Origin of the sequence: Gimesia sp., assembly GCF_040219335.1 — a bacterium.
GTDB lineage: Bacteria > Planctomycetota > Planctomycetia > Planctomycetales > Planctomycetaceae > Gimesia.
Genome location: NZ_JAVJSQ010000005.1, coordinates 1 through 57,671 on the forward strand (window position 1 = coordinate 1; position 57,671 = coordinate 57,671).

Genomic DNA, 57,671 nt, shown 5'->3' on the forward strand with positions numbered 1-57,671 from the left:
CACACTGCTGGACGGCAGCCTGCTGGCCGGTTCCGGCAGCGACGCCTTTGGTCAGATGGATCTGCTGACAGTCGTAATGCACGAGCTGGGTCACACGCTGGGTCTGGAAGATCTGGACTCAGACGGTACCCTGATGAGCGAGTCGCTGGACGTCTCCGAGCGTCGCCTGCCGAGTGCAGACGATCTCGACGACTTCTTCAGCGGCATCGCCGGCGGAGACAACCCGCTGCTGGACTGATTAAAACAGTCCCGCTGCAAACAGTCCCGACAGGCCCCCGGAAACTCAGGTTTCCGGGGGCTATTTTTATTGATGTAGCGAGTCATTTGTGATGAACGTTTCCAGGTGAACCCGCGCTGCCGGGATGTTGTCGAACAGTTCAGAGGCCGACATCGATATCAGGAGCAACTGTCGGCCAACTGTTTCAGATTCAACATCAACCAGGAGACCAATTAAATGACGGAAGCATCTCATCAGCGTTTGACGATTGATCAGTTCACCAGACAGGCGGTACCGTTTACGAAACTTCAGGGCCACTCGACTTCTCTGGACCTACTGGCTGAACTGTCTCAATTGAAAGACACAGATGAGGTACTGGATGTCGCCTGTGGTCCGGGAATTGTCGCCTGTTATTTTGCGGAAAAAGCTCAGCGTGTGACCGGTGTGGATCTGACGCCGGAAATGCTGAGACAGGCACGACGGAGGCAGGAAGAGCAGGGGTTGCAGAATCTGGAGTGGGTAGAAGGGAGCGGTGAGACGCTTCCGTTTCCAGATGACCGTTTTTCTCTGGTCGTCAGTCGTTATGCGTTTCATCATTTTGAGCGACCTGAGACTGTATTTGCCGAGATGTGTCGGGTTTGCCAGCCGGGGGGAATCGTGTTGGTGGCGGATGTCTGTCTGCCGGCAGAACAGGTGGCAGCATACGATGCACTGGAAAAACTGCGTGACCCCTCGCACGTGCATGTATTGAGTCGGGACGAAATCTGCACGTTGTTTGAGAATCAAAAACTTCAGCAGATTCAATTCGGCGAATACAAAGTGGAGTTGACCGTCGAAGAACAGCTGGCGGCTTCGTTTCCCGTTCCAGGTGGAGCAGAGGAATTCCGCAGACTGCTGGAAAATGACGTGACAGAGAACAGGTACGGCGTGTCCGTACATCAGGAGGCTGGGGCACTGTGCTACGCTGTGCCGATCGTGTCGGCTGCGGGGAGAAAGCCTTAGCTGTTGCCTAGAGAACTGTCTAAACCAGCCAGAGAGCCCTCAGAAGATGACTTCTGAGGGCTCTTTTTTTGCGCCGACACCTTTCTTGTCTCTGCCGTCCGGAATCAGCAGGTTGCTGCAGACACTTTCCCGTTGAGGAGAGCTCGTAGTCCGGGTCTGTCGCATGATCAAATCGTCTTCAGCGGACCGATCCGCATAATCGATACGACAGGAATTCTTATCAAAAGTGTTAAAGCCGTTGTAAAGCAATCTGAACAAAATCGGAATTTGCCTGGGACGATCGTGCGCGGTGATCGCAAAAGGTTGGGTTGTGCTGATTTTATAAGTTGTTCTGATTAAATGGCTTATGCTGCTTATGTCGGTTTTGTCTTTTTTCGGGTTCGTAGCAATGGCACACATCTTGCGGATTGTATCAATCAATCCGAATGATCCGACTTTACAGAATGATCCGGATATGGCGGTTATGAGAATTACAAATGAAATGGCTTCAGAAGTCCTGAAGGGGGCAGCGAAGTCGAGTGCATAAAGAGAGTGTGCGGCGACCTTGAGAGACCGTTGCACAAATCGGTGACCTGAGAGACCACCGATGACTGATTGACTGAAGCGGAGAGAACTTCTGGTGAGTTTGCCCTGATTTTTTACGGTGAGTGAGGTAATGAGTTCCGCCTCGTTCGCCAGAAAAGGAAAGCCTGAGAAACTTTCCTCTCCCGCTTTAGCCAATCGGCGTTTTGCTTACATGAATTATTGCCAGTTACAGGGAAGTGTCCCTGAGGAAATAAGAAGCCGGGTTGTGGCTGTGAATGGCTGCCCTGCTTGAAGCCTGTGAATGATCAGTGAGAACTGTGGCGGCCAGGCGAGATGATTGTCTGAAGAAATCAAACCATTACTCATCACTCACTGCGATTGAAACGCGGAACATCAAAATAAAAGGAGCTTCAAATGAGTCGTTGTATTAAACAGTTCTGGAATGATGAAGGCGGTTTCGTGCTGTCAGCCGAACTGGTCATTATTCTGACCGTGGCAGTACTGGCGATGATCGTCGGTCTTACCTATGTGCAGTCAGCAGTCATTACCGAATTTAATGACATTGGAAATGCACTGTCTTCATTGAACCAGACCTATGCATATTCTGGATTTCAGTCCTGGAGCTATTTCGGTAAGTACAAAGCTTTTTATGCCGGTTCTGCTTACGGCACTTCTCCTCGCGGAGCAGCGATGCTGGGGTATAATGGCGCGGCCTGCAACTATGGGAATCAGACTTACGGAGGCAGCTATTCCCAGGATATTCCACTGCAGCAGGAAACCGTTGAAGAGCCTTGTGAAATCTGCAGGCCCGATGAAGTGATTGAAGAGCCTGCCGTCGATTGTCCACACTGTCAGCCTGGAGAACCAATGCTGGCTCCGGAACCAGAGCCGAATGTTGTTGCTCCACCCAAGCAGTAATTTAGAGGTGTGCAACACTGATTACGATCAATTGGGAAGTGTTAATTTCAGCCAGCAGAAGTCAATTTCTGCTGGCTGTTTTTTTATGCAACCTGGAAGCGTCATCATCAACCAAAATAATTTCAACGCAGGGATTTATGCGATCCATCACAGCGGGGGAGTTTCTTCGAGAGTCCGCAGGTGCAGTCATGCAGTCCTTTACCCTCGAGGATCTGTGGAGTCAGTTTTTCAATCCGTGAGACGCGGGTCTGGGATTGTTTGGGGGTGGAAAAGTGGATGATGTAGGCTCGTTGTCTGCCGGGGGTAAGGACTGTGAAAGCTTTTTTCAAGGCCGGATTGTTTTTGAATTGGTCCTGCAATTCGTGAGGTAGCTCAGGTTCCGCTTCCTGTTGGAGATCTACCTTACGGCCTGTTTTCTCCAACTCGATGGCTTCGAGAATGTAGCGTTGCACAACCGGTTCGAGTTCATTGATTTCCTGCAGCGATGTGAACCGGATCAGCCGCGCAGCCCGCGAGTTCTTGTCGGGCCTGGCGAGAACCTGATCAGGATCTTTCAGCAGGGCCCCTTTGAAGAAACTGAGTGAGCAGAAATCTTTGAAGCATCCCAGAATGACGACGTTTTTGTTCTGAAATGTGTAACAGGGGCTGCGCCATTTCAGTTCCTCAGTCAGCGGTGACTTGAGCAGGATTTTTCTGAGTTTTGTGGCTTCTGTTTGCCAGTGCTGTAACTCAGCTAGATAGTCGTCGACTGCGGAGTTCCTGGTCGGCATGGAGAAACGCTTTGATAAAGGTGAAAGGTCGTGTCAGCAGAAGAGAAGCTTGTGACTTCTCGGGAGATTGAGAAGGTCTGCAGCTGCATTGTAACTATTAAGGTGAGAGAGGCGATACCGGAGTTGTGATGAGCTGAGGAGGGCCGGGCATTGTGAGGGGAAATAAAAAAACCTTGCCCGTTATGGACAAGGTTTTTAGATGTTGGCTACTCGAAGTAGCATCTGAGTGGAGGATACCGGGCTCGAACCGGTGACCTTTTGGCTGCCAGCCAAACGCTCTCCCAACTGAGCTAATCCCCCGAATTGCGGTAAGTTCCACCTGCGAGATAGGATAAGGATAGAAAATAGTTTCGGCAATTCAAGTGCTGGGAAACAATCTAAATGAAAAAAACGCCTAAAAAGCTGGTAGAAGTTTTTGCAGATCCCCTTTGATGGATATGTGTTAGGAAAAAACAGCCCCGAAACAGGTTTTCCGAACCTGTGGGCGGTGTTTCGGCTCCACTCAAGTAATGACAGGGAAGGTATTGGCGGGGTTCAGGTGGTTCTCTGCCTCAATTTAATTTCAGGGGGAGTATTTCATGGTTGTGGGACTGATATCGCGTTTGCACGCACATCGCCGCTGGGTTAATCAGAGGTTGCTGGAATCTGCTCAACGACTGTCTGAGGAACAGAGACGTCAGTAATTTTCTATCGGCCAGGGCTCGATCTGGAAAACGCTGATGCATTTGTATGCAGCCGAATATGTCTGGCTGGAAGCGCTACTGGGAGATACGGCGCCCGTGTAACCGGGGGATCTGCCAGGAGAGTTGCCTGGAAATCAGCGGGGAGAAGGCGGAATCCATTCACTGGAGGAGCTTAAAGAAAGATGGGGGGAACTGGAGCAGCGCTGGATTGCGTATCTGCAGGGGCTGAATGAAGCCGATCTGGCGCAGGTCGTTCGTAAACAGAGTACCAGCTCCGGTAAGGGACAAGTGCATCAGACCCGGCGATCGGATGTGCTGATGCATGTCTGTCTGCATGCGCAATACACGACCGCGCAGCTGATCAACATGCTGCGACAGGCAGGCGCGGAAAGTCTGCCCGACAGCATGCTGATCACGTTAGCACGCCAGGAAATGGCTTAGGAAAACCAGGCATTCCCGGGGGAAGTCGATTAAACGAACTTCCGGATGACTCCTTTGACAACGCCCAGGATCTGGACATTGTTGGAATAAATGGGGGCCATGCTCGAGTTAGCCGGTTCCAGCCGCACGCGATCTGCTTCCTGGTAGAAGCGTTTCAGCGTGGCTTCCTGCTGGTCAACGAGGGCAACCACGATTTCACCTTGCTGGCAGGTTTCCTGTTTTTTGACGATCACGTAGTCGCCATCCTGAATCTGGGCTTCGATCATGGAAGTCCCTTTGACTTTGAGGCAGAAGTTGTCGCCCGAATCAAACAGGGAGCTGAAATCGACTTGTGAATCGCCCATGGTTGAGCCAATCGGGGCCCCCGCCTGCAGCGATCCTGCCAGATGGATGTTGGCCGGTTTCTGGGCATTGTCACAGAGTTGGATCGAACGTGAGATATGTGATTTGCGTTTGATCAGCCCTTTACGTTCGAGTGCCTTGAGGTGTCCCATGACGCCGTTGGGAGAGCGAATATCGAATGCATCGCCGATCTCACGGACTGTGGGGCCATAGCCACGGTTAATAATCTTATCTTTTAGAAACTGGTAAATAGCCTGTTGGCGTTCTGTCAGCTTGACTTTCTGGTCAATCATGCCTGCTTTTCCTCACATCTTTAATTACGTAACGGGTAACTTTAAAGGGAATTTCTCCACAAGCTGGCCCGCTCTATACACTAATGGACTCTTATCACCCTTATTCCTAACAGGATAATTTACATATAAAGGAAAAAAAGAGTCAAATTTCAGAGATCAGTGTCAATTGATGTGTAATGGTAAGGCTTTACAAAGAAAAGGCTTACAAGAGAGATGTTTGCAGGAAGTCGTTTCAGGTGGACAGTCGGGAAATGATTATTAAAAAAAGTGAAAGTTGCCTCTCGCTGTTCACCGGCTGATTTCCGGTCGCACGTTACGAGCGTGCGAATCCGGGATTTCAGCGGTGATTTTGCAAAATACTTAGCTGGCGACTTCGACAGGAAAGGCCTCGCAGGCGAGCAGTTTGATGCGTGCCAGATCGAGTTTCCCGGTTCCCAGGAGCGGGATGGCGTCGACTTCGAGGAAACTGTCGCTGGAGGGCAGCCAGAGATTGGGAATGCCTGACTGTGCCAGCTCTTTGAGGATTTCGTCGACTGATTTGTTCAAATGTTTATGCAGGACGATGAGCCGTTCCCCTTTGCGTGCATCGGGAACTGCAGTCACTGCGACTTCGACCTCGGCTTCTTCCGCATCCGGTTCGCTGACGATGCCGGTGATGATTTCTTCGATTCTGAGATGTGGCACCATTTCTCCCCCAATTTTGGAGAAGCGAGTCTGCCGACCAGTGATGGCGATGAAACCATCTTCATCGATCGTGGCGATGTCCCCCGTGTTGTACCAGCCATCAATGATGACCTCTGCGGTTTTCTCGGGATTGTTGAGATACCCTTTCATGACGTTGGGCCCCTTGATGAAGAGAAGTCCCTCTTCACCATCCGGAAGGTCTTCCATCGTTTCCGGGTTGACTGTTTTGGCCATGACGCAGGGGATGGGGCGACCAACGGTTCCCGGTTTCGCAGAGACTTCATCCGGATCCAACTGGCGGCTGGGGGGAACATTCACTGCTGCGACGGGGGAGAGTTCGGTGGTACCGTAGCCTTCAGTGGGGAAGATACCGAATTTTTCTTCGAATTCCCGGGCGAGACTCTGGGGCAGTTTTTCGGCACCCGTGATGACGACATCCATCGAGGCAAACTGCTCTTTGGTGCAGCGTTTGAGGTAGTGCCTGAGGAAGGTCGGTGTGGTGGCGAAAAGTGTTGCCTTGTATTTTTCGATCATTTTGCCGACGGTGCGGGCATCGGTCGGATTAAAGTGGTAGCAGGAACGCATTTTTCTGACGAAAGGCATCCAGAGTGAAATCGTGTAGCCGAACGAATGGAAGAAGGGCAGGATTCCCAGGATGCAATCCTTCTGCGAGAGCTGAAGCAGATCGTCGGCAGAGTTGATATTCGAGATAATATTGTGGTGGGAGAGCATCACCCCTTTGGGAAGCCCGGTCGAACCGGAAGTGAAAATTACCGTACTGAGATCATCCGATTTGACGCGATGCAGTCCAATGATACGTTCGATGATCCAGGCGGGGACGACGAATGCCTGGAACATGCTGACGAGTTTATCCCAGAGAGTGACTTTGGTTTTGAGGTCATCCAGCAGGACCACGTTGGCGTCCATTTCGATGGGACGTTTTTCCAGGAACTTCTGGCTGGTGAGCACGGTTTTGATACCGGCTTCCTGAATACAGTAATTAATGTCGCTGTCGGAAAGTGTGTAATTGAGATTGATGGGTACCCGACCTGAGATCGCGAGACTGGCGTTGACGGCACAACCGCCGACTGAGGGAGGCAGCAGGACGCCGACCATCTTTTCATCCGGCTTGAGTACAAACTTGTTGAGCAGGCGTCTGAGGACGAGCGCGCCGGTGAGCAGCATGCCTCCAGTGCGTTCGTCACCCATGGAGTCAGAGACTTTGAGCTGGAATCTCTGACTTTTACATTTTCTCAAAAACAGTCGTGGTGGAATCATTTGGTACGTCTTTCGAAAATTGGCGGCATCAACTCCCAGGTTCTGAACGACTCGCTGGACGTGTTTTTCGTTTTCCGGATGGAGAACGGGTTTTCCAAATCGAATTGAAACCGGGTAGGGCCACCGCCTGGGTTTTTTCCAGAAAAACTTTCCGCCATGAAAACTGAAGATGCTTCCCCACAACTCATCGATATAGACAGGGATGACGGGAGCACCAGTGCCTTTAATGATTTTCATCAGGCCGGATTGAAACGGTTGCAGATATCCCGAACGGGTTAACTTTCCTTCCGCGAAGATACAGACTAATTCGCCATTTTCAATGGCATTTCTCGCGGATTTGATTGATTTCATAAGTGCTTTGGGGCCGTCTTCCACGTTGATGGGGATCGTGTTATACAGCCGGGAGAGCCAGGCGACCCAGGGCGCTTCAACGTAGGTGGAGTAGGCGATCATTCTGACGGGACGCGTGGAGGTCAGAATCAGAAAGATGCCATCCAGCCAGGAGACGTGGTTGGCAACCAGCAGGGCGCCCCCTTTCTTGGGGAGATTCTTAAGACCCTTTACCCGCAGCTTGTAAATCGTGCAACTGACGAGCCAGACCATAAAGCGGATGGTGGCGTTGGGGAGCAGTTTGAAGATGTAAATCCCAACCGGTATTGTGAGCAGGCCCAGGACCATGAAAATCTGACTGGCCGACAGTTCGAGGTGCTTCTGCATGACCCAGAAGGCAAACGAAGCGACGAGAATGAAGGCGAATGCAAGGAAGTTCGCGGCTGCCAGGACACTGCCACGCGTTTCTACGTCACTGCGGTGCTGGAGGAATGTTTCCAGCGGAATGTCAAACAGTCCCGAACTGACGCCGAGCAGGAAGAGCCAGAGCAGCGACAGGGAGTAGTGCAGGCTGGTGGCGTTCTCGGTTCCCGGTCCCACGCTGTTACCAGTGAAGAACAGCATCAGAGAGGTCAAGACAATGCCCGCAGCACCCAGGGGGACGATGCCCAGCTCGATGCGTCCGGAAGACCAGATCCCGGCGAGGATACTTCCCAATGCGACACCGAATACGAGGATGCCCAGCAGGGGACCGATGTCTTTCTGTGTCAGCTGCAGTTCATTGATGCCGTAGGTATCGACGTTCATTTGAGCCAGTGAAGCCAGCATCCAGAAGAAGGCGACCCCCAGTGCGGTGCGGAGCAGAGGCGTACTGCTGCGGAGTAACTGCATCTGGTGCCAGGTTTCTTTGGCTGGATTGTAGGGGAATTCGCGTGTAGGAGCTGCCGCGGGCAGCTTGCGGATCTTCAGGCTGACCAGAGTTCCCAGGGCAGCGACACCAATCAGTGCGAAGGCGGCAATCTGAATATCGGAGAAGGTACCAGGATTTTTCAGACTGGGCTGCGTGATGTAGTACAGATAATTACCGGCGATGAAGCCGAGGGCGGAGGAGACGACGGTAATCAGTCCCATCAGGCCGTTGCCGCGGGAGAGTCGGTTATCTCGGAGCATTTCAGGGATACTGCCGAACTTGGCCGGACCGAACAATGCGCTCTGGCAGCCCATCAGCGCCACAATCGAAAAGAGCAGATAAATATTCCCGATCTGAATCGCCCAGATGCCGAGAATCATGATGAGGATTTCGGCTACCTTACAGGCGATGATCACCGTCCGTTTGCTGAAGCGGTCGGCGAGATAACCGGCGACGCTGGCCAGCAGCAGGTAAGGGAGCGTGAAACAGGCCAGTCCGAGGGAGAGGGCTTCTGCATCTCCGATGGCCGGTTTTCCGATGGGGATAATGAACCAGCGGAACATGTTGTCGTTCATGGCTCCCAGAAACTGGGTGGCCAGTAACGCCAGGAAGGAAGGGGAATTTAATGTTCCTTTGCGTCCACCGTGAGCGCGAGCACTGTTTTCTGCCGTGACAGTTGAATTCATTCTTGTTTGAGATCCAGGTTGTGGTACGCCGCTGTCAATTAATTTGTATGCATCAGACAGAGCCTGATGGTTCAGCTTGAGAAAGCTTATTGTAAGTAATGCAGCTTAATTACTGACATCAAACAATGGCGGAGAAAGGTTGAAAAACTCACGCAGAAAATTGCGCGAATTCAAGCAAAGGGGAATAATATTCCAAAAGGCATTATTCTGTAAAGACTTAGTGAACGGAGAGCGTTCAACGGGCTGGAAAGGGGCGATTCACTGTATACATGTTGCCCGGGTGAGGCGTCTCAGGGAATGAAGGTATAAGCGCCTGCGTTGTTTTCAGCGAGTTCGCGTAACAGTTTCTCGCCTTCCCGATTACCGAAGCAGATTCCGTTGACGGTCACGCGTTTGTTCAAGCCTGCGTTGTCGACCACCGTGTTGAAGGTCTTGACGTCAGCGATGTTGAACTGGCCATCGGTGAGGAAATAGATCGTGTCAGGCTGGAGTCTGAGGGCGAGCAGCAGGGCTTCGAGTGGTTCGGTTCTGCCGACACCTGGCACGCGTGCGACCCAGTTGAGATAGCGGGATTTGGCCTGCTTCGTAGCGGGCTGAAGTCGGTTGGCCGGCATGGGGATGGCCACATCGCTGAAGAAGATGACAAAGAATTCCTGCTGTTCATCCATGGAGAGAATTGCCCGGGCAAGTTCCAGCTTCACACGTCCCAGGCGGGTTTTGCCCTCACTTTCATGGGGAAAGTTCATGCTTTTGGATGAGTCGACCACATAGACTATTTTCTTGCTCTTGGGATTAATGCCAAAGAAGTTGCCGTTTCCCGTTCCATTTCCTGAACCGGATGTGGCCCCGCCGATGGCATCGGAGGTTAAGAGTGCACCAACAATGTCGGCGGCATGCTTCGTCGTAGGTGATTCTTCGAACTGCGTGCTTTGCGGCAGAGGACCATTATATCGGGAAGAGAGGGACTCCCGGTCGGGAGCGGCAGTCCGATCCGCCATCTGAGGGAGCGGCGAATTGACGGCCGCACTGGATGATTCTTCCTGTTTGTATGTGACCGGCGTGAGATCGATGACGGTGGGGTCGACTTCCTCCCGGGTGGGCGACCAGCGGGTCTCGATCGCAGTCTGGGGAGTCGAATTCAGAGAATCCACCTCTTCAGCCACCAGCAAAGAGAGCCCTCCGATGAGAATCAGGTGCGCCAGTGTGGAGACACCAAGGCCCTGATTCCAGCGTGATTGGGTACCAGATTGTGGCTGGCTCTGGTGCATGAAGGTCCCGAAACCTCAATTCTCTTGGTGTGGGGCTGGAAATTGTCGAAAAGCGTCAGCTGACTGCTCATATTTTAGCGTAGGAACAGGTCGGACAACAGGAGGAATCTGAGAATGCCCCCTCTGGAATATTATCGAGCCTGTGACGCTGCGGGATTTAGCGACTTTCACTTAAAGAGGTAAAAAACGGCTGGAGATAAATGTCTGCAGCGTATAAGATTAAGTTGATCCGGGGGAGACAGGCAGCAGGGGCGTTGGAGGCAGGTGCAGGTCGGATGTTTTCCTGGATTTCATCATAAGGGACGAAGCCCGGTTCTGAGGGATCGACAAACTCTGGGTTCAGCCCGCGCAACGCTGGAAATCTATAGTGCGACTGAGTTTCCGGCCGAGCAGGGCAGAATGTGAGCAATGGAAGGCGGAGATGGATAAGCCGGTTCTGTTTTTTGATGGTGTCTGTGGTCTGTGTAACCGGAGCGTGGATTTTGCAATGTCACGCGATCCGGAAGGGCGGCTGCTCTATTCACCTCTGCAGGGGGAAACGGCGACCGAACTGTTGAGCGAACCGGATCGGGCAAATATAGATACTGTGATTTTTCTCCCGGCTGACCGCAGTCGAGTTTATCGGCGATCTGCGGCTGCGGTGCGTGTGTTGTGGTTACTGGGTTTTCCCTGGAATGTCTGCGGATGGTTATTGTGGCTGATCCCTTTGCCACTAAGAAACGTGGGGTATCGACTGGTTGCGAAAGCACGGTATCGTTTTTTCGGCAAACATGAAACCTGCCGGATGCCGACACCCGAAGAGCGAAGTCGATTTTTACCTTGAAACAAATCATTACTGAGATTGGTGAAACGAAAGCAATGCGAATCAAGCTGTCTGCTGTGCTGTTGGTTGTCCTGTTGATCCTGGGAACAGGTACTGTGGAGTCACAGGCACAGGTCCCCGCGACGGGTAAGCCAAACTTCATCGTATTCATCGCCGATGATATGGCGTGGGACGATTGTGGTGCCTATGGTCATGAGAAAATTCAGACGCCTCATCTGGATCAGCTGGCGGCAGACGGTATGAAGTTTACGGAGGCATTTCTGACATGCAGCTCCTGCAGCCCCAGTCGTTCGAGCATCATTACCGGGCGTTATCCGCACAGTACCGGCGCACATCAACTGCATCTGCCACTACCTGCCAGCCAGGTGACCTTTGTGGAAAAACTGAAAGATTCCGGCTATTACACGGCGGCTGCCGGGAAGTGGCATCTGGGCACGCCGACCGAAAGCAAGTTTGATCATGTGACGACCAAACTCAACCAGTGGGTCAACACACTTAAGCAGCGTCCCAAAGACAAACCGTTCTGCATGTGGTTTGCGACGACCGATCCTCATCGCCCTTATGAACGCAACATTATTCCCCGGCCCCATCTGAATGAAGATGTGATCGTGCCCCCTTATCTGCCTGACACACCTGAAGTCCGCAGTGACCTGGCTTTGTACTACGATGAAATCACGCGATTGGATAGCGTGATGGGTCGAGTGCGTCAGGAACTGAAAGAGCAGGGAGTCGCCGATAATACGATGATTGTATTTCTCAGTGACAACGGAAGACCTTTTCCACGCTGCAAGACGACCGTTTATGACAGCGGAGTGAAAACTCCTTGGATTGTCGCCTGGCCGGCAAAGGTGAAAGCGGGTACGGTTTGCAGGTCTCTGATCAGCTCGGTCGATCTGGCTCCGACACTGTTGGAACTGGCGGGGCTGGAAGTCGGTGAAACATTCCAGGGGAAGAGTTTCAAACCATTACTGGAGAATCCCAACGCGACAATCCGCACGCATGTGTTTGCCGAACATAACTGGCACGATTTTGAAGATTTCGGGCGTGCCGTTCGCTCACGTCGCTATAAGTATATTCGGAACTTCTATCCCGACATTCCTGGTACGCCTCCAGCTGACGCGGTGCGGAGTCCGACCTACACGGTGATGCGCGAACTGCGCGATCAGAACAAGCTGACTGAAGATCAGCGAAGCTGTTTCGTGGTCCCCCGACCGGAAGTTGAACTGTACGACCTGGAGAAGGACCCGCATGAACTGAAGAACCTGGCCGGAAAGCCGGAGTATCAAAAGGTGGAGCAGGAACTGCGGGCCGAGCTCGATCAATGGCAGGAAGCGACTTACGATCGTCTGCCACGTAGTCGACGGCCGGATGAGTTTCACCGGGAAACCGGCGAAAAACTGCCGGCATTTCGCAAAAAATAAACTGCGTTCGATCTCAAATATTTCTGAAACAGAATGCGATGATGAGGGGTAATACCACTCACAGAGTCCCCTGTCCCCATACTGGAATCGCCCGATGAAGGCAGCAGTCAGCAGTTCGTCAGTCACCTCCGAGGATGAGTTGTCCCGTCCCTCGCTTCGTCAGCGGGTCGGGGCGGCGCTGATGTGCCTGATGGCATTCCTGCTGCTCTATTTTCTGATGTCCGGTCCGCTGGTCTGGCTGGAAGGGAAGATGAAATTCAGCCCCTTCTCGCGCACTGTCAAAATCTTGTACGCACCGCTGGCCCAGGTCGTGAAATCAGACTGGGAGCCTGCTTCAACTGTGGTGAAATCTTATGTCGGATTATTCAAAAAATGAGGAATCAGCAGAGCCGGAAAACGCCTCTGCTGAGAACAAGCCTGCTGACACTGAGACCGCGGTGCCGGCCGAGACAACCGAACGTCCCGCGCGTCGTTTGCGCTGGAAGTGGGGGCTGGCGGTTCTGGTGATCGGCATTGCTGCGATGGTCATCCAGTGGTTTCGCCTGGCTCCGGATCGTACTTACCAGGTCTTCTCGGTCTACGAGGGAAATCGGAATCTGGTTGTCGGGCTGTTGATCTGGTGGATGTTCGTTTCCGGCGTTGCCTGGAAGACGCGTTTCAAAGGTCTGCTCGGCGTGGTGCTGGCATTCGTGCTCTTTTTTACCGTGGTTCGCGTGGAAAGTTTTGAAGGGGACATGGTACCCCGGTTTCAGTTCCGGTTTATGCCGACTGCAGAACAGCGGGCCGTGGAGTATTTCGAACAGGCTGACAACAGTGCCAACCAGAAGTCAGAGTCTGCTGAAACATTAGTTGCCCTCGAGGCAGACTGGCCCGGTTACCGGAACGCCTTGCGGGATGGGATTGCCCGCGATCAGCAGATCCGTACGGACTGGGAGTCTGAGCCACCGAAGTTACTCTGGAAACATCCGGTGGGGGCTGGCTGGGGATCATTTTGTGTGGTCGGGGATCGTGTCTTCACGCAGGAGCAGCGCGGCGAGGACGAGCTGGTCGTCTGTTATGACGTATCTACCGGCAAGCAGATCTGGACCCAGAGTGAACCGGTTCGATTCTCAGAAACACTGGGAGGCGTCGGACCTCGGGCGACACCGGTGTTTGCAGAGGGGCGATTGTATACGATGGGAGGGACGGGCATCCTGAATTGTCTGGATGCAGCGACAGGCAAGCTTGTCTGGTCGCACGACCTGCTTAAGGAAGGGGATCTGAAAAACCTGACCTGGGGCATGGCCGGATCACCTTTGATTCACGATGATCTGGTGATCGTAAATCAGGGAGTGAGTCCTGCTGCAGCTGACAAAAAAAATCAGGCTGTCATCGCCTTTGATAAATTGAGCGGCAAGAAAGTCTGGTCGAGCGGAACTCACAAGCCGAGTTACAGTTCTCCTCAGTATGCGGTTTTGAACGGGACGCCTCAGGTTTTGATTTTCAATGCCAAAGGGCTGGAGGGGGTCTCACTCGCAGATGGTCAATCGCTCTGGTTCTTTGAATGGGCCAATCATGCGGGCTGCAATGCCGCCCAGCCGATTCCACTCGACGATGATTCGGTCTTCCTGGGATCCGGTTACGGACTGGGTTCGGCCCGAATTGAAATCGCTCCCCGCAAGTCCAGTGAGAAGACCGCGAAGGTTAAAGAAGAATGGAAGAGCCTCAGCCTGAAGCTCAAGTTCAATTCCGCGGTGAAGCAGGATGGCTATGTCTACGGCTTGGATGAAGGTGTGCTGACCTGCCTGGATCTGGAAACGGGGAAGCGTCAGTGGAAGCGGGGCCGCTATGGTTACGGGCAGTTGTTGCTCGTGGATGGTTACCTGATCATCCTGGCCGAAGATGGACGTGTCGAACTGGTTGAGGCCAATCCGGAGAAGAATGTCCAGCGGGGAAAATTCCAGGCGATCGAAGGACAGACCTGGAACAATCCGGTACTGGCACGGGGGCGACTGTTTGTTCGAAACAGTGAAGAGGCGGCATGTTATGATCTTTCACCACTGACAGAGCAGGGGGCAGCGGTCACTGCTGAGGCCTCTAATCGTTAAACTGCGTAAAATCCTGAGCTTGAAAGTCCTTTCTCTCTCTTACCCGGACAGCGTTAAGATGTGCGGTTTGTACTTGACGGAGTGAAGCCCTGCCTGCACAATAGACGATAAATAAACACCCACCTATGTGTTTAAGCTTCCTTACAACGTGCGGTTCTGAAGTTCCGTGCGTCCCGCCTCAGACAGAGACCCTGTCTGAAACAATTTGAAGAGGACGGAAGAAAGGAGACCCATGTTTCGACCAAACATGCGCGTTTACGTTTCGCTTCTGATCGTTTTCTCATGCCCGACCCTGGTTCCACACCTGGTATGTGCCAATTCTGCGACCAAAGCTGATGAGCCGCTTGTCGCCAGTAAGCCGACTTTACCCGTCGTCCGTCGAATCTCGTCTCTGATTGATGAACAGATTCGGAAGGGCACCAAAGATTATGCGAAGCTCGCTTCCCCCGTTTGCAGTGATGCAGAATTTGTCCGCCGGGTGTATCTCGATCTGACAGGACGCATTCCCACGGTTACACAGACGCGTGCGTTTCTGGATGACAGCCATCCGGACAAGCGGGCCACCCTGGTAGATCAACTACTGGAATCACCCGAGTACGCGCGGCACATTTCTCAGCGTCTGGATGTGATGCTGATGGAGCGGCTGCGGAAGAAGTACATCAACGTGACCTTGTGGGAGGAGTACCTGCGGGATGCGGTCGCGGAGAATAAACACCTGGATCAACTGGTGCGGGAAATTCTGGCCGCCGATGGTTCCGGGAAGGGACAACAGGCGGAGGCACGATTTTACCTGGCCCGCGATGGGGATGTGAATGAACTCACGCGTGACATCAGCCGCATTTTTCTGGGAGCCGACCTGACGTGTGCCCAGTGCCACGATCACCCGGAAGTCGCGGACTGGAAACAGGATCATTATTACGGCATCTCAGCCTTCCTGGTCCGCAGTTTTGTTTTCACGGATAAAAAGAAAAAGCAGACCGTGTTTGCCGAGAAGGCAGAGGGTGAAGTCAAATTTGAGTCGGTCTTTGAGGTTCGCGATAAAACTTCCAAGGGGCCCGAGACAACTTTACCGGTTGTGTTCAATGGTCCCAAGGTTGACGAGCCCGCTTTCAAAAAAGGGGAAGAGTATAAGGTCAAACCGGCCAAAGATGTGCGGCCGATTCCCAAGTACAGCCGACGGGCGCAACTGGGGGATGCGTTGACCTCATCACAGAATCGACGCTTCGCCCGGACGATGGCCAATCGTCTGTGGGCAATGGTGATGGGGCGGGGAATCGTGCATCCGCTGGACGCCGATCATTCCGATAATCCGCCTTCGCATCCCGAGCTGCTGGAACTGTTGACGGATGAGTTCACTGCCAGCGGATATGATCTGAAGTGGTATCTGCGGGAACTGGTGCTGAGCAAAACCTATCAGCGTTCAAGTAGCAATGAGCTGTTTGCGAGTAAGTCCGATCAGGAACTGTCTGACGCGCAGTTTGCCCATGCGATTTTGAAGCCCCTGACTCCAGAACAGTTTTCGCGTTCCGTGCTGGAAGCGACGGGACAGGCTGAAGTGTATCGGCAGAGCTTGAAGGATAAACTTTCAGAAGCAGCCTTGCGGAAGAATCTGGTTGGATACGAACGCCAGTTTGTGTCGCTGTTTGGTGGCCTGCCCGGTGAACCGGTGGAAGGTTTTGAAACAACGGCCGATCAGATCCTGTATCTGTCCAACAATGGATCAATTCAGGGTATCCTTTCGCCACGCAGTGGAAATACGGCAGATCGAGTTCTGAAGATCCCCGCGGATCAGCCGGAACAGATTGCCGAGGAACTGTATTTGAGTGTCTTGAGTCGTCGTCCCGATGCGACTGAGACTCAGGAAGTCGCCGAACTGCTGGCAGGAAAAACCGGCACGGCGCGAAATGACATGGTGATCGATCTCGTCTGGGCATTGATGATGTCTTCAGAATTCCGATTCAATCATTAATAGAGAAACAACGTTCGAACAAGAACATCAAAAGCAGGGGAGGAGAGACCATGCGATGTAATTATGCCTGTGGATCTCACGATTCGCTCAGCCGGCGATCCTTTTTAGGAGGCACGGCCGCCGGTGCTTTGAGCATGCTGGGTTTTCAGGGAATGACCCAGGCAACTGCAGCCAAACAACTGGCAGCGCAACAGAAGCAGGTTGTCGTGTTCTGGCTCTCCGGAGGCGTGAGTCAGCTGGAGACCTGGGATCCCAAACCGGGAACCGAGACCGGCGGTCCATTCCTGTCAATTCCGACATCGGCACCGGGCGTGCATATCAGTGAGTTGCTGCCTTACACGGCGCAACAGATGCATCATCTGGCCCTGGTGCGGGGGATCAATACGAAAGAGAACAACCACGCTAAAGGGGCCTATATTATGCAGACCGGGCGGAAGGAACAGCCCGGCTTCGCGTTCCCCTATCTGGGATCGACCTTCTCGCATCACCTGGCACCGCCGAACAGTCCACTGCCGGGCTACATCTCGGTAGGAGCGGGAGGCTCTTCGGCTGAGTCGACATTCCTGGGACCGCGACATGCGCCCCTGGTACTTTCCGGCGGACGGGCTCCCAATAACCTGGGACGTCATGATGCATTGAGTGAAGAGCGAGACCTGCTGCGTCGCAAACTGCGGAGCCAGGTCAGTCAGCGTTTTGAACAGAAGCGCAAGACCGCACACACGGAAGTGTATAACGAGTCGTTCGATCAGGCGGCAGCGCTGATGTCACGCAGTGATATCTTTGATTTCAGCAAGTTCTCTGACAAAGACCTGGAGCGTTACGGCAAGCATGACTTTGGTCGTCACTGCCTGATGGCGCGTCAGTTGATCGAAAAGGGTGTGACGTTTGTCAAAGTCGGGCATACCAACTACGACACACACTCGGAAAACTTCAACTTCCATATCGAGCAGCTGGGCGAGTTCGATCGACCCTTTGCCACATTTATTTCAGACCTGTACGACCGGGGCCTGCTGGAGCACACGCTGATTATCTGCATGTGCGAGTTCGGCAGAACACCGCGAATCAACTCACGGATTGGCCGCGATCACTGGGGATCGGCCTGGTCGATTGCTCTGGGCGGTGCAGGCATTAAAGGGGGCGCGGTTTCCGGTAAGACAAATGAAACGGGAACCAAAGTCATCGACCGCGAAGTCAACGGCGGTCACCTGTTCCATACGTATTACCAGGCTGTGGGACTGGATTCGACGGAAGAGTTCTACCCCAACGGTCAACCGATTGCCAAGGCGGATCCCAAAACAGAACCGATCAAGGAGATTCTGGCGTGAGTGCCCGCAACGCGAAACGAATCTGGAACAGTTGCCTGCTGCTGGCGATGACTTCAGTACCGCTGACGGTGGAAGCCGCCGACAAGCAGCCGGAAAAACCCGTTGCAGACACAGCGCCAGTCATGGCTGTCAAACCGATTCCAGAGCAGGGACCGACCCCATTACCTGAGGCGCTGAAATTCGCCAGACTCGATGCCCGTAAGTCCGCGGCGCAGACCGCAGCGCAGTTTCAGGTGGTTAAAGCGGTCTCAGATAAATATGGGGTCGCTGATCGAGAGATTCAGCAACTGCAGGAGCAGATCAAAACAACGGCAGCCCAGATCAAGGTGGATCAGGCAGTATTGACGCAGGTGAAACAGGCGGAAGCGAAGCAGCAACAGCTGAGAAGTGCTGATCCCCTCGTCGCTCCCAAGCCACTGCCCGACAGTGCAGCGCTGGCCCGCCAGATAGCAGCCCGGGAAGCGCAGATCAAAACCTGGGATGCGTCTGTGAAAGAAAAACAGAAGCAACTGGGGGAGCTTAAGAAAGAAGTTGCAGAAGCCAAGAAGCAGCACAGTCTTCTCCAGGCGAAAGAAAAAGAATTCCAGGAGATCGTGAAACTGTATACAGGCAAGCAGCCGGCTGCTGATCCGAGTCTGTTTCGCGAGATGGCCGCTTACCAGAATTCACGCCCCCTTTACTCGTGCAAGATTGATGCGAGTGGAAACTACATTTTGGCGGGGGCACAGGGATCGGCTTTTCATCGCTGGGATCTGGTTAGTGCAGAAAATACGGAGCTGCTCGGTCATAACAGCTGGGTGAGGCGGTTTGACGTGGATCGTTCCAGTCCCCTGCTAATCACGGGCGCCTACGAAGGCAAAGTCGCCTGGTGGAACCTGGAATCCAAGTCACCCAAACCTCAGCACCTGGTGGATGCTCACAAGGGATTTGTCCGGGGCGTTTCCGTCAGTCCAGACGGAAAGCTGGTGGCGACGGCGGGCAATGATCGTCTGGTGAAGATCTGGTCGGTCGACACAGCGAAGCTGATCCGCACGCTGGAGGGCCACGAACACCAGGTCTACAACGTCAAATTTCATCCTGGTGGTCGCTACCTGATTTCGGGAGACCTGCGCGGGAATGTGAAACAGTGGGATGTGGAAAGTGGCAAGTTGGTCCGGGACTTCGACGGAAGTGCGATCTACAAATACGACACTACTTTTCATGGTCATATCGGCGGCGTACGCGGGATGGATATCAGCCACGATGGAAAGTATTTTGCCATCAGCGGGATCGGCGAAGTTTCCAATGCGTTCGCAGGCATTGGTGTGCCCACCGTGATTCTGTTTGACTGGGAGACCGGCAAGCGGTTAGCGGTGATGACTCCCAGTGATAACTTCAAAGGAACCTGTTGGGGCGTGCGATTTCATCCGGAAAACGATTTCATCGCAGCGGCCGGGGGGAATTCTTCCGGGATGATCTGGTTCTGGAAACTGGGAGAGGAGAAGCCGTTCGTTTCGCAGAAGGTCAAGAGTGTGCCTTACGATCTGGACTTTCATCCGGATGGTCTGCGGATGTGCGTGGCCTGTTACGACAAGACGGCACGGCTGTATAACCTGGGGCCGAAAACCCCCGAGGAACTGGCCAGCGAGCAGAAGAAAAAGAAGAAGTAGCCCTACGCTTCCGGTGGAGGAGAGCGACGGACGGCTGCCTGTTCTGACAGCTGTTTCAGTAATTTCATCTGGTTTTTCAGGATCCGATTTGTCAGACCTTTGAAGAGTACACCGATGATGCGATAGAACAGCGAAGCGAAGACCAGCTCGCAGGTGTAATCCAGATCGGTTTTGCGTCCCCGGTCAGTCAGCTCATAGGTGACGTCGACGCGAAAGGCATTGCTCTGCAGCTGCACGCCGATCAGTGTGGGAGGATCGTATTCAGTGACGATGCCCGCATACTGCTGTGAGTGCCCGCCTTCCCGAATGGTTTGCACAAAGATCGTGCCCACGGGGGCATCGTCATTTTTGCCTTCGGGATACTCGGTCGACTCGAGCCCTTCCATCCAGAGTTTCATCTTTTCATCGTCATTCAGAAAGTCGAAGACGATTTCGATGGGAGCGAGGATTTCCTCATGGTAGGTGATCTCCAAAGAAACTCACTCCTTAAAAAACGCAGGGCTGAAGACAGCCCTGCGTAAGGTGATACCTGGTTGTAAGACGCGTTTATTTCTTCTTCTCGTCTTTTTTCGCAGCTTCTTTCTTCTCTGCGGGCTTTTTCTCGTCTGCTTTCTTTTCAGCCGGTTTCTTGTCTTCTTTTTTCGCGGCTTTCTTTTCTGCAGGCTTCGCTTCTTTTTTGGGTTCCGGTTTCTTGGGTTCCGGTTTTTTCTCAGCAGGTTTGGGAACTTCCGGCTTTTCGGCGGCTACTGGTTTTGGTGGTTCAGGAATGCCGATGACTTCCAGACCGGTGATCTGCTCCTGCAGCGCCAGTCCAGCGGGGCGGGTGACTTTGGTCTGCCAGACGTAGAGGCGTTTCAGTTTTTTCAGAGGACTGAGCTGAGAGATTCCAGCGTCAGTGACCGCGGTGCCATACAGGTTCAGGTATTCGAGATTGGGAAGTGCCTGCAGGTGTTTCAGCCCGGCATCGTCGACCTTGGTTTTTTCCAGGTGGAGGTGGGTCAGGTCTTTGAGGTTCTTCAGGTGTGCGAGCCCGGCAGAGGTGACTTCGGTGCCCCGCAGGTTCAGGGAAGAGACTTTGGTGAGTCCTGCCAGCGTTTTGAGCGTGTCGTCGGTGACTTTCTGATCTGACAGGTGAAAGGCAACTTCGAGGCGGTCATCGTTTTGAGCCAGTTCCAGTACTGAGCCGCCGGCGGCACGCACTTTGGATTTTGCCTGCTCGATGGCAGGGTCTTTTTTCTGGTCTGCGGCGGAGAGGGCCGGAATCTGGGTGAGGGAAAGAGCAGTCAGCAGCGCGACAGAAAAAAATCTCATCTTACCTATCCTTACTTTTGGGGTTGGTCTTCGGATTGGGTGTCACAGGTGAAAACACGTTCTGCAGATTCGCGTTTCCGCTGGAAATCCAAGGCGGGGAACGTGCATTAAATCAATACGTGCATTGAAGATAGATGACAGTTTATCACTTCAGTTGATTTTGATCTATCTTATCAGGAAACGGTCGGTTTCGAAAAGACTCAACTTCCAAAATGTCGATTTCCGGCTGGAAAATCAGTTTGCCGTGGATTTCCCGTCGGTGGGGTAGAAATGGTCTCGATCCAAATCGGAAAATTGATTAACCTTCCGCCCTCAGTTTTGCTGCCTCTTGTCAACTAAAGTCTGAATTGGAAACAGTTAATGTCATCGGCTTCACCTTCGGTCCCGCGAGACACCATTATTCATGGCCTGGGACGCGGAGTGATCAATCTTGTCTGTCTGCTGGGCGACCTGTTCCTGTTTGCCTGGGAAATGCTGGGCTGGATCATCACCCGGCTGCCTCCCCGGAGTAATCTCTGGTCGTGCATGTATCACATCGGGATTCAGAGTATCCCCGTGATTCTGATTACGGGCGGCTTTATCGGTATGGTGCTCGCGGTGCAGTCTTACGATCAGTTCAAGCTGATGCATCTGGAGAACCAGATTGGTGCCGTGATTGCGATTTCGCTGGTCGAAGAACTCGGTCCCGTGCTGGCAGCCATCATGCTGGCGGGACGCGTCGGAACTTCCATGTCTGCGGAACTGGGAACGATGCGGGTGACCGAACAGATCGACGCCTTACGTGCACTCGGTGCAGACCCGATTCACTACCTGGTGGTACCCCGGTTCCTGGCCTGCTGCCTGCTGATTCCACTGTTGACTATCATCGCGGATGCGATCGGCATTCTGGGGGGCTGGTTTTTCAGTACCCAGATCCTGGGAGTCGATTCTTTTTACTACTGGTATTATTCGAAAAATTTTGTGTTCGCTTATGATGTCATGGGCGGAATTTTCAAGAGCTTCTTTTTTGGTGCTGCTATTTCTTTGATCTCCTGTCACCGGGGCTTCCATTGCGGGGCTGGTGCGGAAGGGGTTGGTAAAGCGGCAACCGAAGCGTTTGTGTATTCCTTTATTGTGATCATGATTCTCGACTTCATGCTGGGGGTTTCGATTGTCAACTTCTACCACTTCATGCAGACCGTGTATCCGGGTGTGCTCAGGTAGCCTGAAACGCGTGAACGGGAATCAGAGTACGTTTAGTTATGAATGAACGGAAATCAGATCCGGATTATGTTGTCGAACTGCGGAACGTCTCGCGGCGTTTCGGGGTGCATGACGTGTTACGCGATATTACGTTCGGTGTCCGACGCGGTGAGACGCTGGTCGTGATCGGCGAGAGTGGTTGCGGCAAAAGTGTGACCATGAAAATGATCATGAGCCTGCTGGAGCCCTCAACCGGTGACGTGCTCTGGCACGGGCGTTCGATCAAAGATCGCAGCACGCGGGAACTGCACCGCGACCGACTGCGGATCGGCTACCTCTTTCAGGGGGCAGCTTTGTTCGACAGTCTTTCGGTCTATGAAAATGTGGCGTTCGGGCTGAAGCAGAATACCAAGCTGAAGAAAGCGGAAATCGACCAGATTGTCGTCGAGCGGCTGCGAGAAGTCGGCCTGTCGGAAACCATCTGTCAGAAGAAGCCGGCCCAGTTATCCGGCGGGATGAAAAAGCGGGTCGGGCTGGCGCGGGCGCTGGCCATGACTCCGGAAGTCATGCTGTATGATGAGCCCACGACTGGACTGGATCCGGTCATGACTGACGTGATTAACGAGTTGATTCTGCAGACACGAGCCCGTCGGCCAGTAACGAGTATTGTGGTCACGCACGATATGAGCACGGTCAGAAAGGTCGCGGATCGGATCATCATGCTGTATCCACTGTCTCGACTGCAGCCCGATGAACCACAGATTGTATTCGAAGGGACCGCGGAGGAAGCCTTTCAGTCCTCCAACCCCCGCGTGCATCAGTTCGTCCACGGCGAAGCCGGGGATCGACTGCGGGAGATGGCAGAAGCGGGTTAACACAGGTCAGCAGAACGTACAAAACAGGTTTTCATGAGTTACGAGTATGATCTCAGGGACGAGATCGGATTGAGGTTAATATGACGGATCGCCAGATACAATTTCGAGTAGGACTGTTCGTGATTTCTGCACTGCTGACTGGTGCGGGGATGATCTTTCAGTTCGGCCAGCTGGAAAACCTCTGGAAGAAGAAATATACCGTTGCGATGCGGTTCGAGTCGATTTCCGGCGTGCATCGTGGAACGCCCGTCGTGCGGCACGGCATCCGCATTGGTGAAGTCGATAAGATCATTACCAGCGACAGCAAGCCGGGTGTGGTGCTGCTGGTTAAGATCGATGAAACACAGCATCTGCGGAAAGATGCCAGCCCGCAGATTGTGACGAGCATCATGGGGGATTCGAAGATCGTGATCTCGCCGGGTGTCGATAAGAAGTTTCTGGAGCCAGGCGAGCGGCTGATTGGCCAGGCTTCGACGGATCCGATGGAAGTTGTCTATCGTATGGAACAGCAGGTGAGCAAGACGTTGTCTGCCTTCACCGAGACCAGCCAGGAATGGGGTAAGCTGGCGGGGAATATGAACCGACTGCTGGAGACCAAAGAAGGCAATATTGATGTCGTGGTCGAACGGGCGGCGACATCGCTGGAGGAATTCTCACAGGCGATGCGGCAGATGAACGCGATGATGAAGAATGTGAATATGCTCGTCGCCGATCCTCAGCAGCAGGAGAATCTGAAACGTTCGCTGGCTGCGATGCCGGCGATGATCGAGAGTACTCAGCGGACGATCTCGTCCGTGGAAGTCGCGGTCCAGAAAGCAGGACAGAACCTGGATAACCTGTCGCGGGTCACCGATCCGCTGGCGAAGCACAGCCAGTCGATGGTGGTTAAGCTTGACCGGAGCCTGTCGCGTCTGGATGCCATGATGGCCGAGCTGAATTCATTCACGCGGGCTCTGAACCAGGGAGACGGATCGCTCAAGAAATTTATCTCCGATCCGGACCTGTATCGGAATATGAACCGGTCGGCCAGTTCGCTGACGGTCCTGTTGAACAACCTCGAACCGATCGCGCGGGACATCCGCATCTTCAGCGACCGGATTGCCCGCCACCCGGAAATTCTGGGAGTGAGCGGGGCGATGAAGGGGAGTTCAGGCATCAAGGAGTCCGGCGAACAACAACCCTCGCGGGTCAGGCAGTCGGGGTATTCGTTCCCTGCTACGAAACAGCCCTGAGTTGGGGGAGGACTGTCCTTTCATTCGGCAGTTTGCTCTGACAGTTTCCTGTTGTCTACGACAACCCCGAATTACATTCGGGGCCATCCATCCTGCTGGATCATCGGGACCTGATATCCCTTCCCGAGGACTTTCCGGTGGTCTCGCATCAGCGGTTTGACCATGTTTTGGCCCGGGAATCTGAGCTTGACTGGTCAAAGAGTCAGCGATGACAACTCATGAGAAGTTACGATTTAGATAACTTAATGTGTTGTTCATCAAAACTTAATAATTCGCGTTAAAATCTGATGAATTCATCCGGTGGTCGAAGTGGATCGACATTTTCAGCCGGATATTCATCGTTGTCCCGTGAATTATTTTCGAGGCAAAATTGTCGCAATCCTGCTCACGCCGCCGCTTCTTACAGGCAGCTATTACCGCTCCCGCAGCGGGAACTGTCTTCTCCCGTTTTCTCTCTACCGCTTCTGCCAAGGGGATTGTTAAGGATCACGCCGATCTCAAACCGGTGGCGGATGAGACTACCGGTCTGCCCCTGTTACGGTTACAGGACGGTTTTCGTTATCGTTCATTTGGCTGGACCGGCGACGTCATGTCGGATGGTGTGGTCACTCCGGAAGGTCACGACGGGATGGGCGTGATTGCCCAGAACGGAGATATCGTCACCATCTGCCGGAATCACGAAATTAAGGGGTCGCGCACATTTGGTCCTCCCGAGCTGACCTTTGACCCCAAAGCCGGTGGTGGCTGTGCGAATCTGCAGTTCAACGTCAAGACCGGTGAATGGCTGAAGAGCTGGACGAGCCTGGCGGGAACCGTACAGAACTGTGCCGGTGGTCCGACACCATGGGGCAGCTGGCTGTCATGTGAAGAGACCGTGATCGGTCCTCACGAAAGTTTTCGTGATGTGCAGTACGAACACGAGAAACATCACGGCTGGGTATTTGAAGTTCCCGCGGAAGGAACAGCATCGCTGGAGCCTTTGCAGGCCCTGGGGCGGTTTGTGCATGAAGCACTGGCCATCGATCCCAAAAACGGAATCATCTATGAGACAGAAGACCGCGATACAGCGGGCTTCTATCGTTTCCTGCCCAACGAACAGGAAGTCCTCTCCAAAGGGGGGACGCTGCAGATGCTGAAAATCAAGGGGCAGGATGATCTCCGCACCGGGGCACAGCGGGGCGTCCGCTATCACGCTGAGTGGGTCGACATTGAAGATCCGATCCGCCGCAACACACCCGGAAAAAATGATGGTCTCGGCGTTTACTCACAAGGGAAAGCCCAGGGGGCGACTACCTTTGGTCGTCTGGAAGGTTGCTGGTATGGCGACGGACTGGTCTACTTCAACTGCACGAACGGAGGCGAAGCCGGGCTGGGACAGATCTGGGCCTTCTCTCCCGAAGAGCAGACATTGGGCCTCGTGTTCCAGTCGCCGTCGCATGACATTCTGGACAGTCCCGACAACCTGACTGTCAGCCCACGCGGCGGTCTGGTGCTGTGCGAAGATGCCGACCTGAAACCGTTACGGTTGCACACTCTGAGCCGAAAGGGACTGCTGCAGACCCTGGCGATCAATAACATTCATCTGCACAAGGGTGAGCATCCCCGACTGATCGGCGATTTTACCGGCGGCGAATGGGCGGGAGCCACTTTCAGTCCCGACGGCGAATGGCTGTTCGTGAATATTCAGGATCCGGGTGTGACCTTCGCGATCACCGGCCCCTGGCATGAACTGGGAGTCTGATACAGGCAGGCAGCTGTTAGTCCCCAAATTTGTATATCCCCTTGTACCGGTCATGGCACAAGGGGATTTTTTTATGCTTACCACCGGCATTTCGGGAATTGTCTCTCGGGTGACTTTGTTCTCTCTGCAGAGAGCAGTACACTGAAGTTGCAGCCAAATCGGACAGAAAGATAGTCTAATGCGGCTCGAGCTGCGAAAACGAAATCAGACCTGGAAACCGAGCGCCCGTCCCAAGCAATGTCACTGAAAAATTACATCAAGAATGATCTCGAAGTTCGCTTGCGCAGCGGGCAGGAGTTACCGGCAGCGTTGACGCTGGAAGCGCTGTCGGATCATTACCAGGTCAGTTTTTCTCCAGTGCGGCTGGCACTTGCGGAACTGGTAGATGCGGGGTTGCTTCAGAAGGGAGCCAACCGTCGCCTGGAGGTCAATCAGGGGAAGATCAAGCCGCTGAAGAAGGGACAGTCTGCTGCGCTCCCCAAACCGCCGACGGATATGTTCGAACTGATCACGAATGATTTCGTGAAACTGAGTCTGCAGGGCGAACCAGTCGATATCCGGGAGGAAGCGACTGCGAAACAGTACAACATCAGCCGATCCTCACTGCGGATTATCCTCAATCGCCTGGCGGGAGCCGGGATTCTGGATCACATTCCCCGCAGGGGCTGGCGGCTGAGACCGTTTCGTCAGGAAGACATGCAGGCGTTTCTGGAAGTGCGCGAACTGCTGGAGCTCAAGGCCCTCGAGCTGGCGAAACCGCGACTGGTCAAAGAGGAACTGCAGCAGATCCTGGACGGAAATGTGATTCCGGAATCAAAAGATGCTGAAGTGTTGATCGATAACAGTCTGCACGCCTACATCATTGAGAAAGCGGGCAATCATTACATCCAGGACTTCTTTCAGCGGCAGGGGAAATACTATGACATCCTGTTTGACTGGGAAGACCAGGACCGGGAGACGGCCATCGAAACGGTGCGGCAGCATCAGGCCATTCTGCAGGCACTGATTGCAGAGGACTGGAAGACCGCCCGCAAAGCGTTGTCGTATCATATCAAAGATAATCATCCGATTCTGAGTAAGATTGTGAAGCAGTCTTAATTCTGAACTCTTTTTGAACGTTCGGCGGCGTCTCCTGTTGAATTGCCTGGGCAACTGACTATCCTTACAGTATGCTTTCAGAGTGAAACACGTCGCGGGTCCTTTCAGGTCAGAATCAGATGAGTGAGACTTCTTCCCAGTCAATTCGACAGCAGGTCGATGCGATCTATCAGCGCGAATCGCGGCGGGTGTTCGCGACACTGATCCGTCTGCTGGGTGACTTTGATCTGGCAGAAGAAGCCATGCACGATGCCTTTACCGCGGCGGTGGTGCAATGGGAGGAGACGGGTATTCCCGATCAACCCCGGGCCTGGCTGGTTTCCACGGGGCGTTTCAAAGCCATCGACAGTCTTCGCCGTCGGGCCCGTTTCGATGAAGCACAACAGGAAGTCGTACAGCGACTGGAAGGCGTTGCCACACAGAATGCCGACCGTTCCGAGCAGGATGTGGAAGACGACCGGCTGCGGCTGATCTTCACCTGCTGTCACCCGGCGATTGCCCCCCAGGTGCAGGTGCCGCTGACACTCCGCGAGGTCTGTGGTCTGACGACGGAGGAGATTGCGAGTGCGTTTCTGACGTCTCCCTCCACGATGGCGCAGCGGATCGTCCGCGGTAAAGCAAAGATCCGGGACGCAAATATTCCGTATGTGATTCCGGAACGATCCGAGTTGCCCGAACGACTGGATGCTGTGCTGACTGTGGTCTACCTGGTGTTTAACGAAGGCTATGCAGCTTCCTCCGGTGATTCACTGACCAGGCGGGATCTGTCGGAAGAGGCGATCCGGCTGGGACGACTGCTCGCGGAACTGCTCGATGATACCGAGGTGATGGGTCTCCTGGCTCTGATGCTGCTGCACGAATCGCGGCGGGAGGCCCGGACGACAGCAGAGGGAGATTTGATTCTGCTGGAAGATCAGGATCGGAGTCTCTGGGATCGGGAGAAAATACGTGAGGGAACCGCACTGGTCGAACGCGCGATCGCCTCGGGGGAGGTGGGGAGCTACGCGATTCAGGCAGCGATCTCTGCCGTACACGCGGGAGCGCCGAGTGCTGCTGCGACAGACTGGACGCGGATTGTCGAATGGTACGATCTGTTGTTGCAGGCGACGCCCTCCCCGATTGTCGAATTGAACCGGGCGGTCGCGGTCGCGATGCAACAGGGGCCTGATGCGGGAGTGGAATTGATCGACGCGATCCTGGCGCGGGGGGAACTGAGTGAATATCACCTGGTCTATGCAGCACGCGCCGATCTCTGTCGTCGGTCGGGCCGGGATGCTGAAGCGCGGACCGCTTACGAACAGGCCCTGTCTTTAGTGAATCAGGCTTCGGAGCGAAGGTTCCTGGAAAAACGGCTGCAGGAACTGGACGAGAGCCGCATTTCTCCTGAATGATGGTCAAAGAATGTTTACTGCAGATCTGGTTGTAAAGTGCTTTCATGTAGTGGCTTAGGGCTGTGGGTGTCTTGCCGGACAACGGTGTTTGACCCGTTTTTCAAAAAATAACAGCTGGTTGTCGATTGGGGGGACTGTCGTTCGACTACTTCATAAACGGGGGCTGGCAGACAGTCTGAGGCTCTCGTCCCTTATCGAAACGACCTTCAGTCACAGGAGACTATGATGAACAGTTCCAGCGTTAAACCAATTCCCGCAGGCATGCACAGTATCACTCCCCACCTGGCTTGTTCGAATGCAGCCGAGGCCATTGAGTTTTATAAAAAGGCTTTTGGCGCTGAGGAACTGATGCGGCTGCCCGGACCGGATGGCAAACTGGTACACGCCTGTCTGAAGATCGGTGATTCCCAGATCATGCTGGCCGACGTACGCGAAGAATGTGGGATGAAAGGACCGGATGCGCTGGGAGGAACGCCGGTTTCAATTCATTTGCAGGTCGAGGATGTGGATGCGGTCTTCAATCAGGCAATTGAAGCCGGTGCGACTTTGATTATGCCGGTCATGGAGATGTTCTGGGGCGACCGCTACGGTCAGATAGATGATCCCTTTGGTCATCGCTGGTCTGTGGCGACGCATGTGCGTGATCTGAGTTTCGAAGAGATTCAGGCAGGCATGCAGGCGATGTTCGAACAGAACCAGAACGGCTGATCCTGAAACCGATTTCCATCTCGATGACAATCAAAAGAGAAGAGCAGCACGATGTCAGATATTCCGAAAATCTCCCCCTTCCTCTGGTTCGACAACAACGCAGAAGAGGCCATCGATTATTACACTTCGATTTTCAAAAACTCGAAACGCTTCGATGTGTCACGTTACGGCGAAGGGGGACCGGGGCCCGCGGGGTCGGTGATGGTCGCAGCTTTTGAACTGGAGGGCCAGCGATTTACCGCGTTGAACGGCGGTCCCCTGTTCAAGTTCAACGAAGCGATTTCGTTCGTGGTGAATTGCGACAGTCAGGACGAGCTCGACGAATACTGGGAAAAACTGTCAGCGGGAGGCGAACCGGGCCAGTGTGGCTGGCTCAAAGACCGGTTCGGCCTTTCCTGGCAGATCGTGCCGACAATCCTGCCCGAGTTGATGCAGACGGGAGATGCGGAGAAAACCGGCCGGGTGATGGCGGCGTTAATGCAGATGACGAAGCTGGAGATCGCTGGGTTGCAGCGGGCCTTTAATGGCGCCTGATAGAGATTACTTAAATCGAGTCATTACGATTTACAATACAACCATTTTCAATGAGGGACGACCATGAGATTTGTCTGCCTGGGATATTACGATGAAGCATGGATGGAGGGTAAATCGGAGGAAGAACTTTCAGCCGCGATGGAAGAATGTTTTGCCTACGATGACGAACTCCGGCGGGGAGGCCATTTTCTCGGAGGGCAGGCACTACAGCATGCCAGCCAGGCTGTGACGCTGCGGACCGTGAACGGGCAGGCGGATGTGACCGATGGCCCTTTTGCAGAAACTAAGGAACAGATCGGCGGCTTGTTATTTCTGGAAGCCCGGGATTTGAATCATGCGATCGCACTGATTTCGCGGCATCCGGGAATCGGCATGGGACCGTTTGAGATCCGTCCGGTGAATGAAGAGATCAGTGCGCTGATCAAGGAACGGGACGCGGCAATTCAGTAACAGGTAACTGTGCCTCGTAAAGCATTAGTGTCGAATTTTTGATCGTTCAATCAGGAGAGAGGAAAGATGTTTGAGAAGCCACAGGCAGAACATGAATGGCTGAAGCAGTTAACAGGCAACTGGATAGCAGAGACCGAATGCCAGATGGGGCCGGGAGAGCCGACCTATAATTCGGTCGGTGATGTGAACTGCCGCTCTCTGGAGGGGATGTGGTACCTGATTGAAGGGGGCGGGGAAGATGAAGCATCCGGTTCCTGGTCGACACTGATGACGCTGGGATACGATATCAAACTCGGTCAGTATGTCGGCACTTTTACGGGGTCAATGATGTCCTGTCTCTGGTCCTACCAGGGAGGTCTGGATGCGACAGGATGCAAGCTGACGCTGGAGACAGTGGGGCCGAAGTGCGGGAGCGAAGGAACCACGTCTTATAAAGATGCGATCGAAGTGATCGATGAATCCAGGTGGATTCTGACCAGTGAAATGCTGACCGAAGAGGGAGAGTGGCTGCAGATTATGAAGTCGGAACATCGTCGGAAAAATTAAAATGGGAGTGAGTGAAGATGAAATATCTGTTGCTGGTCTATGCGACCCCCGGTGCCTGGGAGCCGGAAGAACGAAAGGTGGCTTTGGGGGAGTCTGTCGACTTGTGTCATAAGTTGCACAGCCGGAATCAGTATTGTTCCGCTGCACCGCTGGAACCGGTCGAGACGGCCGTCAGTGTGCGGGTGCGTGAGGGTGATGCACTGGTGACCGATGGCCCGTTTGCGGAAACCACCGAGCATCTGGGAGGCTACTTTCTGGTTGATGTGGATTCGATGGAAGCGGCTGTCGAGATCGCCAAGCAGATCCCCGGCGCCCGACGGGGAACTGTAGAGGTGCGTCCTCTCGTTGAGGTTCCCAATCTGCCTGCGGGAAAATAGTGTTTTATCTGAAGCCGTTCAATCTGAGATCATCGGGGAGTGAAAAGGAATCGTTATGAAATACATGTTGCTGATTTACGGTACGGAAAGCTGCTGGACCGAAGCAGAACGGTCGGCCTGCATGCAGGAATCGATGGAGATCTGTCACGAATTGAACGAGCAGGGTAAATACCTGGCATCGTCGCCTTTGCATCCGGTGTCGACAGCGACCTGTGTGCGGGTACGCGAAGACCGGAAGATGGTAACTGATGGCCCGTTCGCCGAGACGGTAGAGCAACTGGGGGGGTACTATGTGATCGATGTCGACAATCTGGATGAGGCGATTGCGATCGCGGAGCGTTTGCCCCCGGCCAAGAAGGGGACGGTTGAGATTCGACCGATTTTTGAGCTGCCGGAAATTGAAGTGAAACGATAACAGAGTCTGAAATACAGAATACTCAAATAAGATATCAGTAGAGGAGTGGGACAATGAAAGTGATGGTGATGGTCAAAGCGTCAAAGAGTTCAGAAGCGGGCGAAATGCCCAGCGAGGAACTGCTGACCGCGATGGGAAACTTCAACGAAGAACTGGTGAAGGCCGGGATCATGTTGTCGGGGGATGGGCTGCGTCCCAGTTCGGCAGGAGTACGGATCCGTTTTTCGGGTGCGGAACGAACGGTGATTGACGGGCCGTTTGCGGAGACGAAAGAACTGGTCGCGGGCTACTGGGTCTGGAAGGTGAAGTCGATGGAAGAAGCGATTGAGTGGGCGAAACGCTGTCCGAATCCGATGCCGGAAGAATCGGATCTGGAAATCCGCCCCTTTTTTGAGATGGAAGATTTTGGCGATGCGATGACGCCGGAACTGAAAGAGCAGGAACAGCGCATCGCGGAAGCAGCCGAGAAACTGGATCAGCAGGGTTAAAGAGACTCTGCTCAGATAGAATGAAGATATCATGTCAAATAAAATCTATGTGAATCTGCCCGTCAGCGATCTGGCCAAATCGATCGCCTTTTATCAGGCGGTGGGCTACTCGATCAACGAAAAATGGACCGATGAGACAGCGGCCTGTGTCGTGATCAGTGAGGATATCCATGCCATGCTGTTGACGCATGCCCGTTTCAGTGATTTCACGCCGAATGAAATCTGTAATGCGAGGCAGCAGACTGAAGTGCTGCTCGCGCTTGGCTGCGAGAGTCGGGACGAGGTGGATGAACTGGTGCGCAAGGCTGTTGCCGCGGGGGGGAATACTTATAATGAACCTCAGGACCATGGCTTTATGTACGGACATGGATACCAGGATCCGGATGGACATATCTGGGAAGTCTTTTATATGGATCCTGCAGCCGTTGAGTCGACTTGAATCGCGGCAGTGAGTACGCAGCAGTAAAGATCCTCCTGGCCCTTTCATTTTTCAGATGGGAAATCGACATGAATGAAGCAACTTCACCGCCGGTAAAAACACCTCGCGCTCTGGTCTGGATCGGTCGCCTGCTGGCGCTCCCGGTGGTGTTCCTGTTTGGAATGAGCACCGTGATGAAATTCAAAGGGGGACCGGAAATGACTGACGGGATGTCCAAACTGGGGCTGCCGGAATCGATGATTTTACCGTTGGCGATTCTGGAACTGGTCTGCCTGGTGCTGTACCTGGTTCCCTGGACGGCGGTGCTGGGAGCGATTCTGTTGACCGGCTACCTGGGCGGTGCGATCTGCACCCACTGGCGGGTAGGGGATCCCTTTGTGGTCCAGGCCGGTCTGGGGGTCGTGCTCTGGCTCAGCGTGTACTTGCGTGATCGTCGCCTGTGGCAGTTGATTCCGTTTCGTGGACTTGCGGGATAATCACCTCTCGCAAACACGGACCATGTGGCATAAGCTGATTCAATCGGCGTTCAGGGTGGAGAGATCCTTGAATGGTTCTTTGAATGGCTTATCGGCGGTGTAGCGGTGTGAGGTCATCCAGGAGAACTCGCGTTTTTTGATATTCGCCGGGTCGGGTTCGGGGAGAATTTCGCCATCGGCTTCCACATACACGGTTCGCACAACGCGGACCGGTTTCAGCGCGGGGGGCATGAGTTGATAGTCGGTCCCGCGTGTTAAGAGCAGCCAGCTGTTTTCGCGAAAGCCGGAGAGGGTGCGCTTGCGGGCGGCTTGTGTGAGCGCTGTTTTCTGCTCCGCGGTCAACTCTTTGTCGGACTGAATCTGTTTCGCCAGTTTCTGGGTCTCCGAGAGATCGAAGCTGATCCAGCCATACGGGGGGAGGTAGGCTTCCATCTTACAGTGCGAAGGGGAGTTTTTGGGATAGAGGGCCAGTCCGTAGGTCACGCGGGTCGGGTAACCTAAGGCGCGTCCCATGGTGGCACAGAGGCCGTGATAATCACTGCAGTGCCCGCGGCGTTGTTCGAAGGCGTGGTTCGCATCGGCCTGAAGGGAGGCATGGATATGGTCGTAGGTCAGATTCCGGTCAATCCAGTTCATCGCGCCAATCAGGCCGGGGCCTTTGTTCTGAAAGCCGGCGTTGATGTTCTGAATGACCTGCTGAAACTGTTCCGGCTGGGCCACGGTCTGCGGCTTCAGATAGGGTTCAAATGAGGAAGGCCACTGTTCGACCCGGGTAACCTGAGCAGGATCCATGTTCCAATGCAGGTTCCACGCGCGGGCTTTGAAGCGATGGGTGATGATCTGGGCGCCGTGGGGATCGTGAAATTCAAAGTAAGCGAAGCGGTTGCCATAGACGGGTTCGTTGCTGATTTGGGGAGAAACCTGCTGGGGAAAAGTCGTGAATTCGCTGGCCTCGATTTCCTGGGCCGCATCGGTCTGCGGGACGGGAACCCAGACCTTGAGGACTTTGCAGTGGTAAGGGGGCGTGACAATGACGGAGAATTCGACCTCGTGGTTAACGGGATCACTCTTTTTTACCTGGTAGGGGAGATCCGCTCGAGGAGACTTCGATTCCGGTTTCTCGGCCTGTGCATGCAGGGGGGCGATCAGTAATGCCAGCAGGAAGTAAGTCGCAATCGTGAGGCGATTCTGGTTCTGAGTCATCCTGTCAGGGCTCCTGGAAAAGAGATCTATGCAAAATTCGCATTAACGTCAGAATGTTAGATTGTAACGTCTGCCAGGGTCGCTGACAACAGCCTGTTTTCCGGAACATGGTGAAGCGAGGGGCATGGATGAGCTGATTCTGAAAAGTCTCGTGACATTTGCAGTGGGATTTTCTAAGGTGGATTCTGTGTTTTACTGAATGCAACCTCAAACCAAGGAGGAGATAAGATGTCGATTAAACGTACCGGCTCTGCCGTCTGGCAGGGGGGAATCAAAGATGGAAAAGGGACCGTGTCGACCGCCAGTGGTGCGCTGCAGGAATTGCCCTACAGTTTTTCCACGCGGTTTGAAGGGGAGCAGGGAACGAACCCTGAGGAACTGATTGGTGCAGCTCATGCCGGCTGTTTCTCGATGGCGCTCTCCAAGATTCTGGGTGACTCGGATCTGAAGGCGGAGCGGCTGGAGACGACAGCAGAGGTTTCGCTGAATCAGGTGGAAGGGGGCTTTGCGATTGAATCCATCCATCTGACACTGAAAGCGAAAGTTCCCGGCGCAGATGCGGCGACCGTGGAAGAGCTGGCCGGCAAGGCGAAAGCCGGTTGTCCGGTTTCCAAACTGTTCAATGCCACGATTACGCTGGATGTGCAGACCGTGGATTAACCAGCGGCGACTCATGCCAAACCGGGACTGGAAACGAATCCTTTGACTGCTGCTCGCGCTCACTTCATAATGGGGATTGGTTCTGTCCCGGTTTTTAATTTCTGCTTTTGAGAGGGCTGGCGATGCTGTTACATCTGCGACTGATAACCTGGAGTCTGATCTGTCTGTTAATTCTCTCGAGTGGAGCAGGCCGACCGGTCGTCGCGGAAGAGAAGCAGACGTTGAACGTGCTGTTTATCGGCAACAGCTACACAGCCCGGCACAACCTGGCGCAGGTGGTAAAGCAGATGGCGGAAGCGGGGAATCCGGGGCTGAGCTTCAAACCGACAACGGTGATTTATGGCGGTCGTCGGCTGAAGGATCACTGGAACCTGGGTTCACAGAATTTTGTGAAGCTGCATTCCCTGACCAAAGCGGAAGAGGAGCAGACGATTGCTGACCTGAAAAAAACGGCTGAAGATAAAGAGAATCGATACGCACGTGCCGCGTTGAAACGGCATCAGAGCCTGATTAAGGAACTGGATCAACCACATCCGAAATGGGATGTGGTCATCCTGCAATCTTATCGGGATGATGTCAGTGGCGATCCTTCATTGTACGCCCAGTATGCTCCGAAGTTCGCGGCCCTGGCGAAGGAGCAGGGTGCCCGCGTGATTCTGTATGAGACGACGCCTGCGACACAGAATAAAAATCCCCTGCGGACGGCCCCGGATGAGGAGCCGGTAATGAAAAAAGCAAAAGCGATTGCGGCGCTGGCGAAGCAGCTCGATGCGAGCGCCGCTCCGATGTCGCTGGTAGGGCTGTATTGTCAGACAGAACGTCCGGATCTGACACTGCGGTTCCTGAACGATGCGCATCTGAATCAGACGATGGCCTATCTGACGGCGTGTGCGATTTATGCGGCCCTGTTTGATAAGAGTCCGGAAGGGCTGCCCGTCGACTCGATTACCGATATCCGGTTCTGGAATAACAAAGATCGGGACAAAGACCGTGACGGTAACCCGATCACGAAAACGTTTTCTGATAAAGACCGTGCCGAATTACAGAAGATGGCCTGGAAAGGTTATCAGAAGTTCAAGCAACTCCGCGACGGCAAGGCTGCCGACTGAACTGGGCTGCTCTCCCTCCTGAATTTGACTTACCCCTGTTAAAGGTTTCCCTCCATGTTGTTTGTTTCCCGCTGCCTGATGTTATGTTGTCTGTGTCTGCTGTCGCTGGTTTCTGCTGCTCATGCAGGCGATGGTCTGCAGGTGGGAGTGGCGGAGACGGACATCACGCCTCCCGTCGGTTTCCCGATGGCCGGCTATTATCATGAGCGGTTGGCGGAAGGGAAGATCGATCCGCTGCAGGCAAAAGCGATTGTGTTTCGGGAAGGGAATACGGCAGGTGCGCTGGTGGTGTGTGATCTGATCGGTGTGGCCACGGATCTTTCGAAAGAGGTGCGTCGGCTGGCTGCTGAAAAAACGGGGATCCCGGCTGAAAATATCGTGCTGGCGGCGACTCATTCTCATACGGCCCCCGATTACATGAAGGAACTCTATCTCTATCTGGGGAAAGAGAAACAGCAGCCTCTGCGGGCTGAGTACATTCAAAAACTGATCAACGGTCCGGTGGAAGCGATCGTGGCGGCCAATCAGGCTGCGAAACCGGCGCAGCTGGAAACGGGGGCGGCTGTGCAGAAGACGCCGGTGGCTTTCAACCGACGCTTCGTGATGAAGGACGGGAGTGTGAAGACCTGGCAGTCGTTGAAGAATCCGAATGTGATCCGGGCCGCTGGTCCGATTGATCCACAGATTGAGCTGCTGGCGATCAAGAATGGGAAAGATGGTTCTTACGAAGGAGTGCTGAGTAACTTCGCGTTGCACCTGGATACGGTGGGCGGGACCCGCTGGAGTGCCGACTACCCGTTCTTTATTCAGGAGACACTACGGGAGAAGCTTGGGAAAGATGTGATTTCGATTTTTGGAACCGGCTGCTGCGGTGATATCAATCATTCCAATCCATCAGCGTCGGTACGGAACAAGGTGGACTTCATCGGGAATTCGCTGGGGGAAACGATCACAGCGGAACTGCCGAAACTGGAGCCGGTGAAAGGGACTGGTCTGACGGTACAGTCGCAGGTGGTGGATCTGCCTTTGCAGGATGCCTCGCAGCCGGAAGTGAAACGTTCGATTGAACTGTTGAAGGTGGCCCGTGCCGGGGGGAAGGTGGATTTCTTCGAGCATGTGACCGCGTATAAGAAGATGATTCTGGACCAGATGCGGCACAAAAAACCTTATGCGGAAACTGATCAGCATATTACGTGGGGCTTGAGCCGATCGCTGGCGGGCATTGGTGAAACACTGCCCGTGGATGTCACCGTGATGACGATTGGCGAGGATGTGGCGATTGTCTGTCTGCCGGGCGAGGTGTTCGTGGAACTGGGGCTGGCGATCAAGCAGGCCTCTCCATTTAAGACAACGATTATCGTCGAACTGTCGAACGCGGTGGAGACGATTTACATTCCGCACCGGGCCGCGTATGCCGGGGGGAGTTATGAAGTGACGAACTCCAATCTGCTGCCCGGTAGTGGTGAGATGCTGGTGGAGGCGTCACTGCGGCTGTTACGTCAGGCGGCGGCTGAGAAACGGGCGGACTGAGTTCGGTTCACGGAATTCCATTCAAGGGCGAGGCTGGAGCGATGAAACGTTTTTTCCTTTGTGCTGCGCTCATGCTGCTGGTAGTGATGTCTGGTTCTCCGGGAGCCCGGGCGGAGGAGCAGCCGGTTTCGATTCTGGCGCAACGCATTAGCGGGCACATTCATCCTTCGATCTGCCAGGCCGAAGATGGAACGCTGATCGTGGTTTTCAAGGGAGATAATGTGCTGCTCTGTTCGCGTTCCACGGATGAGGGTGCGACGTGGTCGAAGCCGGAACCGATTCCGGCGTCTGCCAAACGGCCCGAAGTCATTCGTGCGGTAAAGAAGTTCGAAGTCTATCCCGGCACGGTAGACACGCTGCCCGATGGCCGGATTCTGGTGACCTGGAATTACATAGCCGACGATAAAGCCCGCGATGGTTATTACGAGCGGGCTCTGCTGTATGTGATCAGCGCCGATCAGGGGAAGACGTGGAGTGATCAGCGGTTGATCGGCCCGGTTGAGGGGAAGCATCTGGGGGCGGTGCGACATAATGTGCTCCCCTGGAGTGAGGGCCAGTGGCTGCTGCCTTTGCGGACTGGTGTGCCGCGGGTCTTTGATCCGGAGAACGGCAGACTTACGGCGTTTCCGCTGGTGGGCCCCGATGGCAAGCAGCATGAGTTTCAGCAGATCGTGCGTTTGCAGGACGGAGGTCTGCTGGCGATGGGGCCATTGTTACTGCATTCGGCTGATCAGGGGAAGCATTGGAAACAGATCGCTGGTTTGCCCGCGGTACCCGATCAGCGGGATAATGCGGAGGGGCGTTACCTGACGGTGCTGACCGATGGGAGAGTGCTGGTGACCTGGGGCCGGGGACACAACAATCGGGGGCTGAGTTATAATCTGTCGCTGGATGACGGGCAGACGTGGGACGCGAAGCGGACGGTGGTGCTGCTGCCGGAGACGCCGGTAACGGCCCGTTATTATTCTGCGCGGACGATTCAACTGGATGGAGAACATCTGGGAACGGTATTTATGAACCGGGACGGCGTGCATTTTCTCAAAGTCCCGCTGTCCCGTCTGCAGGGGCCTGAGGGGACTTGAGCCCCGAACCGCAGTCCCGCCTGAGCTGTCTTATTCAAATGGGCTATCCGTACCAGCAGCGGCAGGCAGCGGCCCGGCATGTTTTCCAGATCAACAGGTTTCGAAAGGGAGAGGAGCGATGAAAATCCGGCGGGCGGAATTGGCGGATCTGGAGGCGATGACCGAGATTTATAATGAAGCGATTCTGACATCGACGGCGACCTTTGATCTGGAACCGAAAACGGTTGAGGAGCGGTTACCCTGGTTTGAGTCGCATGATGAACGCTTTCCGATTCTGGTGGCGGAGTGCGATGGCGAAATTGCGGGCTGGGCCTGTCTGTCCCGCTGGCGAACCCGCAAGGCTTATGAGCGGACCGCAGAAACGTCTTTCTACGTGAAGGGGACGCAGCGCGGGAAAGGGATCGGGCGGCAGCTGAAGCAGGCGATTATCGATGAGGCCCGGCGACTGAACTTTCACACATTGATCGCGGGCGTGGCTCAGGGGAATGAAATCAGTCTGCATTTGAATCAGAGCTTTGGCTTTGAAGAGGTCGGCACGTTCCGCGAAGTGGGCTATAAATTCGACCAATGGCTGGACGTAACTTATCTGCAGTTGATGCTGGATTGACAACGGAAGTGGTTCGGATTTCACTGAAATTATATGTGATGGAACGATGAATTTATGAGATTCGCAGGAAAAAACATACAGGGAAGGGAACGTGACGACTCTCTGGATCTTTGATAATTGATGCGATAGAGTGACTGCCCGGGCATATCAAAAGCAGGACTCATTAACGCGCGAGAAAATCTGTGAGTGGCACTCCATCAGAACGGTCTGCGTCTACATTGAAACTGGCAACCCTGTTGTTCTTTTCCGGCGCGTGCGCGTTGATCTATCAGGTGATCTGGATCCGGGAGTTGCGTCTGATTTTCGGCGCGACCACGTTAGCCTCTTCTGCTGTGCTGGCTATTTTTATGGGAGGTCTGGGACTGGGGAATGCCCTGTTGGGAAAACGGTCTGACCAGTTCACTCGGCCGGTTCGCTTCTATGCCCTGCTCGAACTGGCGATCGCCGTTAGCGTGGCACTCAGTCCTTTTCTGATTGACCTGACCCGGTATGCGTATGTGCGTGCTGGCGGACAATCAACGATGGGAGTTGAGGTGGCCACGATTGCCCGATTGCTGGCGGCGACGGCCATTCTGATCCTGCCGACCATTTTCATGGGGGGGACTCTGCCGGCTGCTGCCCGCGCCGTGACCAGTCAACTGGATGCCAAGCGTAGAAACCTGGCGTGCATTTACGGGATCAACACTCTGGGGGCTGTGCTTGGGGCCGGACTGGCCAATTTTATGCTCTTGGAACTGTTGGGCAATCGCGTTTTGCTCTGGTTGGCGTGCCTGGTCAATCTGCTGCTGGCGGCGATCTCCTTCTGGTATTCCCGGCAGCTGGTAGCAGGCGATCAACAACAGGCAGCGGATGCGTCAGTCTCTCCCCTGGTCACGACAGAGTCTGAAGCTGCTGTGCAACGACCCAGGCCCCATGCGGTTCTATTGTATTTCACCGCGGCGGTCGTCGGGTTTGTATTTTTCCAGATGGAGATTGTCTGGTATCGCATGCTGGGACCTTTGCTGGGGGGGACGACTTATACCTTCGGGCTGATTCTCTGTATTGTACTGCTGGGGATCGGCATCGGCGGGCTGTTGTATCATCTGATTGGTCGCTGGATCACTCCCTCGTATCAGCTCCTGGTGACGACCTGCACCCTGGAAGCGATCTGCATTGCTGTCCCTTTCTGGTTGGGCGATCGCATTGCGATGTGGGTATTACAGCAGCAACAGTCAGCCTTCTCTTCGTTTGCAGAACAGGTCTGGAGCTGGTTTGAGGTCGGCTCCCTGGTGGTGCTGCCTGTGGCGCTTGTTTCCGGTTTTCAGTTTCCTGTGCTGATTGCGCTGGCAGGGAGCGGACAACAGGATGTGGGCAAGCATGTCGGCTGGACCTTCGCGGCCAATACCTGCGGTGCGATATGTGGTGCCATCGCAGGTGGCTTCTTTTTACTACCGGCATTGAACGCTATCGGTGTGTGGCGCCTGTCTGTGCTGATGCTGCTTTTACTGGGCCTGACCATCGTCTGTGTCTCCCGCTTGTGGCAGGTTTCTCGCTTCGGTATCTCGCTGGCGTCCGGCTTGACTCTGCTGGCGCTCCTGGGAGTAGTGCAACAGGGGCCGACGGCTGCCTGGCGACATTCCGGGATCGGAGCGGGACGCGCAGAACTGGAGGACGGAACCCGGAATGCCGAGCAGAATTTTATCAACACCAAACGCAGACAACTGTTATGGGAGACCGAAGGGGTGGAGTCCAGTATCGGGATCACCGCGACCGACAGCCTGTCCTTTATCGTTAATGGAAAGAGTGACGGAAATGCTTACACGGACGCCGGTACACAGATGGGGCTGGGGCTGCTGGGACCCGTTTTAAAATCAGACTTGAAAACCGGTCTGGTGATCGGGCTGGGCACGGGCGAAACCGTGGGCTGGCTGGCTGATGCAATTTCCGGACCGGTTGATGTTGTGGAGCTGGAACCCGGTGTGCTCGACATGGCGCGGCGCTGTGAATCGATGAATCGTCGGGTGCTGTCCCAACCGGATGTGCACATCTATCATAATGATGCGCGGGAATTCCTGCTGACTTCTGCGGCGGAATACGACATTATCATTTCGGAACCCTCGAATCCTTATCGGGCAGGCATTGCCAATCTTTATACCAGGGAATTTTACGCCTCGGCGGCTGACAGGCTTGCGGAGGAGGGATTATTCCTGCAGTGGCTGCAGGGATATGAGGTTGATGATCAGACGGTGGCGACGGTTCTCAAAACGATGCGATCCGTATTTCCGACGGTTGAGATCTGGAGAACCCGCGCCCGAGATATGGTTCTCGTTAGCAGTCCAGCGCCTCGTCCGCTGGCTTATGATGCAGACTCGCTCCAGCAGAGTTTGAATAACCCGGTGATCAGGGAGGGGCTGAAGCTCGCCTGGCGGGCCGAGGATGTATCGGGGATTCTGGCACATTATGTTTGTGACAATCAGACGATCCAGCTGTTTCTGGATCAGAACCCGTCCCTGATCAATACCGATGATCGTAACCTGCTCGAATACGCGTTCGCGAGTTCCGTAGGACGCGTGTCGCGATTCTCTACGCAACGTCTGCAGGAACTGGCCGTTCAATCAGGGGATACGCGTCCCCGGGAGGCATTCTCTACCACTCCTGAGGCGATCGCCAGACGTCGCCTGGCAATGCACTTTCACCTGGGAGGGGCCATGCCGGAACTGACCCAGGCCTCTCGTATCGAACAGGGCATTGGTTTGGCCTACCAGTCTTACCTCGATCAGAATTACAGGCAGGCAGCGGAGTTGTTCGGGGAGATGGGGGTTGACGAGACCTGTCCTGTCGAGCGAGTGGTCTATGCCCATGCCTGTGCTGAGGCGGGAGTCCCGATTTCGGCAGAGCTGTCAGACAAGCTGAAGACCGGCAATGCTGCAGAGCAGGCTGCTGTCCAGGCCATTGCGTTCTTAAAGCAGGGGGATCGAGCAGAGGGGAGTACCACGTTGCTGCAGGCTTTTACGTTAATGAAGTCGAATCCGTGGGGCCTGGAGCGGATTTATGATTCTCTGTTGCGACACGCCCTGGCACTCGCGACCTCTGACAATCGTCTGGCGGGACCGATTTTTGAAAATATCAGCGAACCATTTGCCATGTATCGACTCGAAGATAAAAGGAAACTGGTGCGGTTCCTGGTCGCTGAGATCATGGGGACGAAACAGATTGCGGAATCACTCGAAGAAATCGAGCCCAATGTCCCCTGGAAGGACTGGCTGCTGAGAAAGAGACAGTCCGTGTATCGTGAACTCAATCACGATCTGTCGGCGAAAGCCCAGGCCGATCTCCAGCAGTATTTGGGGTGGGCCACGAGTCCCTGAACCGTGCGCGGGCAGTTGATAACAATATCAGTGCCTGGAAATGCGCTGATACCAGTCGAGGAAGAGATCCGGCCATTTTGCGGGGGGGGAAGCCGCGTTTGACGCGCCGGGGGATCAGATTGCCGACACCGTGAGCGCCGACGTCGAAGACCGCTAGTTTGACGGGGACGTTTAACTTCTGGAGGTCGGCTGTGATTTCACGGGGCAGTTCGATCGGGGCGCCTCCCTTGATGCCGTCATTGGTGGCATGGACGAGGAAGACCGGCGGCGTATTCCTGGAAAATTGAAAGGGTGATTCTTTCTGGCGCCAGTGCCAGGTGGCCAGGCCGATGGCGAAGTCGGGACGACTGCTTTCCCGCTCGATGGGATCGGTGGCGTCGGGAGTACCGGCATCGAAGTTCGCTGCCAGGTTCATCGCCAGGTTGCCGCCCGCTGAATAACCGGCGATGCCGATCTGTCGTGGGTTGATGTTCCATGCTTTGGCACGGTGCCGCACCAGGCGGACGGCCCGCTTCGCATCGAGCAGAGTCAGAGCCTGAATTTCGGAGTTCGTCCCCTTGAAAGGGGGACGGGTCCGGTATTTCAGACCGATGATGGTGACGCCTTTCGGATTGAAGACGTCAGCCGCGTAGATGACGTGCGTTTTCCAGTCCAGTGAACCGTAGCCTCCGCCGGCACAGACGATGATGGCCATCCCTCTATTCCTGTCAGGATTGGGCGAAAAGACTGCAATTTCGGGACGCGTGACATTGGTGAATTTGCCTCGCGGATCGAAGATTTCGGCGGGGGCATCTGATTGGAACAGAGGCGGTTCTCCCTGCCAGAGGGGGACAACCAGATCGGGTTTGCGGAGTGGGGGAGCAGGTTCTGCCTGCAGATCCAGACCAATGAGGCAGATAACGGTCTGGATGAGCAGCAGTGATCTGGTTATCCGCATGGTCTGGTCCCTCAACGATTGATCATTTTCATGGCCGCTTCGGGGTAGCGTTCGCCTAAGACATCGATCTCAGCGAGGGCGCTGTCGATTTCGGCGAGATCGCCGGCTGTAAGTTCGATGTCGGCAGCAGCGATGTTTTCCTCGAGCCGGTGCAATTTAGTCGTGCCCGGGATGGGGACGATCCACGGTTTCTGAACCAGGATCCAGGCCAGGGCGATTTGAGCCGGAGTGGCCTGTTTCCGCTGGGCGATCTGGCCCAACAGGTCGACGAGTGCCATGTTCGCTTTGCGGTTCTCTTCGGCGAAGCGGGGGACCTTGTTACGGAAGTCACCGCTGGCAAAGGTGGTTGATTCGTCAATCTTGCCGGTGAGGAATCCTTTGCCCAGGGGGCTGAAGGGGACGAAGCCGATGCCCAGCTCTTCGAGGGTGGGGAGGATGGCTTCTTCGGGTTCGCGCCACCAGAGGGAGTATTCACTCTGCAGGGCGGCGACCGGCTGGACGGCGTGGGCGCGGCGGATGACATCGACGCCTGCTTCCGAGAGACCGAAGTGTTTGACTTTGCCTTCCGCGATGAGTTCTTTGACGGTGCCGGCGACTTCCTCGATGGGGACCTCCGGATCGACGCGGTGCTGATAGAGCAGGTCGATATAGTCGGTCTGCAGGCGTTTGAGCGAAGCTTCGACGACGTCTCGAATGTGTGCGGGGCGGCTGTCGAGGCCGGTCTGTACGCCCTGGTCGTCGATGGCGAAGCCGAACTTGGTGGCGATGACGACCTGTTCGCGGACGGGGGAGAGGGCCTTGCCGAGGAGTTCCTCGTTGGTGAAGGCGCCGTAGACTTCGGCGGTGTCGAAGAAGGTGACGCCTTTATCGACGGCGGCTCGCAGCAGGTTGATGCCATCCTGGTCTTCGACGGCGGGACCGTAGCCAAAGCTGAGGCCCATGCAGCCCAGTCCCAGGGCGGAGACTTCAAGATTACTGCCGAGTGTGCGTTTCTGCATTGTATTGACTTTCGATAATTGAATTCGATTGATTTTGGGGCGCGTTGTGAGTGAGCGCAGTGAACATCGGGGATGATTCACTGCCTCTATGGTAGAGCTTACCTGTTTTGGTTAGTGAATGACAAACCAGGGAGGAGAATTTTAAACCACGAATGAAACGAAAAGCATGTAAAGTGCTGTGTTTGTATTGTCTGAGCAAGTGGCTGGGGGGGCCTGTGGGCCATCATGAGGTTTCTCCCAACGAGACCATTTATTTTCATCTGTACTGGCTGGGGCCGATGTGTAGGATGTCTATTTCTTTGCAACAAGCCTTTATGCTGTGGTTTACTACCACGAAATGCACGAAAGACACGAAAGACACGAAACTTTCTGTGGGTTTGTCGATCAATGTTGTTTTTGTCTGAGAAGTGCCAGGTCGGTTTTGATTTTGAGGAAGGGCGCGGGGAGGTCAAGTGGGATTTTGCTTTGTGTTTACTGTGAATGCCTCTGAGGTTCCTGCGAGTTTGTTTGAATGTGCTCTGAATATGCTCCGAAATGATTTGAAAATGTACGAGATAAAACGAACCGGTTCGGAATGTTCCACTGAAAAACTGGAAAAATCGACGGCGATTCAGGTGATGCTGAGTGACTTGTGCGCGGTGTTTCGGTGCACGCATCATCCGCCTCGCGCGCGAAGCACAATTGCACAACAATACGATTCGGAAAGTGCGGATCAAGTTCAGTCTGTTCAGACAATGGTGGCAGATGAGAGCTCTCAAAGTGCATGCGAATCGAGTGGGCCGGGATGGTCTGTCAGAAATATGATGTGCGTTTGGTGAGGGATTTGTGAGGTTATGATGAAGATTGTGGCTGTTCGAGAGAAGAAGATACAGCAGCTTGATTGGCTGATTCGTCGCTGTTACGATCGCGCGGCAGGTGTGGTGGGATGCCTGCGATTGCCGTTTCAACGAAGTTCTCTTTTCAGGTCTGTCTCTATGAAAGCTGTCTGTTTCTGTCTTGCTCTGTTAATGATTTCCGGTTCGCTGTGGGCCGATGAACATCATGTGTTTGCCCACCGCGGTGCCAGCGGTTATCTACCGGAGCACAGTTTGCCTGCGAAGGCGATGGCTTATGCCCAGGGAGCGGATTTCCTGGAGCAGGATGTTGTGCTCACGAAGGATAATGTGCCGCTGGTGTTGCACGATACTCATCTGGATGGGATTACGAATGTGGCCGATAAGTTTCCGGAACGGAAGCGAGCAGACGGACGTTACTATGCCATCGATTTCACGCTGGCCGAGATTAAGCAGCTCAACGCCACCCAGCGTTTCAAACGCAAGACCGGCAAGCCTGTGTATGCAGAGAGGTTTCCCTTGGACGGGTATACTTATCAACTGCATACGCTGGAGGAAGAGCTTCGTTTCATCCAGGGATTGAATTTGAGCACGGGCCGGAATGTGGGGCTGTTCACCGAAGTCAAGAAGCCGCGCTTTCATCAGCAAGAGGGGCGTGATATCGCGAAAGCGGTGTTTGATGTACTGACCCGCTACGGCTATGGGACGGATGAAAAATCTGCCTGCTGGGTTCAGTGTTTCGAACTGGAGACCCTGAAACGGTTCCGTAAGGAGTTCGGCTGGAAGGGGCACCTGATGATGATCTATTCCGGCGGCAAGCCCGGGCCGGATGGTTCTGATTACGATGCACTAGCCACGGCTGCAGGTCTCAAACAATTGTCGGAAACTGTAGATGGCGTTTTTCCGAATCTGCCACGGGTGGTTACCTGGGATGAAAGTGGAGAGGCAAAGTGTAGCGATTTCACAAAGGCGGCTCACGCTGCAGGGTTGCGTGTGGTTACGGGGGTTGTCAGAAGCGATGATCTGCCGAAGAACTGTCCTTCGGTGGCGGCGCTGCATGAGGCGTTATTCAACCAGGCCGACGTTGACGATGTCTGCACGGACTTTCCTGATCTGAGTGTGCAGTGGTTGAAAGCACAGCAGGCTGATTGAGGTAGGGCGTCGTTCCTGTTGACGCGCTGGTGCGCCTGCGTATAAAGAACAACAGCCGGGCGGAATTGACCGCAGCCGGCTGTTGTGTGTCTCACAATTTGTAATGAGAAGTCGGGACGACAGGATTTGAACCTGCGACCTCTACACCCCCAGTGTAGCGCGCTACCAGGCTGCGCTACGTCCCGATGTTGTTTTCGACGGTCGGCATAGGGCTCGACAATCGATAACTTAATAGTGATGAGCACTTTATCGCACGACCGCGCGAGAAATTCAAGATAACCGGGGCACTTCCCCGGCTTTGTCTCAAAAAAAATTGCCGATATTCGCTAAAAGTGTCCTTTCATGGGCCTGCTGACTGTTTAGAAACAGAGTCGAGGGGCGAGGTTCGCGGATTTTGATTATTTTACTATCGAAACTGTGTTTCTGTAAGTGTTTTTAAAATAATGGTTTACGGGGAATTTCTTTGTCAGGAACTGTCAAAATTTGTCTTGGCAGGATTAAGGAAGAAAAGTAGAATCCCGCTCTTCATTCAGGATTCTACCCTGAATCTGTCTACAAACGTTGTCCTGTCGAAAGTTTCGTCTCAAGGTCCATGTCCGACCCTGTCAATACACTCCGTGCGAGAGCCGCTGTGCCGCGATTCAGATTTGCATCGGTTGATGTGAAGCGTGGATCGCTGTTTGCGCTGTTACTGCTGCTGGCAGCGGTGCAGACCGGGTGCGTGCATCGCCGGATGACAATTCGTTCGGTTCCGTCCGGGGCGCTGGTCAAAGTGGACGGGGAAGAAATCGGTTATACGCCGGTCTCGATGGATTTTACCTATTACGGGACTCGCGAAATCACGCTGACCAAAGATGGCTACGAAACGCAGTCGGTGATGCAGAAGGTGCGGACGCCCTGGTATCAGTGGATGCCACTAGATGCAGTGACGGATAACCTGCTGCCCTTTGAAGTCACGAACCGGCATGAGTTCACTTATCAGCTGCAGCCCAAAGTGGTGGTGCCGACCGAAGAGTTGTTGAACCGCGGTAACATGTTGCGCAGCGAAACCCAGATCGGTCAGTGACCGGGGTTATTGCGCCGGTTTGTCTTTCTTGCTAATGGCCCGCTGGATGACGAATTCCAGGATCGCGCGGCCGTCGTCATAGCTGGTCTTGTGGCCTTCGTGCGGACGGTCGATCAGCAGGACTTCTCGGTTAAGATGTTTCAAGATATTGATCAGTCGGCGGGCACTGTCTGGAGGGACGCTGGTGTCCTTTCCGCCGACCGAGATACTGAGGGGCATCGTCAAATTTTCGGGCCAGTATTCGGCACTCCGCTTTTTAAATTCTTCCGGGATCTGTTGTTTGGTGCCCCCGAAGGAGGCCTGGATGGCGGGCTGAAAATTGTTGTACTCCAGATGGTTGGCGGTGGGGTTCATGGCGGCGACGCCGGCGATAAGTTCCGGATGCAGGGCCGCGAAGGTCAGGCTGGATGAGCCTCCCATCGAACCGCCACAGAGAAAGACCTGGTCGATTTGATATTTCGACTTTAATTCCTCGATGATCTGTTGCAGGTCGGCTTCTGCCTTGGGCCCCATCCAGGAGGTGCGGGCTCGGTAATCGGGGGAGACGTAAATCAGGTTATACTTGCGGGCGATGTCGCGAGCCGCCCGGCATTCGCCCCGGGGATCTTTGACGAACTGCCAGCGGTCGGAACCGTGTCCGTGCAGGGCGATGAGCAGCGAGTGGGTCTTTTCCGGTGAGAACTGATCCGGCAGCAGCAGGACGTAGCGCTGTGTTGTCTGGTCACTACGGGCGGTGAATTCAATGTCGAGGGGCACTGGTTTATGCGGAGACGGTTCAGCGGCATGGCCCGGGGGGGCGAGCAAGGCGATGAGCAGGGGGATCCACGATAGTCTGAGGCAGTGTTGCATGGGGGAGTCCCGAGTATTTTCCTTTAGTGGCGGATTACCAGAAGAGTCCAAATATGATCCAGCAGGAGAAGGCGATTAATAGAATCGCGTACCAGTTGGGGTTGAGGTATTGGGGAACCGGCCTATAAAAGGGTGACTCTTTGACGGCCAGCAGTTCCTGGCGGCTTTCGGAGAGCCAGTTATGTTTTTCCGGTGAGGCGGGTGTCTGCAGTTCCAGTTGCTGATCCGGCTTGAGCCAACCCCATTTGAGGGTGGCGGCGAGCATGGCGAGTGTGGTGATAATCATTGAGCAGGGGAAGGCGTACCAGACCTCCGTCAGCCAGGGGCTGAAAAGCTGCTCTTTGACCAGGACGCGGTCGATGAAGCCAATCAGTCCGTACAGGGAGCCGGCACAGAGGCCGACCAGGCCACTTTGACGCGGGACGCGGGTCAGAACGCCTACGATATAAACGGTAAATAATGGTGTTACAAAAACAGGAATCAATGTGCGGAAGGCCTGAATCATATTGTCGTAACGGGCGATGAAAGGGATGTAGAGGAAGCCCATCAGCAGAATGCCGATGGTTGCCCAGCGGGTGGCTTTCAGGTAATGCGCTTCCGTGGCATCGGTTTTGATCCAGCGGGCGTAAATATCGCGGGTGAACAGAGCCGAAAGGGCGGAGCCGATGGAATCGAAAGTACTGATGGCAGCGGAAAGGATACCGGCAACGACGAGTCCCTTAAAACCGGGAGCGAGATACTGGTTGGCATAATATGGTAATAACCGATCGGCATCCTGAGGCGTGAACTCGGGAACCAGGACGCGGCCCATGACGCCCATCAGGGTGGTGCCGATCATGATGGGCATGATCAACAGGCAGCCGAAGAGGGCGGCCATTTTCATATCCCAGAGTGAGCGGGCTCCCATGAGCCGCATGGTTTGCGTGTGATTGACGGTGTAGTAACCCATGCCGATGATGGTCCAGCCCATGACGATCAGATAGGGGGAGGTGGATTTGGCATCCTGGAACTGGCCGATGTGCAGCCAGTTGATCAACGGTTGTTTGCTGGCGTCGGTGGATTGCGAGAGGTTGTCGACCATCGTCGACCAGCCCCCGGTGGCGGACCAGACGGCGTAGAATATGGTGATGCCGCCGGCCATCATGATCAGGCTCTGCAGGGCATCGGTCCAGACGACAGAGGTGAGTCCGCCCCAGGTGGTATAGGCGGCGGTGAAGATGACCAGTAGCGCGATGAGCGTCCAGCATTGCGTGGGAGTGAAATCAAGGATGCCCTGCAGCATGAGATAAATAGACCAGATCATCAGGCCGAGCATACTGGTGCGGTACTGGATCTGAATCAGGGCGCTGAAGACGCGGATGGATTTACCGAAGCGGGTTTCCAGGTATTCGGCGTTGGTGTAGAAGCCGCCGCGATAGAGAACCGGGACCACGACGAATGAGGCCAAGACCGCACCGCAGACACTGGCGAGGGTAAAAGCGGTGATGATGTGCATGCCGTGGTTAAAGGCGTAACCGGTGAGGGAGACAGCGTCGGCATTGTCGACACTGGTGGCAAAGATCGAAAGACCCAGCCCCCACCAGGGGAGCGAGCGTCCGCCGAGAAACCAGTCGCTGCTGGATTTCGTACTGCGGGCGAGGTAAAAGCCAAAGGCGATCACCGCGCCATTCAGTAAAAAGACAATGAACCAGTCCAGTCCCGTCATATATGTCTTCCCGGTGGTGGAGAAACAGGAGGTTATTCGAACGTTTTCAGGACGGCAGGATCGACATCATGCGCCAGGCAGAAGAGGATGTCTCCCTGGCTGGTTAAGGTTGGGCCACGGTGGGCGATCGCGATGCCATCCGAGGGAGCTTCGATAATCGTCGGCTCGCGGTCCGGGCGTTCGAGGAAGTAGAGTCCTCCCAGGGGCTGTCCCGCAGAGACGTCGGCTCCGACGTCGACAAAACTTTCAAACAGGCCGGACTCGGGGGCGAACATATAGTCGTCGGCGTCGAGTGCCTGAATCCAGCGGGTGGGAGCCAGGCCGAGTTCGGCGCGGCTTTGTTCCTCCCCCTGCAGGACCTTGAGGTGAATCAGGACATTGTGCAAACCGGACTGTGTCGTACGATGCACGCTGGCCGGAGTCACTTCGCCGCCGCCCATTTCGGTGGTGACGACGGTTTTTCCCATGTTTTCGGCTTCAACAGGCAGCAGCCCTTTGCCGGCGATATCGGCATAGAGGAATGCGAAATCGGTGTTGTAGGCGAGCGTGGCCTGAGCCATGCGGCGGCGCTGTTTGAGATCATCGACCAGGTGCAGGTGGGCACAGGGATAAAAGTAAACGCCCCGACCGCCGGTGTGCAGGTCGATGACGACATCGACCCGGGGAAAGATCTCCGTAGTGAGGTAGTGGGCCATGATTTCGGTGACGGTACCTTCCGCGTTTCCAGGAAAACAGCGGTTGAGGTTTTTGCCATCCAGGGGGGAGAGTCGCGTGGCTGCTTTGGCAGCGGGGATGTTGATCGCGGGGATGAAGATGATGCGGCCGGAAATCTGTTCCAGCTGCAGGGTTTTCATCAGTTTCATAATGGCGATGGGGCCGGGGTATTCATCTCCATGATTACCGGCCATGAGGAGCACGGTGGGGCCTTCGCCGTTGGCCATGGTGGCGATGGGAATCTGCAGTTGCGACCAGCCGCTCATGTTGTAAGAGAAAGGGATATTGAGCGTACTCCATTGAGTACCGGGCTGTTCAAAGTCGATCTTCGTACGAATGGGGGTTTGTGTCATGTTGTGGTCTCAGTCTGGTCTGGGGAAGTGTGAGGGGGGACACTATTTCGATTCTGAAACAATATGTGCGGCAACAAATTCTTCGTTGAGCGTGACGCCGAGCCCCGGTTGATCGGGAACCTGAATAATGCCGTTTTCGGCCTGGACTTTTTCGTAGGTCAGTTCGTTGCGGATCGGTTCGTCTTCGACGCAGTCTTCAAAGATGAAGGCATCTTTGCAGGTGGCCAGCCAGTGCAGCGAGGCAGCGACGGTGATGGGGCTGGTGTAACAGTGATTGCAGGGACGGGCACCAATGTCGGAAATCCGCTGTTTCAGATAGGAGGCTTCTGTGAAGCCGTTACGGGCGAGGTCGATCTGGTAGACATCAAGGGCCCGCTGTTCAATGTAGGGACCGAAGGATTCACGTCCGCATTCTTCTTCGCCGGCAGCGATGGGGACGGGGGAGCGATCTTTGAGCCAGGCATAACCGGCGACATCATGAGGGAAGAGCGGTTCTTCAAGCCAGCCGATATTGTAATCGGCGAAGGCGTTGGCCCGCTGCAGAGCGGTTCTGGCATCCCAGACACAGCCGGCATCGATGAGCAGAGTGCCGTCTCCCAAACCTTCGCGGGCTCCCGCTACCAGTTCGATGTCGAGTGCTTCCGACTCCCCCATCGGTTCCCAGCCGAACTTGACGGCGGTGTAACCGTTTTCGATCCAGCGCTGGGTGATGTCGCAGGTTTCCTGGCCATCTTTGCCGAACAGAATTGAAGCGTAGGCGCGGAATTCACTGTGATGGGCGCCGCCGAGCAGGCGATGGATCGGTTCGCCGAAGTGTTTGCCTTTGAGGTCCCAGAGGGCCATGTCGATGGCGGCCATCGCGGTGATAGTGACGCCGGTGCGGCCGAAGTACATGGTGTGGCGATACATTTTTTGCCAGAGGCGTTCTGTTTCCAGCGGGTTTTCGCCGATCAGGAGCTCTCTTAATCCGCAGGCCACGTTGTGGCTGTAAGGGGCGTCGATGATGGCTTTGACCACTTCGGGTGAGGAGTCCGCTTCACCGATCCCTTCCAGGCCGTTGTCGGTTTTGATGCGGACCAGAACCGAATCCTGGCAGCTGGCGGTTTTATTGGTGACGGAACCCGAGCGGAGGATCTGGCAGACGATTTGTTCGATTTTCATGGAGATGAGATGCCTTAACTGAAAGGAGAATGATTCCTGAAATGATTGATTGTGTTATGAGATAATCTCTTTGACCACACGGCCGTGAACGTCGGTAAGACGGAAGTCGCGTCCCGCATAGCGGTAAGTGAGCCGTTCATGATCGATGCCGAGCAGGTGCAGCATGGTAGCGTGCAGGTCGTGCACGTGAACCTTGTTTTCAGCGGCCGCGAAGCCGGTTTCATCGGTAGCACCATGCACGTAGCCTCCTCGCACGCCACCGCCGGCCATCCACATGCTGAAGCCGTAGTGATTGTGATCGCGTCCATTCATCGCGGGGAGTTCCGCGACCGGGGTACGGCCGAATTCGCCTCCCCAGAGGACAAGTGTAGAATCGAGCATGCCCCGCTGCTTGAGATCCTGCAGGAATGCGGCGATGGGCTTATCCCACTGTCCGCAGAGGCGTTTCAGATTCTTTTCGATTCCACTGTGATGATCCCATTCCTGTCCGCCACTGTGCCAGACCTGGATAAAACGGACTCCCTGTTCGAGCAGGCGGCGTGTCATCAGCAACTGACGGCCCTGAAGACCGTCGCCGTACATTTCGTGAATGTGTTTCGGTTCTTTGGAGAGGTCAAGCACATCCGAAGCAGCGAACTGCATGCGATAAGCGAGTTCGAAGGATTGGATGCGGGCTTCGAGCAGGGGATCATGTCCGCGTTGTGCGAGGTGTCTCTGATTGAACTGCTGCAGCAGATCGAGCTGACGTCGCTGGCGTTCCGGTGTCTGTGGGTTATTGATGTTTTCAATGAGGCGGGTGACGTCGGTCTCTTTGGTGTCCAGATGAGTTCCCTGGAATGAGCCCGGCAGAAAAGCGGATCGCCAGTTTTTGGGGCCGACGACGGGAAAGCCGTTGGGGCAAAGCACGACGAAGCCGGGCAGGTTTTCATTGAGTGTTCCCAGACCGTAATTGACCCAGGAGCCAAAACTGGGACGGGGCAGGGCGTTGTCGCCACAGTTCATGAGTAACAGTGAAGGCTCATGATTGGGAATATCAGAGTGCATGGAACGGATGACGCACATGTCGTCGATGTGGGCAGCTGTTTTCTGGAACAGTTCACTGACTTCGATGCCGGATTCACCAAATTTATGAAACTGGAAGGGAGAACCCAGTGCGCCGGCGGTTTTGCGTTCCGTGGGTAGATTGGGGTTGGGCAGTGGCTTGCCGTGAAATTTCTTCAGCAGCGGTTTGGGGTCGAAGGTATCGACGTGTGAGGGGCCGCCGTTCATAAACAGATGCACGACCTGTTTGGCCCGGGCGGGATGGTGACGCGTGACGGAGGCGGTCTGTTTTGCTGCCTGCAGGTTTTCCTGTGAGGTCAGACCTGCCAGAGCGAGCATGCCCATCCCCATGCCGGAGCGGGTCAGCATTTCGCGTCGTGTCAGAAACGGGTTGTGGCTGAACTGATGCATGATCGTACTGCTTTAATCGATAAACTGGAATTCATTGGATAACAGAAGAATTTGTGCCAGGCTTTGCCAGGGGGGAATCCGGACCGGTTTCGGTTTTCTGAAATCCCGGGAATAGTTCCACTGGCGTGCTGGTGTCTGCTCTGTTTTTTCACCGGAGGTAGCCGTGAGCGCCAGTGATTGTGTTTTGATCTCGGGAGACCAGACAAAGGAGTCGAAGCCGAGCTGTCCGGCGATGTCGACCACGAAATCTATGGTCTGGCCTTGTTTGAGCTGGATCTTCTCAAGGTTGGTGTCGACCGATTTCTGGTGGAGTGTCCAGGGACCGAGGACTTTCTTGCCCGCGATGAGCACGCGACCCCGGACTCCATTTCCCTGAGGGAGTTCATGGGCCAGTTTACCGTGCAGGGAGACGGTCATCGTTTCGGGAGCCCGCCAGCGGATGACGGCGACATGCTGCATGTCATTCCCGGGGTGGCCTCCGGTGTTGTCGAGGAAGACCCAGCCGATTTTGGGATCGGGGAGCTTGTTTCCACCCTGATACTGTTTTCCGTTCCAAAAGGGTAGTGGCTTGAAACCGGATAAGGTCTCTGTTTTTTCGTCGTAGGCTCCGTAGCCATATTCCCATTCTGCGATTACAGGTGCCGGCGGAGATTCGACCTGGTCTGATTCCAGGAATTGCTTCATTGCCTGTAATTCATGGGGAGTCGGCTCGCGCTGCAGGATTGACTGAAACAGCTTCCGGATGCCTGCCTGGGAATCTGGTGACTTGTGTGCCTGTTCTCCCAGAATGCGGGCGGCATTCAATACGAGGGGATGGTTCATGAGGAACAGAGACTGCCCGGGAACCGAGGTGGAATTCCGGGCACCGCTGCTGACATCCGGCGAAGGGAAGTCAAAGGTACGGAGCAGCCCCGGAACGTTCTGACGATCAATAAACGTGTATAAGGTTCTGCGTTTGTTGGCAGTGGCTGCGATGCCTCGGACAGATTTGCCTCCCACAGTCAGATTGAGCTGGTGGCTGACCTGCAACAGGGTATCACGCATCGTTTCGAAATCCTGGCGTCTGCGATTCATGCGCCAGAGAAGTTTGTTGGCGGGATCTTGCTTCTCGCCGGCAACGTTGGAGCGGCTCTGCTGCTGATACGTTGCAGAGGACATGATATAGCGGTGGAGTTGTTTGATAGACCAGTCGTGCTGCATGAACCACCAGGCCAGGTGATCTAGCAGTTCGGGGTGGCTGGGTTTAGCGCCCTGGAGCCCGAAATCACTGGGAGTGGAGACGAGCCCCTGTCCGAAATGATGTTGCCAGACACGATTGACGATCACGCGGGCAGTCAATGGATTCTCAGGCGAAATGATAGCCTGTGCCAGTTCAAGTCTCCCGCTGCCTTGGGTAAACGGCTCTGCTGAGACCTGATCAAAGAAGTGCAGATAACGGCGGGGAATTGCCTGGGCCGGCATGCCGGGGTTGCCGCGTCTGAAGACACGGGGTTCGATGATCTGTTTCGCATCCTGGAGTGCGAGCATCTGAGCCAGTTCCGCGGGCGCTGCAGCGCGGGCCTGATCGAGAGCGTCGTTCAGTTCTTTGACTTTCTGCTGTTGTTTTCGATCCGGGAAGAGTCGCAGTACCGTGTAGCCATGCAGGGGCATGACCAGCGGGGAGTGCGGGCTGTAAAAGGCATTCAAAACGTCTGTTTTAGCTTCAGCAAACGGCTGGGAGGTTTTCTGTTGCCCTGGTCTGGCAGCCGTCAGGATTCGCGTGTCCCATGCCTGGTCAATCTGTTTGAACAGACTTGCATAGCCGCGAATGACGTCATCGAATGTCTGCGGATGCTGTTTCAGCAAATGGTCTGCGATCAGGTGTTCCGTTGGGCTCGTTTTCTGGTTCTGGACTGAGTGCTGCAGCAACTTGAGGGCTTGAGGCTGAAAGTTGGCGGCAGGAAGTTTTGCGAGTTTATGCCAGAGCGAGAATACGGGATCCTCATTTTTCTCGGAAAGGTCCAGGAATTCCTGCCAGAGCAGCAGGACTTCGGGATTGAGGTCATCGCCGTCGACGATCACATCAAATTTGACGGTGTCCGGACCGTTTCTCTGGGACTGGGCCACGGTCAGATATTCGGCAAGTCGCTGATGCGTGTCCTCGAGAACTTTCTGATGTTTCTGCTGATAGAGCTGATTCAGTTCCTGAGCTGTCTGCTGAATCTTCTGCGCCTGTTCGGCCAGTTGAGGCGACAGCGAATCCTGATCGCGGAAGGGGAGATCGATGGGCTGCAGTGAATTCAGAAAGACGCCATACAGCGAGTAGTAGTCTTCAATGCTGATCGGATCATATTTATGGTCATGACAGCGGGCGCAGCCAACGGTTAACCCGAGAAATCCGCGGGTGACGACGTCGATGCGGTCCGAAATAATATCGTGGGTATCATTTTTGAAGCGGGGACCGACGGTGATGAAACCGAGGGCCGCTAATGTTTCGTGGGGCAGCTCATCGGTCAGATAGTCTGCCGCCAGTTGTTCGAGAACAAACTGGTTGAACGGCTTATCCTGATTGAAGCTGTCGATGACATAGTCACGGTAGGTGAATGCATTGTGAAAGGTGGGCTTTTCAAAAAAGACGTAACCTTTGGTGTCTGCATAGCGGGCGAGGTCGAGCCAGTGCCTGCCCCAGCGCTCGCCGTAGTGGGGGGAGACCAGTAATTTGTCGACTCTAGTTTGTAATACAGTGGGACTGAAGGAGTTGGTAAAGGTTTCGATCTCACTGTAAGTGGGAAGCAGACCAGTCAGATCCCAGTGCATACGTCTGAGAAGTGTAGCGGGAGAGGCCGGAGGAGAGGGGGAGAGCTGTTCAGCTTCGAGCCGGGCGAGGATGAAATAATCGATGTCGTTCTGAGGCCAGCTGGTATTTTTGACGGCAGGTCGCGACGGATTCTGAATGGGTTGAAAGGACCAGTGCTGAGAGAAATCGACTGATTTCGTGTCTGCCAGCCTGGCGGAATCAGGCCAGACGGCTCCCTGTTCAATCCACGTTGTGAGAACTTTGATTTCATCAGGAGAAAGAGTTTGATCGGGGGGCATCTCCAGCGATTCTCGTTTGACGGCAGAAATCAGCAGGCTGTCTTCAGGTTGATTTACGACGATTGCCGGACCACTTTCCCCTCCTTTGAGCAGATGATCATGCGAATCGAGGCGGAGTTCTGCAAATTGTTTTTTGGGGCCGTGGCAATCGATGCAATGTTTGAGGAGCAGGGGCCGTACGTGTTCTTCAAAAAAACGAACTCGCTCCACCAGTTGCTGTTTCTCCGATTCTGCATGACTTTCGTTCGCAAAGGCATTTAGCAGAGTCAGGCAGATTAACAGTATGAAGTGCGGCGATTTCGGAGATTGTTTCATCATGTAATTCATTTGATCTACTCAATATGATTTTCGATGATTTGCAGCGCCTCTGTCAGGCTCTGGTTTTTGAACGCTTCGATGATCGGTAGATGTTCCTCGTATATCTGTAATGGGTTCTTGTAGTTCAAATGTGCTTCGCGAAAATGTCGTCTGACGCGTGAAACGATGGCAGACCAGATTGCTAGCAGGTCCGGTGAGTGGGAACGTGTTACCAGGGAGCGATGAAAGGCGATGTCATGCTCAGAAATCAGGGCGAAGTCGCGGGCTTCACATGCCTGCTTCATCTTTAGCAGGATGTTTTCCCAGACCTGAAAATCTTCCGCTGTGAGCTGATCAAAGAACAGTCGGACGGCATATTTTTCGATCGTGCAGCGGAGCGGAATAATGAGTTCGGTAATTTCATCAGGGGCAGACGTTGCCACCATCGCTCCCCTGTTGCGGTCCGTTTCCAGAACACCTTCCCAGGTTAACTGTTGAATGGCTTCACGAATCGGACCGCGACTGACTGAAAACCGTCTGGCGAGTTCGGTTTCCCGCAGTCGTTCCCCCTCCGCGATTCTACCAGAAAAGATGTCTTCTCTGAGTCGCTCAACGATCTGCTCGCCGAGACCTCTGACTAACTGTAAATCATTCATA

Annotated in this window: 51 protein-coding genes and 2 tRNA genes; 34 read left to right on the top strand and 19 right to left on the bottom strand. The window is 54.5% G+C overall.

Going from position 1 to position 57,671, the window contains the following annotated elements; genetic code table 11:
- Window positions 1–238 (top strand): matrixin family metalloprotease (locus RID21_RS04065; RefSeq protein ID WP_350187290.1); only part of this gene is annotated, 238 nt, incomplete at its 5' end.
- Window positions 239–454: 216 nt separating this feature from the next.
- Window positions 455–1,219: a class I SAM-dependent methyltransferase gene (locus RID21_RS04070; RefSeq protein ID WP_350187291.1), complete on the top strand. Its 765-nt coding sequence runs from the start codon at window positions 455–457 to the stop codon at window positions 1,217–1,219.
- A 39-nt stretch (window positions 1,220–1,258) separates the two neighbouring features.
- Here RID21_RS04070 and RID21_RS04075 read toward each other — a convergent pair whose 3' ends face one another.
- Window positions 1,259–1,780, bottom strand: a complete 522-nt coding sequence (locus tag RID21_RS04075; protein ID WP_350187292.1) for a hypothetical protein — start codon at window positions 1,778–1,780, stop codon at window positions 1,259–1,261.
- A 378-nt stretch (window positions 1,781–2,158) separates the two neighbouring features.
- On the opposite strand from RID21_RS04075, the gene RID21_RS04080 reads away from it, so the two are divergent.
- Window positions 2,159–2,662 carry a Flp family type IVb pilin gene (locus RID21_RS04080; RefSeq protein WP_350187293.1) on the top strand — a complete coding sequence of 168 codons (504 nt, stop codon included), beginning with the start codon at window positions 2,159–2,161 and terminating at the stop codon, window positions 2,660–2,662.
- A gap of 122 nt (window positions 2,663–2,784) precedes the next feature.
- Here the strand turns inward: RID21_RS04080 and RID21_RS04085 are convergent, their stop codons facing one another.
- Together RID21_RS04085 and RID21_RS04090 are read right to left on the bottom strand one after the other, a co-directional pair.
- The gene (locus tag RID21_RS04085; protein ID WP_350187294.1) at window positions 2,785–3,432 is read right to left on the bottom strand and encodes a DUF1801 domain-containing protein; all 648 of its coding nucleotides are present in this window, start codon (window positions 3,430–3,432) and stop codon (window positions 2,785–2,787) included.
- A gap of 227 nt (window positions 3,433–3,659) precedes the next feature.
- A tRNA-Ala gene (locus RID21_RS04090) sits at window positions 3,660–3,732 on the bottom strand.
- Window positions 3,733–4,238: 506 nt separating this feature from the next.
- Here RID21_RS04090 and RID21_RS04095 point away from each other — a divergent pair.
- The gene (locus RID21_RS04095) at window positions 4,239–4,556 is read left to right on the top strand and encodes a DinB family protein (protein ID WP_350187295.1); all 318 of its coding nucleotides are present in this window, start codon (window positions 4,239–4,241) and stop codon (window positions 4,554–4,556) included.
- A 29-nt stretch (window positions 4,557–4,585) separates the two neighbouring features.
- On the opposite strand, the gene lexA is transcribed toward RID21_RS04095, so the two are convergent.
- The 3 genes from lexA to RID21_RS04110 form a co-directional block, all read right to left on the bottom strand.
- On the bottom strand, window positions 4,586–5,191 hold the full coding sequence (lexA, locus tag RID21_RS04100; protein WP_350187296.1) for a transcriptional repressor LexA: 606 nt from the start codon (window positions 5,189–5,191) through the stop codon (window positions 4,586–4,588).
- Between the two features lie 360 nt (window positions 5,192–5,551).
- Window positions 5,552–9,079, bottom strand: coding sequence for an acyl-[ACP]--phospholipid O-acyltransferase (locus RID21_RS04105; protein WP_350187297.1), 3,528 nt, complete (start codon window positions 9,077–9,079; stop codon window positions 5,552–5,554).
- A 290-nt stretch (window positions 9,080–9,369) separates the two neighbouring features.
- Window positions 9,370–10,347, bottom strand: coding sequence for a vWA domain-containing protein (locus RID21_RS04110; RefSeq protein ID WP_350187298.1), 978 nt, complete (start codon window positions 10,345–10,347; stop codon window positions 9,370–9,372).
- Between the two features lie 421 nt (window positions 10,348–10,768).
- Here RID21_RS04110 and RID21_RS04115 point away from each other — a divergent pair, with 421 nt between their 5' ends.
- From RID21_RS04115 to RID21_RS04145, 7 genes are all read left to right on the top strand, one after another.
- Window positions 10,769–11,170: a thiol-disulfide oxidoreductase DCC family protein gene (locus tag RID21_RS04115; RefSeq protein WP_350187299.1), complete on the top strand. Its 402-nt coding sequence runs from the start codon at window positions 10,769–10,771 to the stop codon at window positions 11,168–11,170.
- 35 nt (window positions 11,171–11,205) lie between these two features.
- Window positions 11,206–12,591: a sulfatase family protein gene (locus RID21_RS04120; protein WP_350187300.1), complete on the top strand. Its 1,386-nt coding sequence runs from the start codon at window positions 11,206–11,208 to the stop codon at window positions 12,589–12,591.
- A 94-nt stretch (window positions 12,592–12,685) separates the two neighbouring features.
- Window positions 12,686–12,967 carry a hypothetical protein gene (locus RID21_RS04125; RefSeq protein WP_350187301.1) on the top strand — a complete coding sequence of 94 codons (282 nt, stop codon included), beginning with the start codon at window positions 12,686–12,688 and terminating at the stop codon, window positions 12,965–12,967.
- Window positions 12,945–14,678, top strand: coding sequence for a PQQ-binding-like beta-propeller repeat protein (locus RID21_RS04130; protein WP_350187302.1), 1,734 nt, complete (start codon window positions 12,945–12,947; stop codon window positions 14,676–14,678). Before RID21_RS04125 ends, RID21_RS04130 begins: the two co-directional genes overlap by 23 nt.
- Before the next feature lie 232 nt (window positions 14,679–14,910).
- Window positions 14,911–16,647: a DUF1549 domain-containing protein gene (locus RID21_RS04135; RefSeq protein WP_350187303.1), complete on the top strand. Its 1,737-nt coding sequence runs from the start codon at window positions 14,911–14,913 to the stop codon at window positions 16,645–16,647.
- A gap of 50 nt (window positions 16,648–16,697) precedes the next feature.
- Entirely contained in the window at window positions 16,698–17,972 is a 1,275-nt protein-coding gene (locus RID21_RS04140) for a DUF1501 domain-containing protein (RefSeq protein ID WP_350187304.1), read from the top strand.
- The gene (locus RID21_RS04145; protein WP_350187305.1) at window positions 17,969–19,621 is read left to right on the top strand and encodes a hypothetical protein; all 1,653 of its coding nucleotides are present in this window, start codon (window positions 17,969–17,971) and stop codon (window positions 19,619–19,621) included. The genes RID21_RS04140 and RID21_RS04145 overlap by 4 nt, the downstream gene beginning before the upstream one ends.
- A gap of 2 nt (window positions 19,622–19,623) precedes the next feature.
- Here the strand turns inward: RID21_RS04145 and RID21_RS04150 are convergent, their stop codons facing one another.
- Complete coding sequence (locus RID21_RS04150; protein WP_350187306.1) at window positions 19,624–20,094, bottom strand: SRPBCC family protein; 471 nt, start codon at window positions 20,092–20,094, stop codon at window positions 19,624–19,626.
- 73 nt (window positions 20,095–20,167) lie between these two features.
- A complete protein-coding gene (locus RID21_RS04155; protein WP_350187307.1) occupies window positions 20,168–20,932 on the bottom strand; it encodes a leucine-rich repeat domain-containing protein in 765 nt (254 codons plus the stop codon).
- Between the two features lie 360 nt (window positions 20,933–21,292).
- Here RID21_RS04155 and RID21_RS04160 point away from each other — a divergent pair, with 360 nt between their 5' ends.
- The 15 genes from RID21_RS04160 (at window position 21,293) to RID21_RS04230 (ending at window position 32,884) form a co-directional block, all read left to right on the top strand.
- Window positions 21,293–22,135, top strand: a complete 843-nt coding sequence (locus tag RID21_RS04160) for an MlaE family ABC transporter permease (RefSeq protein ID WP_350187308.1) — start codon at window positions 21,293–21,295, stop codon at window positions 22,133–22,135.
- A gap of 38 nt (window positions 22,136–22,173) precedes the next feature.
- On the top strand, window positions 22,174–22,989 hold the full coding sequence (locus RID21_RS04165) for an ABC transporter ATP-binding protein (RefSeq protein ID WP_155363637.1): 816 nt from the start codon (window positions 22,174–22,176) through the stop codon (window positions 22,987–22,989).
- Window positions 22,990–23,069: 80 nt separating this feature from the next.
- On the top strand, window positions 23,070–24,221 hold the full coding sequence (locus RID21_RS04170) for an MlaD family protein (RefSeq protein WP_350187309.1): 1,152 nt from the start codon (window positions 23,070–23,072) through the stop codon (window positions 24,219–24,221).
- A 370-nt stretch (window positions 24,222–24,591) separates the two neighbouring features.
- On the top strand, window positions 24,592–25,962 hold the full coding sequence (locus tag RID21_RS04175; RefSeq protein WP_350187310.1) for an alkaline phosphatase PhoX: 1,371 nt from the start codon (window positions 24,592–24,594) through the stop codon (window positions 25,960–25,962).
- Window positions 25,963–26,199: 237 nt separating this feature from the next.
- Window positions 26,200–27,060: a GntR family transcriptional regulator gene (locus RID21_RS04180; RefSeq protein WP_350187311.1), complete on the top strand. Its 861-nt coding sequence runs from the start codon at window positions 26,200–26,202 to the stop codon at window positions 27,058–27,060.
- A gap of 119 nt (window positions 27,061–27,179) precedes the next feature.
- Window positions 27,180–28,451 carry an RNA polymerase sigma factor gene (locus RID21_RS04185; RefSeq protein ID WP_350187312.1) on the top strand — a complete coding sequence of 424 codons (1,272 nt, stop codon included), beginning with the start codon at window positions 27,180–27,182 and terminating at the stop codon, window positions 28,449–28,451.
- A gap of 225 nt (window positions 28,452–28,676) precedes the next feature.
- Window positions 28,677–29,159, top strand: coding sequence for a VOC family protein (locus tag RID21_RS04190; protein WP_350187313.1), 483 nt, complete (start codon window positions 28,677–28,679; stop codon window positions 29,157–29,159).
- Window positions 29,160–29,210: 51 nt separating this feature from the next.
- Window positions 29,211–29,693, top strand: a complete 483-nt coding sequence (locus tag RID21_RS04195) for a VOC family protein (protein WP_350187314.1) — start codon at window positions 29,211–29,213, stop codon at window positions 29,691–29,693.
- 63 nt (window positions 29,694–29,756) lie between these two features.
- The gene (locus RID21_RS04200; RefSeq protein ID WP_350187315.1) at window positions 29,757–30,143 is read left to right on the top strand and encodes a YciI family protein; all 387 of its coding nucleotides are present in this window, start codon (window positions 29,757–29,759) and stop codon (window positions 30,141–30,143) included.
- Window positions 30,144–30,209: 66 nt separating this feature from the next.
- Window positions 30,210–30,689 (top strand): DUF1579 domain-containing protein, encoded by a 480-nt coding sequence (locus tag RID21_RS04205; RefSeq protein ID WP_350187316.1) that lies wholly within the window; start codon window positions 30,210–30,212, stop codon window positions 30,687–30,689.
- Window positions 30,690–30,706: 17 nt separating this feature from the next.
- On the top strand, window positions 30,707–31,066 hold the full coding sequence (locus RID21_RS04210; RefSeq protein WP_350187317.1) for a YciI family protein: 360 nt from the start codon (window positions 30,707–30,709) through the stop codon (window positions 31,064–31,066).
- A gap of 55 nt (window positions 31,067–31,121) precedes the next feature.
- Complete coding sequence (locus RID21_RS04215) at window positions 31,122–31,481, top strand: YciI family protein (protein ID WP_145181425.1); 360 nt, start codon at window positions 31,122–31,124, stop codon at window positions 31,479–31,481.
- A gap of 53 nt (window positions 31,482–31,534) precedes the next feature.
- Window positions 31,535–31,969 (top strand): YciI family protein, encoded by a 435-nt coding sequence (locus tag RID21_RS04220; RefSeq protein ID WP_145037834.1) that lies wholly within the window; start codon window positions 31,535–31,537, stop codon window positions 31,967–31,969.
- Between the two features lie 31 nt (window positions 31,970–32,000).
- Window positions 32,001–32,408 (top strand): VOC family protein, encoded by a 408-nt coding sequence (locus RID21_RS04225; RefSeq protein ID WP_350187318.1) that lies wholly within the window; start codon window positions 32,001–32,003, stop codon window positions 32,406–32,408.
- Between the two features lie 68 nt (window positions 32,409–32,476).
- Entirely contained in the window at window positions 32,477–32,884 is a 408-nt protein-coding gene (locus RID21_RS04230; RefSeq protein ID WP_350187319.1) for a DoxX family protein, read from the top strand.
- Between the two features lie 39 nt (window positions 32,885–32,923).
- Here the strand turns inward: RID21_RS04230 and RID21_RS04235 are convergent, their stop codons facing one another.
- Complete coding sequence (locus tag RID21_RS04235; protein ID WP_350187320.1) at window positions 32,924–34,087, bottom strand: transglutaminase-like domain-containing protein; 1,164 nt, start codon at window positions 34,085–34,087, stop codon at window positions 32,924–32,926.
- A 228-nt stretch (window positions 34,088–34,315) separates the two neighbouring features.
- On the opposite strand from RID21_RS04235, the gene RID21_RS04240 reads away from it, so the two are divergent.
- The 6 genes from RID21_RS04240 to RID21_RS04265 all read left to right on the top strand — a co-directional run bounded on the left by RID21_RS04240 (window position 34,316) and on the right by RID21_RS04265 (window position 42,422).
- Complete coding sequence (locus RID21_RS04240; protein ID WP_350187321.1) at window positions 34,316–34,747, top strand: OsmC family protein; 432 nt, start codon at window positions 34,316–34,318, stop codon at window positions 34,745–34,747.
- 122 nt (window positions 34,748–34,869) lie between these two features.
- Window positions 34,870–35,856: a hypothetical protein gene (locus RID21_RS04245; protein WP_350187322.1), complete on the top strand. Its 987-nt coding sequence runs from the start codon at window positions 34,870–34,872 to the stop codon at window positions 35,854–35,856.
- A 54-nt stretch (window positions 35,857–35,910) separates the two neighbouring features.
- The gene (locus RID21_RS04250) at window positions 35,911–37,386 is read left to right on the top strand and encodes a neutral/alkaline non-lysosomal ceramidase N-terminal domain-containing protein (RefSeq protein WP_350187323.1); all 1,476 of its coding nucleotides are present in this window, start codon (window positions 35,911–35,913) and stop codon (window positions 37,384–37,386) included.
- Between the two features lie 41 nt (window positions 37,387–37,427).
- Entirely contained in the window at window positions 37,428–38,468 is a 1,041-nt protein-coding gene (locus RID21_RS04255; RefSeq protein WP_350187324.1) for a sialidase family protein, read from the top strand.
- A gap of 118 nt (window positions 38,469–38,586) precedes the next feature.
- Window positions 38,587–39,075, top strand: a complete 489-nt coding sequence (locus RID21_RS04260; RefSeq protein WP_350187325.1) for a GNAT family N-acetyltransferase — start codon at window positions 38,587–38,589, stop codon at window positions 39,073–39,075.
- A 182-nt stretch (window positions 39,076–39,257) separates the two neighbouring features.
- A complete protein-coding gene (locus RID21_RS04265; protein WP_350187326.1) occupies window positions 39,258–42,422 on the top strand; it encodes a fused MFS/spermidine synthase in 3,165 nt (1,054 codons plus the stop codon).
- Here the strand turns inward: RID21_RS04265 and RID21_RS04270 are convergent.
- Entirely contained in the window at window positions 42,352–43,359 is a 1,008-nt protein-coding gene (locus RID21_RS04270) for an alpha/beta hydrolase (RefSeq protein ID WP_350187327.1), read from the bottom strand. The two genes, RID21_RS04265 and RID21_RS04270, sit on opposite strands and share 71 nt — an antisense overlap.
- Before the next feature lie 11 nt (window positions 43,360–43,370).
- Window positions 43,371–44,357, bottom strand: a complete 987-nt coding sequence (locus RID21_RS04275; protein WP_350187328.1) for an aldo/keto reductase — start codon at window positions 44,355–44,357, stop codon at window positions 43,371–43,373.
- A 974-nt stretch (window positions 44,358–45,331) separates the two neighbouring features.
- Here RID21_RS04275 and glpQ point away from each other — a divergent pair.
- Entirely contained in the window at window positions 45,332–46,342 is a 1,011-nt protein-coding gene (gene glpQ, locus RID21_RS04280; protein WP_350187329.1) for a glycerophosphodiester phosphodiesterase, read from the top strand.
- A gap of 111 nt (window positions 46,343–46,453) precedes the next feature.
- Here the strand turns inward: glpQ and RID21_RS04285 are convergent.
- Window positions 46,454–46,527: transfer RNA gene (locus RID21_RS04285), tRNA-Pro, on the bottom strand.
- A 446-nt stretch (window positions 46,528–46,973) separates the two neighbouring features.
- On the opposite strand from RID21_RS04285, the gene RID21_RS04290 reads away from it, so the two are divergent.
- Window positions 46,974–47,408: a PEGA domain-containing protein gene (locus RID21_RS04290; protein ID WP_232105033.1), complete on the top strand. Its 435-nt coding sequence runs from the start codon at window positions 46,974–46,976 to the stop codon at window positions 47,406–47,408.
- A 6-nt stretch (window positions 47,409–47,414) separates the two neighbouring features.
- On the opposite strand, the gene RID21_RS04295 is transcribed toward RID21_RS04290, so the two are convergent.
- Genes RID21_RS04295 through RID21_RS04325 form a run of 7 tightly spaced genes read right to left on the bottom strand, consistent with a single transcriptional unit; the run spans window position 47,415 to window position 57,670 of the window.
- Window positions 47,415–48,257, bottom strand: a complete 843-nt coding sequence (locus RID21_RS04295; RefSeq protein WP_350187330.1) for an alpha/beta fold hydrolase — start codon at window positions 48,255–48,257, stop codon at window positions 47,415–47,417.
- A 34-nt stretch (window positions 48,258–48,291) separates the two neighbouring features.
- Window positions 48,292–49,962: a sodium:solute symporter family transporter gene (locus tag RID21_RS04300; protein WP_350187331.1), complete on the bottom strand. Its 1,671-nt coding sequence runs from the start codon at window positions 49,960–49,962 to the stop codon at window positions 48,292–48,294.
- Between the two features lie 32 nt (window positions 49,963–49,994).
- A complete protein-coding gene (locus tag RID21_RS04305; protein WP_350187332.1) occupies window positions 49,995–51,029 on the bottom strand; it encodes a succinylglutamate desuccinylase/aspartoacylase family protein in 1,035 nt (344 codons plus the stop codon).
- Window positions 51,030–51,071: 42 nt separating this feature from the next.
- Window positions 51,072–52,190 (bottom strand): mandelate racemase/muconate lactonizing enzyme family protein, encoded by a 1,119-nt coding sequence (locus RID21_RS04310; protein ID WP_350187333.1) that lies wholly within the window; start codon window positions 52,188–52,190, stop codon window positions 51,072–51,074.
- Between the two features lie 54 nt (window positions 52,191–52,244).
- Window positions 52,245–53,642: a DUF1501 domain-containing protein gene (locus tag RID21_RS04315; protein ID WP_350187334.1), complete on the bottom strand. Its 1,398-nt coding sequence runs from the start codon at window positions 53,640–53,642 to the stop codon at window positions 52,245–52,247.
- Between the two features lie 12 nt (window positions 53,643–53,654).
- Entirely contained in the window at window positions 53,655–57,032 is a 3,378-nt protein-coding gene (locus RID21_RS04320; RefSeq protein WP_350187335.1) for a PSD1 and planctomycete cytochrome C domain-containing protein, read from the bottom strand.
- 17 nt (window positions 57,033–57,049) lie between these two features.
- Window positions 57,050–57,670, bottom strand: coding sequence for a GntR family transcriptional regulator (locus tag RID21_RS04325; RefSeq protein ID WP_145181446.1), 621 nt, complete (start codon window positions 57,668–57,670; stop codon window positions 57,050–57,052).
- Window position 57,671: the final 1 nt, after the last annotated feature.

What these genes read in the sequence shown, in the direction of transcription:
- RID21_RS04070 (WP_350187291.1), top strand. Translation starts at nt 455, where the DNA reads ATGACGGAAGCATCTCATCAGCGTTTGACGATTGATCAGTTCACCAGA.
- RID21_RS04080 (WP_350187293.1), top strand. Translation starts at nt 2,159, where the DNA reads ATGAGTCGTTGTATTAAACAGTTCTGGAATGATGAAGGCGGTTTCGTG.
- RID21_RS04085 (WP_350187294.1), bottom strand. Translation starts at nt 3,432, where the DNA reads ATGCCGACCAGGAACTCCGCAGTCGACGACTATCTAGCTGAGTTACAG.
- lexA (WP_350187296.1), bottom strand. Translation starts at nt 5,191, where the DNA reads ATGATTGACCAGAAAGTCAAGCTGACAGAACGCCAACAGGCTATTTAC.
- RID21_RS04105 (WP_350187297.1), bottom strand. Translation starts at nt 9,079, where the DNA reads ATGAATTCAACTGTCACGGCAGAAAACAGTGCTCGCGCTCACGGTGGA.
- RID21_RS04110 (WP_350187298.1), bottom strand. Translation starts at nt 10,347, where the DNA reads ATGCACCAGAGCCAGCCACAATCTGGTACCCAATCACGCTGGAATCAG.
- RID21_RS04115 (WP_350187299.1), top strand. Translation starts at nt 10,769, where the DNA reads ATGGATAAGCCGGTTCTGTTTTTTGATGGTGTCTGTGGTCTGTGTAAC.
- RID21_RS04120 (WP_350187300.1), top strand. Translation starts at nt 11,206, where the DNA reads ATGCGAATCAAGCTGTCTGCTGTGCTGTTGGTTGTCCTGTTGATCCTG.
- RID21_RS04125 (WP_350187301.1), top strand. Translation starts at nt 12,686, where the DNA reads ATGAAGGCAGCAGTCAGCAGTTCGTCAGTCACCTCCGAGGATGAGTTG.
- RID21_RS04130 (WP_350187302.1), top strand. Translation starts at nt 12,945, where the DNA reads ATGTCGGATTATTCAAAAAATGAGGAATCAGCAGAGCCGGAAAACGCC.
- RID21_RS04135 (WP_350187303.1), top strand. Translation starts at nt 14,911, where the DNA reads ATGTTTCGACCAAACATGCGCGTTTACGTTTCGCTTCTGATCGTTTTC.
- RID21_RS04140 (WP_350187304.1), top strand. Translation starts at nt 16,698, where the DNA reads ATGCGATGTAATTATGCCTGTGGATCTCACGATTCGCTCAGCCGGCGA.
- RID21_RS04155 (WP_350187307.1), bottom strand. Translation starts at nt 20,932, where the DNA reads ATGAGATTTTTTTCTGTCGCGCTGCTGACTGCTCTTTCCCTCACCCAG.
- RID21_RS04160 (WP_350187308.1), top strand. Translation starts at nt 21,293, where the DNA reads ATGTCATCGGCTTCACCTTCGGTCCCGCGAGACACCATTATTCATGGC.
- RID21_RS04165 (WP_155363637.1), top strand. Translation starts at nt 22,174, where the DNA reads ATGAATGAACGGAAATCAGATCCGGATTATGTTGTCGAACTGCGGAAC.
- RID21_RS04170 (WP_350187309.1), top strand. Translation starts at nt 23,070, where the DNA reads ATGACGGATCGCCAGATACAATTTCGAGTAGGACTGTTCGTGATTTCT.
- RID21_RS04180 (WP_350187311.1), top strand. Translation starts at nt 26,200, where the DNA reads ATGTCACTGAAAAATTACATCAAGAATGATCTCGAAGTTCGCTTGCGC.
- RID21_RS04185 (WP_350187312.1), top strand. Translation starts at nt 27,180, where the DNA reads ATGAGTGAGACTTCTTCCCAGTCAATTCGACAGCAGGTCGATGCGATC.
- RID21_RS04190 (WP_350187313.1), top strand. Translation starts at nt 28,677, where the DNA reads ATGAACAGTTCCAGCGTTAAACCAATTCCCGCAGGCATGCACAGTATC.
- RID21_RS04195 (WP_350187314.1), top strand. Translation starts at nt 29,211, where the DNA reads ATGTCAGATATTCCGAAAATCTCCCCCTTCCTCTGGTTCGACAACAAC.
- RID21_RS04200 (WP_350187315.1), top strand. Translation starts at nt 29,757, where the DNA reads ATGAGATTTGTCTGCCTGGGATATTACGATGAAGCATGGATGGAGGGT.
- RID21_RS04205 (WP_350187316.1), top strand. Translation starts at nt 30,210, where the DNA reads ATGTTTGAGAAGCCACAGGCAGAACATGAATGGCTGAAGCAGTTAACA.
- RID21_RS04210 (WP_350187317.1), top strand. Translation starts at nt 30,707, where the DNA reads ATGAAATATCTGTTGCTGGTCTATGCGACCCCCGGTGCCTGGGAGCCG.
- RID21_RS04215 (WP_145181425.1), top strand. Translation starts at nt 31,122, where the DNA reads ATGAAATACATGTTGCTGATTTACGGTACGGAAAGCTGCTGGACCGAA.
- RID21_RS04220 (WP_145037834.1), top strand. Translation starts at nt 31,535, where the DNA reads ATGAAAGTGATGGTGATGGTCAAAGCGTCAAAGAGTTCAGAAGCGGGC.
- RID21_RS04225 (WP_350187318.1), top strand. Translation starts at nt 32,001, where the DNA reads ATGTCAAATAAAATCTATGTGAATCTGCCCGTCAGCGATCTGGCCAAA.
- RID21_RS04230 (WP_350187319.1), top strand. Translation starts at nt 32,477, where the DNA reads ATGAATGAAGCAACTTCACCGCCGGTAAAAACACCTCGCGCTCTGGTC.
- RID21_RS04235 (WP_350187320.1), bottom strand. Translation starts at nt 34,087, where the DNA reads ATGACTCAGAACCAGAATCGCCTCACGATTGCGACTTACTTCCTGCTG.
- RID21_RS04240 (WP_350187321.1), top strand. Translation starts at nt 34,316, where the DNA reads ATGTCGATTAAACGTACCGGCTCTGCCGTCTGGCAGGGGGGAATCAAA.
- RID21_RS04245 (WP_350187322.1), top strand. Translation starts at nt 34,870, where the DNA reads ATGCTGTTACATCTGCGACTGATAACCTGGAGTCTGATCTGTCTGTTA.
- RID21_RS04250 (WP_350187323.1), top strand. Translation starts at nt 35,911, where the DNA reads ATGTTGTTTGTTTCCCGCTGCCTGATGTTATGTTGTCTGTGTCTGCTG.
- RID21_RS04255 (WP_350187324.1), top strand. Translation starts at nt 37,428, where the DNA reads ATGAAACGTTTTTTCCTTTGTGCTGCGCTCATGCTGCTGGTAGTGATG.
- RID21_RS04260 (WP_350187325.1), top strand. Translation starts at nt 38,587, where the DNA reads ATGAAAATCCGGCGGGCGGAATTGGCGGATCTGGAGGCGATGACCGAG.
- RID21_RS04270 (WP_350187327.1), bottom strand. Translation starts at nt 43,359, where the DNA reads ATGCGGATAACCAGATCACTGCTGCTCATCCAGACCGTTATCTGCCTC.
- RID21_RS04275 (WP_350187328.1), bottom strand. Translation starts at nt 44,357, where the DNA reads ATGCAGAAACGCACACTCGGCAGTAATCTTGAAGTCTCCGCCCTGGGA.
- glpQ (WP_350187329.1), top strand. Translation starts at nt 45,332, where the DNA reads ATGAAAGCTGTCTGTTTCTGTCTTGCTCTGTTAATGATTTCCGGTTCG.
- RID21_RS04295 (WP_350187330.1), bottom strand. Translation starts at nt 48,257, where the DNA reads ATGCAACACTGCCTCAGACTATCGTGGATCCCCCTGCTCATCGCCTTG.
- RID21_RS04300 (WP_350187331.1), bottom strand. Translation starts at nt 49,962, where the DNA reads ATGACGGGACTGGACTGGTTCATTGTCTTTTTACTGAATGGCGCGGTG.
- RID21_RS04305 (WP_350187332.1), bottom strand. Translation starts at nt 51,029, where the DNA reads ATGACACAAACCCCCATTCGTACGAAGATCGACTTTGAACAGCCCGGT.
- RID21_RS04310 (WP_350187333.1), bottom strand. Translation starts at nt 52,190, where the DNA reads ATGAAAATCGAACAAATCGTCTGCCAGATCCTCCGCTCGGGTTCCGTC.
- RID21_RS04315 (WP_350187334.1), bottom strand. Translation starts at nt 53,642, where the DNA reads ATGCATCAGTTCAGCCACAACCCGTTTCTGACACGACGCGAAATGCTG.
- RID21_RS04320 (WP_350187335.1), bottom strand. Translation starts at nt 57,032, where the DNA reads ATGAAACAATCTCCGAAATCGCCGCACTTCATACTGTTAATCTGCCTG.
- RID21_RS04325 (WP_145181446.1), bottom strand. Translation starts at nt 57,670, where the DNA reads ATGAATGATTTACAGTTAGTCAGAGGTCTCGGCGAGCAGATCGTTGAG.